Genomic DNA, 55,104 nt, shown 5'->3' with positions numbered 1-55,104 from the left:
GGGCGAGCACGAGGCCCGCGACCTCGCCGAGCTGGCCCGCGAGGTTGCCGGCACCCTCGTCGAGGCGACGGGCCGCGAGGACATAGCCCTCGATCTCCACCTCGCGCCGGTCCCGATCCGGGCCGACGCCGCCGGGCCGATGGCGCTGATCCTCAGCGAGAGCGTCTCCGACGCCCTGCGCCACGCCTTCCCGGACCGGCCGGGCCGGCTCACCATGCGCCTCGCGCGGGACGAGGCGGCGGTGGTGCTGTCCGTCGCCGACGACGGGATCGGGCTCCCCGAGCCGTCGGGGGGGCACGCGGCGATCGGCCGGGGCTTGGTCGACATCCTCGTGCGCCAGCTCGACGGCGCCCGCAGCATCGAACGGGCGCCGTCCGGCGGCACCCGCGTCGTCTTTCGGTTCCCGGTGGAGCGGATCGGCCTGTAGCCTTGAGCATCGTCCCGAAAGGTGGTTTCCGGCTTTCGGAAAAAGACGATGCAGCACAACAACATAGAGCATCGTCCTGGATCCCATATCTAGGACGATGCTCTAGCGCAGGGTCGAAGCTCGGTGAGCCCGACCCTGGGCCCGACGGCTATGGCGGCGAGCGGACATCGTCTCCGCTGCCGGAACCGGGCCTCAGGCCGATGTTTCCGCAGCAGCCGCTCTCGCGGCGGCCCGAACCCCGCAACCGTGCGGGAAGAAAGTTCGTAAACGGAACCGCCCTGTCTTCAGTGAGCCCTGGTAGGCAGTCTCGTCGTTCAATCATAGGATCGCGACATGTCGGCGGTCGTGCGCAACAATGTCAGAATTCGGGGAAGCGGCCCGAAAACCATGGTTTTCGCTCACGGTTACGGCTGCGACCAGAACATGTGGCGCTATGTGGCACCGGCCTTCGAAGCCCAATTCCGCACGGTCCTGTTCGACCAAGTGGGGGCGGGCGGCTCCGATCGCGCGGCCTACGATCCGGCCAAGTACGCGAGCCTTTCCGGCTACGTCGATGACCTGATCCAGATCGGGGAGCAGCTCGGCTTGCGGGACACCGTCTTCGTCGGCCACTCCGTGAGCGCGATGATCGGCGTCCTCGCCTCCATTGCCGCACCGGGCTTGTTCGGGCAGTTGGTCCTCGTCGGTCCCTCCCCCCGCTACGTCGACGACGGCGATTACGTCGGCGGCTTCTCGTCCCCCCAGGTCGATGAACTTCTGGACTTCCTCGGCAGCAATCACATGGGATGGTCGAACACGATGGCGCCGGCCATCATGGGCAATCCCGACCGGCCGGAACTCGGCGAGGAACTGACCGACAGCTTCTGTCGCATGGACCCCGGCATCGCCCGCGACTTCGCGCGGGTGACCTTCACGTCGGACAACCGGGCGGACCTCGCCCTGGTGTCGGTGCCGACGCTGATCCTTCAGTGCAGCGACGACGTGATCGCGCCGACCCCGGTGGGCGAATACGTACACCGCCACGTCAAGGGCAGCACGCTCGTCCACCTGCGGGCGAGCGGTCACTGCCCCAACCTCAGCGCGCCGTCGGAGGTCATCGCCGCCATCCGCGGTTTCGTCTGATCGGCCGCGCATGACCGAGGATTACGAAGACCTCTACCGCAACGCGCCGTTCGCCTACGTCTCACTGGACGCAGACGGCCGTATCGCCATGGCCAACGACACGCTGGCGGATTGGATCGGATGCCCGGCGCACGATCTGCGCGGCCAACGGTTCCGGGACCTTCTGACGGTCGGGACCATGATGCATTACGAGACGAGCTACAGCCCGTTGCTCGCCATGCAAGGCCACTTCGACGAGGCCTCGCTCGACCTTCGGACAGCGGACGGCGGCAAGTTCGCGGTCTTCGGCAACGCCCGGGTCGTCAGGGACGCCGACGGGCAGCATCTCGCGACGCGCCTCGCCCTGCTGAAATCGACCGGCCGCCGGCTCTACGAGCGCGAGATCCTCGACGCCCGGGACAGGAGCGAGACGACCGAGCGGGCGACGCAGGCGACCCTCGCGACGGAACGCGAGACATCGGAGCTGCGCGAGCAATTCATCGCCGTGCTCGGGCACGACCTGCGCAATCCGCTGGCATCGATCTCCTCCGGCGCCAGGTTGCTTCAGAGGGATCTGCGGCCCGAGCGGCGGACGCGGTTGTTCGAGGCGATCCAGGGCAGCGTCGTGCGGATGAGCAGCCTCATCGACAACGTCATGGACTTCGCGCGAGGCCGGCTCGGTGCGGGCATCCCGCTCGACCTCCGTCCCGACGTGATGCTGGGGCCGATCCTGGAACAGGTCGTGACCGAACTCAGGATCGGCGTTCCCGACCGCGCCATCGAGACCGCGTTCGCCCTCCCCGAGCCGATCCGGTGCGATCCGTCGCGCATCGCCCAACTGGTCTCGAACCTGCTCGGCAACGCCCTCACGCACGGCGCGAAGGGCGAGCCCGTGCGCATGCGTGCGGGCGTCGATGGCGCAACCCTGACGATCTCCGTCGCCAACGGCGGCGCTCCCATCCCGGAGCCCGCCCTGGCACGCCTGTTCCAGCCGTTCTTCCGGGGCGAGGTCCGGCCCAGTCAGCAGGGCCTCGGCCTCGGCCTTCACATCGCGTCCGAGATCGCCAAGGCCCATGCCGGCACGCTGGGCGTCACCTCGACGCCCGCGGAAACCCGCTTCACCTTCCGGATGCCGCTGCATCTGCCCGGATCGTGAGGCCCGGAACCGGACCTCCACCTCGCCGAATGGAACGCGCGTCCCGACCTCACGCCCGCGGATGCGCCTCGGGCCGGCGGCCGGGCGGGGTCTCGCCGCGTCCGCGATAGGACAGGGCCTCGGCCAGATGCAGCCGCCGCACCCGCGCCTCGCCGTCGAGGTCGGCCAGCGTCCGGGCGACCCGGAGCGTCCGGTGGAAGCCGCGGGCCGACAGCCGCATCGTCTCGGCCGCGTTGCGGATCAGGGCGGCGCCCTCCGCGTCGGGGGCCGCGGCCTCCTCGATCACGGGCGCCGGGCAGGTCGCGTTGGTGGTGGAGGCGGGCAGACCCCTGTCGGCGAAGCGCGCGTTCTGCCGGGCGCGGGCCGCCGCAACGCGGGCGGCGGCCTCGGTCGAGCCCTCCGGGGGCGGCGGCAGGATCAGGTCGGCGGCGGTGACCGCAGCGACCTCGACCCGGAGATCGATCCGGTCGAGGAGCGGGCCGGAGATGCGGGCGCCGTACTGCGCGGCGCAGCGCTCGTTCGGGCCCTTGCGGCAGGTATAGCCGGGCTCCAGCGCCATGCCGCAGCGGCACGGATTCATCGCGGCGACCAGTTGGAAGCGGGCCGGATAGGTGACCCGGTGGTTGGCCCGCGCGATCATCACCTCGCCGGTCTCCAACGGCTGGCGCAGGGAATCGAGCACCTGGGGCGTGAATTCGGGGAGTTCGTCGAGAAACAGCACGCCGCCATGCGCAAGCGACACCTCGCCCGGCCGCGCGTTGAGGCCGCCGCCGACGAGCGCCGCCATGGAGGCGGAGTGGTGCGGCTGGCGAAACGGCCGGCGGTTCGACAGCGCGCCGTCCTTGAGCACGCCCGCCACCGACTGGATCATCGAGACCTCGAGCAGCTCGCGGGGGCCGAGCGGCGGCAGGATCGAGGGAAGGCGCGCGGCCAGCATCGACTTGCCGGCACCGGGCGGGCCGTTGAAGATAAGGTTGTGGCCGCCGGCCGCGGCGATCTCCAGGGCGCGCTTGGCGCCCTCCTGGCCCTTGATGTCGCGGAGATCCGGCATCGCGCCGGACGGCGCCGCGATGGCCGGCTGCGGGCGGGCCATCACTTGGCTGCCCTTGAAGTGGTTGGCGAGTTGGATCAGCGAGCGCGGGGCCAGCACGTCCATGTCGCCCGCCGCCCAGGCGGCCTCCGGCCCGGTCGCGGCCGGGCAGATCAGCCCGAGCCCCCGGCCGTTGGCCGCCATCGCGGCGGGCAGCACGCCCGCGACCGCGGTGATCGAGCCGTCGAGCGCCAACTCGCCGAGCACGCAATAGCCGCCGAGCGCGTCCTCCGGCAGCGCGCCGATGGCGCCCATCACGGCGAGCGCGATCGGCAGATCGTAATGCGAGCCCTCCTTCGGCAGGTCGGCCGGCGCGAGGTTGACCGTGATGCGCTTGGCCGGCAGAGCCAGCCCCGAAGCGATCAGGGCCGAGCGCACCCGCTCGCGCGATTCCGCCACCGCCTTGTCCGGCAGGCCGACCACGGTGAAGGCGACGACGCCGGGCGCGATCTGCACCTGCACGTCGACGGCGCGCGCCTCGATCCCCTCGAAGGCGACAAGCGGACGGCTGACACAGATGATTTTATGCGTTCACCAGAGCCGCTTAATCGCCAAAGCGCCGGCCCGAACGATTGCCGCGGAAGCAACACGGAAGCAGCAGAACTAGGCGAGCGCCCTGTGGTCTACCCCTTCAGGCAGGTGCTCATGAACGCCTTGCGGTCGGCGCCCTTAAGGCTCTTCGCCGACGCGTCCGCGTTGCAGCTCTTCATCTTGGCCTGCTGCGGCGTCAGCTCCTTCTCGGGCGCCGCGCTCGCCTTGCCGGCGAGGCAGTCGGCCATGAAGCTCTTGCGGGCGTCGCCGGCGAGCTTCTGTGTGCCAGCATCGACGTTGCAGGACTTCATCCGGTCGCGCTGCGCAGCCTGAGCGGCGGACGGGGCCGGCGCCTGCGCGGCGGCCGGGAGGACCAGGGCAACGAGGATCGGGAACATCAGAATGGAGGCGCGCACGGGAAGGCTCCGGTAAGGCGTCCTGTCGTAGCACGCGCGCCGATGCCGGGCGCGGCCCCGGATCGATGTTCTGCACAAGCACGCCTCGCATTTGGGGCACGCTCAGGGCTCGTGCTCGATGCTCTACCAGCAGCAGGAAACGACGCTCAGATAGCCAGCCTTCGGAGCGTCGTTGCCTCAGCCTGCGATGCGCGACAGCTTAGTACCGCGGCCCACGCGTACCGTATGCCCCTGAATACGGATTGTAATTCCCGCGGGTGCCGAAATTGTCCATTTGGGTCGTATTAGGGTTGGTTCGCTGATAGGAGCCGACGTAATTTCCTTGGCTATTGGTGTACCCGCTAACGCTGTGGCTTCGCGAGTTCGAACCATATCCGTAATACTGAGCCTGAGCTGCGCTTGCGGACGCTGCGAGCACCGCGGCAACAATGATGGCGCGCATGAACGTTTCCCCGAAAATCGAATTCTTGACTTGGATACTGCAGCATGTCGGCTTGGATGGGTCGAGTGCAAAGCGAGTTTGCCCGTCGCAAAATCCGAATCTGTGGTTGATGCAACACACTTTTTGATACGAAGCGCAGCTTAAGTTAGAAGCGCAGCCTGACCAAGCTTCATCCGCGCGGTGCCCTCCAACCCGCTGCCCGCGCCTCGTCTTCCGAGCAAAACATCCGCTCACCGTCCGCCTCGCTGATCTGGGTTCGGTCGTAGTCCCGCGAGCCGGGCACATGATAGATGCGATCCCCTTTTCGCGAGATGTTGCCCTTGATCGCGCAGCCGCCGGCCGCAGAAGACGCGGGCGCTGCCGGCTTCAGTATCGGGATCGGGATCGGGCCGTCCGGCCCGCCGGGTGCGGCTACCCCCATCTCCTGAGTGCGCTTGCCCTTGCGCCAGTCCCACGGCGGCGTGAACTGTCCGGCCCAGACACCACGCTTCGCCGTCTTTGCTGCGTCCTCTTGGTTCACGTAGGCAGTAGAGTACTGGCGATAGGCGAGACCAAGCCCCTGCTCGACAAGCCAACCGTTGAGGTCGATCGAGCCGAGGCGGCACACCGCTACCGTGCGGCCGTAGCGGTCTTTCTCAATCCGCTCGCAGGCGACGTTGCCCTGTCCAATCTTGTCCGAGAGAGCGAGGGCTGCCACGCGGCCACAGGGGTAATCCCGGCCGGCTGCATCTCCGCAGATCTGCGCCGATTCCGGCGTGTCGACACCTTGCAAGCGGAACCGCTCGCTACGGATTTCCAGGGTGTCGCCATCGATAACGGACGCACGGCCAACAACCTGTTCAGCAATGGCCGGGGTTGTGGCGCAGAGCAGAACCGCGAAAGCAAGGCGCTTCACCGGGAGCATGTCCTCTTGGACGCACTGATGGACCCGTCGTTGCACAGGAACTTGCCGCCTTGGCAGGCCTTCACTCCACCTTTCGAGCCAGAGCACGGCGTGTTGCGGGCTTCCGCCGCGGAAATTGCGAGCGTCAAAGCTCCGACAGCAACAAGAACGCGAATCACGACACTTCCTCCCGTTTTGAGAAGGATGCCGCTACGCTTTTCGGTTGTCCATTCGCGTCATGCCACTACCCACAAGGGCCGTTGAGCGCACGTCTGCGAACGAACGCACCAACGCGCGCCGGCCCCGCGCGTCGTGGACATCGACCAGCCAGCCCGACCAATCGGTGTCCGGCGCCCCATCCATGAGCGCCCGCGCGACGCGATCGGCTTGAGGTCCCAGCGCCTGCAGCCGCGGCACCCACCGGCCGGTCAGGTCGAAGACGGCATCGCCCCCGCCGCCGACGCAATGGAAGTGGTAACGCTGGACCGTCACTGCGCTTTTCGCTCCGCGTTCACAGCGCTCCCCACGCCATTTCGGCCCCGCTCCGATCGTCGTTGAACCGCGCCCGTCGATCGGGTTTGTTCCTGATACGTTCTATCGGATTGGAAGGCTCGATGCACGCGATCAGCGGGCGTAGGACGATGCTGCGCGACGATCTGCCGGCCGGGCAGGATGCTCGGCGCGGCGAAGCCGAAGCGATCGCGCAAGCCTACCGCGCTGCGCACCGCGGCGACGATCAGGCCGCACTCGTCGCGGCGATCAGCGATGCGCTGGCCGACCTCGACGCGGCCGAGGAGCGGGTAGCGGCAGCCCGGCGCGTCGTCTCCCACGGCTTCGTGCGCGGCCGGGTCGGTACGCCATGAGCGCCGCGAGCCTTTTCCACGTCGAGGAGCTGCCCGCGGACGGCGCCGCGACTGTGCGCGTGCCCGTCATGGGACAGGCGCTGTGCGCTGGATTCCCGTCGCCTGCCGACGACTTCCAAGAGCAGGCGATCGAGCTGCCGCGCTGGCTCGTGCCGAACCCGCCGGCCACCTTCCTGTGGCGCATCGCCGGGTTCAGCATGCGCGACGCCGGCATTCACGACGGCGACCTCGCCTGTGTCGATCGCAGCCTAACGCCCGGCCACGGCAGCATCGTCGTCGCGGCCGTCGACGGCGAGATGTCGATCAAGCGCATGGTGGTCGAGGGCAACTGCACGCGGCTCGCCTTCGACAACACCGACCTGCCCGTCTACGCGCTTCAGGAACTTGCCGAGGCCGAGATCTGGGGTGTCGTCCGCTTTACCATCCGCTGGCATGTCGCCAGGGCCGGGCTGTCCCGGTGAGCGGGCCGGCGGCGCGGCTGCGCGACCGGATCGGTGGCGGGCGCGCCATCGCGCTGATCGACGGCAACTCGTTCTACTGCTCGTGCGAGCGCGTGTTCGACCCCAAGCTCGCCCGCGTGCCGGTAATCGTGCTGTCGAACAACGATGGCTGCGCCATCGCGCGCACGGCGGAGGCCAAGGCGCTCGGGATCAAGATGGGCGCGCCCTACTTCACGATCCGCGAGATGTGCCAGCGCCAAGGCGTGCGCGTGTTCTCGTCGAACTACACGCTCTACGGGGACATGTCGGCGCGCATCAACGCGATCTACCGCGACGCCACGCCCGAGGTGGAGGTCTACTCCATCGATGAGAGCTTCCTCGACCTCACCGGCTTCACCCGCCGCGACCGCGTCGCGCTCGCTCGCGACATCCGCGCGACGGTGAGGGCCTGGACCGGCATCCCGACCTGCGTCGGGCTGGGGCCGACGAAGACGCTCGCCAAGCTCGCCAACCACATCGCCAAGAGCGTGCCCGAACTCGACGGGGTGTGCGACCTGACCGACCCGGCGGCCTACGAGCACTGGCTCTGCCGCATCCATGTCGGCGAGTTATGGGGCGTCGGCCGGGCCTCGCTGGTGAAGCTCGAAGCGCTTGGAATCGACACCGTGGCGGACCTGCGGGACATCGACCCGCGGCCGGTGCGCAAGGCGCTCACCGTCGTGGGCGAGCGGATGATCCACGAGCTGCGCGGCGTGTCCTGCCTCGGGCTCGACCTCGTGCCGGCGCGCCGCAAGGGCTGCGCGGTAACGCGCTCGTTCTCCGGCCGGGTGACGGCGCGGGCCGAACTGGAGCAGGCGGTTGCCGCCCATGCGACACGGCTTGGCGAGAAGCTGCGACGGGAGGGGCTGGCGACCTCTCAGGTGACGGTCTTCTACCACACGAGCGAGCACGACCGCGGCGAGCCGATGCGCTCGGTCTCGACGTTGGTGACACTGCCCGAGGCGACCAACGACACGCTGGCGCTGATCCCGGCCGCCCTGCATGGCGTGGCCCGCACATGGCGCGAGCAGCCCGATCCGCCCTGGCGCTACTCGAAGGCCGGCATCGTCACGACCGACCTCGTGCCGCTGGCGGACTCGCAGCGCGCGCTGATCGGCCAGCTCGACCGCGAGCGTTCGGTAAGCCTGATGGGCGCCCTCGACGCCTGCAACGCGCGCTGGGGGCGTGGCGCCGTGGTGCCGGCGCGGGCCGGCCTGGAACGGCAGCGACGCGGCTGGGCGACGAAGTTCGAGATGCGCACACCGCGCTACACGACGCGGGTGGAGGAGCTACCGGTTGCGCGAGCGTAAGGGCGGCCGGACGGCCGCCCCACCGTTTCATACGACGAAGAAATCAGCCGCCGTCAGCGCTGCCTTGTTGTCGAGCACCGCGAACTGCACCGCCGCCTTCGATCCGTTGCCGTCGGCATCGTAGGACAGAGCGCCCGTTGCCTTATCGTAGAGGATGCGGTCGTCGGCATCGACGGTGGCGCCGGACACGCTCAGGTCCTTGAAGGCGGCAGCGTCGAGCGAGCCGGCCGCGAGGACGGAAAAGACGCTTCTCGACAGTTGCATCGTGTCGTCGGTCGCCGAGAAGTCGGAGAGGCGATCGACGTTGGTCGCTGCGAGCGCCGTAGAGAACACGAAAGTATCGCTGCCGCCTAAGCCGGCGAGCGTGTCGCTGCCTCCCAATCCATTCAGGATATTGGCGCCGGCGTTCCCCGTCAGGACGTTGGCGATCGAGTTGCCGGTGCCGTTGAGGCTGCCCGAGCCGGTGAGCGTGAGGTTCTCCAATTCCGAGCCACCGAGCGAATAGGACACGGACGCGACGACGAGATCGGTGCCGACGGCGCCGTTGGTCTCGACGGCTTTGTCGCCGGCATTGTCGACATAGTAGGTGTCCGAGCCCGAACCGCCGATCATTCTGTCGGCGCCGCCGAGACCGTTCAGGATGTTGGCTCCGGCATTGCCGGTCAGCACGTTGGCGATGGAATTCCCGGTGCCGTTGATGTTGGCCGTTCCCGTCAGGGTGAGGTTCTCCAGTTCGGAGCCACCGAGGGAGAACGAGACGGAGGCAACGACGAGATCGGTGCCGACGGCGCCGTTGGTTTCGACCGCCCGATCGCTGATGTTGTCGACGTAATAGGTGTCGGAGCCCGCGCCCCCGATCATCGTGTCGGCCCCGGCTCCGCCGTCGAGCAAGTTGGCACCGGCGTTGCCGGTGAGCGTATTGGCCGCATCGTTGCCGGTTGCGTTGATGCTTCCCGAGCCGGTCAGCACGATCTTCTCGACATTGGCCGACAGGGTGTAGCTGACGCTGCTCTGGATGGTATCGATGCCGTTGTTGGCCGCCTCGATGACACGATCGCCGACATTGTCGATGATGTAAGTGTCATTGCCCGCGCCGCCGTAGAGGCGATCCGCTCCACCCCAACCATCGAGATAGTCGTCGAAGACGGAGCCGGTGATCCGGTCGTTGCCCTTAAAGACGTCTCGGTTGACCGCCTGAGGGTCGTTCATCGCGATGTAGGCCGCGGCCTGCTCCATCGTGATGCTGATCCCGGTGATCAGCCCGAACGGCTCCCCATTGACGGAGCGCAGACCGTAGGTCGTCGTCCCTGAGATTGGCGCACCCGTCGAAGGATCGTAGCTGAAGCCGTACCCTTCGAATTCGGTGACGTTGCCGTCTCCGTAAGCGACTTTGAACGATGTTGCGGTCTGATCAAAGAAGAGCGCCGGGCCTCTCGCGAAATCGTACAAGTCCAGGGCGCGAGCGTCGCCGCTGCCGTAACACACGAAATCAACCATCGGATCGCTCCCTAAGTTGCATCTTTCCACGGGCGCCGCATTATTTCGCAGGCCGTTGGGGAACAATTTATGAAATCAATAGCCATTCCGGTGCAAGACGTATCTGCCTAACATTCTTTGCATTGTTGCAGATATAGCGCCCTTACGGCGCCGCGGGACCAGGGCTTATAATTCGAATTTGCAATTACAGCAGCACTGAAATAAGATGTCAATTTCGCAATTAATATTCGATTGCTCGTCGGACAAAATTGACAATAGGAGCTTCTGACAAGCTGAGGTGGGGTCTGTGTTGGTTAATGTGGACAATTCGTGGTGCAGAGGTGTAGCCAACCGATGCCTCACCGCGCTTCCGCACCGCCGCCACGCTCTTGCAGCAGCGACCGAAGCGCCGCATCGGCCATGGGCGTCTCGGCGCCGCGCTCGACGAGGCGTCGAATCCGTTCGACGCTGTTGGGGGCGATGGATGTCCGCGAGCGTCGCGTTGTTTCGGCCGAGATAGGCCCGGCGGGTCGCGTCGCCGGCATTTGCCAGGAGCGAGCGCCCGCCGGTGCGCAGAGCCGTCAGCGCCTGCTGCGGCAGCGTCTCGCCGCCGACCTCCGCCCGGTACTGCGCGTTGAATTCGGTGAGACTGCCCTGCGGCTTGAGCGTGCCGGCCGCGCGGAACACGTCGATCTGGTCGCCCACAGCCTGCGGCGCCGCCGGGCGCTGCAAGGCCGCCATGACCGCGCGAAGGTCTTACTCCTGCTGATCCCTGCCGACATTCACCTCATTCTTGAGCGTTGGCCGAGACCTGACAGGGTGTATGCCGCCTCCGGCTTCACGCCATCAATTCACAGGCTGATTGCGTGCCATTAAGTTGGCCTACATGGATGCCGTCCACCTTGGGGCTCTGAAACTCCCCAAGGCACGTGTATGCTCACCGTTGTCGGTTGTCTCGTCGAAGCCCACGACTTCCGGCTTGTCGCGCTGGCGGCCGGAATCTGCGCCCTGTCCGCTGTGACAACAGTCTGCCTCCTCAGCCACGCGCGCCGGGCAGGGAACTGGGTACAAACTGGCTGGCTATCCCTAGCGGCGGTCGCTGGCGGGTCTGGCATCTGGGCAACCCATTTTATCGCCATGCTAGCCTTCGCGCCGGGCGTGCCGAGCGGCTACGAAGTCGCGCTCACTGGCCTGTCGCTCGTCATCGCCATCACGCTGGTTGGCTCCGGCCTCTCGCTCGCGGTGCTCGTGGACGGTAGGGGAGCGGCATGGGCCGGAGGTGCCATCTTGGGATTCGGCATCGCGGCGATGCATTATACCGGCATGGCTGCATACGCCGTTGCCGGCCACAAGGGGTGGGACCTGGCCGCTGTCGCCGCCTCACTCTGCCTCGGCAGCCTTCTTGGGGGCGCGGCGCTGGCGGCGCAGGTCGGCGCTCGTGGCTATGTGCGCCAACTGCTCGCCGCGTTCCTGTTGCTACTCGCCATCTGCGGCCATCACTTCACGGCGATGGGCGCCGTCACCATCTCGCCAGACCCGACGCTCACTGTTTCCGAGGCCGCTGTTCCGAACGCATGGCTAGCCGTCGCAGTCGCGCTCGCTAGCTTCGCGATCCTGCTGCTGTCCGGTGCCGCCATGGCGCTGGCCGTGAGGGACAGGCACCGGGCCACGATAGAAGACGAGCGCCTGCGCAGTCTCGCTAACGCGGCGGTTGAAGGCCTCGTCGTCTGCACTGGGGACATCATCGTCAGCGCGAACCGAAGTTTTGCCAAGCTCGTCGGCATTCCCCAGGAAGCGCTCGCAGGCATGTCTCTGGCGGCGTTCCTGCCGAATGAGGTGATCATGCCCGCCGTAGCCGACCAATCCGAGCAGCTCGTTGAGGCCGAGTTGCAGCAGGCGAGCGGGGGCAAATTTCCTGTCGAGGTTATCATGCAGCCGGTCGAACATGCCGGCCGTCCACACTTCGCCGTCGCTGTGCGTGACCTGCGGGCTCGCCGTCAGGCCGAACGCCAGATTCACTTCCTGGCCCATCACGACCCGCTCACTGGACTCGCCAACCGCGCTAGCTTCGGCGAACGGCTCGAACAGGAGATGCGAATCGCTCATGCGGGGCGCCGCAAGCTCGCGGTGCTCTGCCTCGACCTCGATCGCTTCAAAGAGGTCAACGATCTGTTCGGCCACGCGGCCGGCGACGCCATGCTGCAGAACGTGGCTCGAATCATCTCGGGTGAACTCGCCGACGGCCTAATGGTGGCACGGCTGGGCGGCGACGAATTCGCTATCCTGATGCCCTGCGACCGTCCCTCCGAAGCTGGTCGCCTTGCTGAGCGCATCCTAGAGGCCTTGCGCACCGGATGCACGGACGACGGCCGCCCACAGATCGCGACCAGCATCGGTATCGCTCTCTACCCGGACAACGCTGATGAGCGGGCGTCGCTTCTGAACGACGCCGACACCGCGCTTTACCGGGCGAAAGCCGGGGGGCGTGGCACCTACCGCTTCTTCGAGGCCACGATGGGCGCGGAGGTGCGTGAGCGGCGCGCGCTTGAACACGACCTGCGCCATGCAGTGGCGCGCGGCGAGATGGAACTCTACTACCAGCCGCAAACCCGTGTCGGCGGCGGCGAGGTGACTGGGTTCGAAGTGCTGCTGCGCTGGAAGCACCCGAAGCGTGGCTACGTCTCGCCAGCGGTATTCATTCCCATCGCCGAGGAAAGCGAAATCATCCTGCAAATAGGCGAATGGGTGCTGCGGGAAGCCTGCCGCGAGGCGGCAAAATGGTCCCAGCCACTGTCGGTCGCGGTCAATGTATCAGCGGTGCAGATTCACAGTCCCCATTTCGTCAGGCTTGCGCACGAGATACTGCTTCAGACAGGTCTGTCGCCAAGCCGCCTTGAGATCGAGGTAACGGAGACTGCACTGATCCGCGATCCGAATCGAGCGTTGCTCACGCTGCGGCAGCTTAAGGCACTTGGCCTGAGCATTGCCATGGACGACTTTGGTACGGGATACTCGTCGCTGTCAAACTTACGCTCGTTCCCCTTCGACAAAATCAAGATCGATAGTTCGTTTGTGCGGTCGGTCGACAGCAACGAGCAAACAGCGGCGATTGTGCGTTCCGTGCTCGGCCTGGGTCGCGGCCTAGGTCTGCCGGTACTGGCCGAGGGCGTCGAGACCGAAGCAGAGCTCAGTTTCCTCGTTGCTGAGCAGTGCCACGCTGCCCAAGGCTACCTGATGGGCCGCCCGTCACCCATCGCACACTTCTCCGGGTACACGCATGGTGTCGCGCAGCCCGCACCCGGCGAACGGAAGTCTGCGTGACGTCGCTCTCACCCCGAACGAAAGCGGCAGCAACGGAGGCGTCGGCCACAGTGGGCGTCATCGGTGCGAGCGCGCCAGCTCACGCCGTGTTCTTGACCGCGCCGCGCCCGCCGAACAGCCCGGTGTTGTAGGGCGCCTTGTAGGCCCCGCCCGACAGCGCCGCGGCCCGCTCGTTAGCGGCCTGCGTGGCGAAAGCCGTTCCGAACGCGCCAAACATGTCGCCGATCGCGCTGTACCCCTGCGGCTGCGCCAGCGCCGCGGAGCGCGCGACCGCAGAGTTCGCAGCCTGCGTCGCGTCGCCCGTGGCGTTGAGCGAGGCGACCAGGTTGCCGCGCGCGTCCTCGACGTTCGAGCGCGCCTGATTGGCGTAGTTCTGCCCCTGGTCGGAGATCGTGAGCTTGTTCTGGTCGTAGGTCTTCTGCAGCCGGGCCCGCTGTTCCGCAGCCGCGGATGAGTAGGTGTTGCCGTCCCGCGCCAGGGCGAACGTGAGCTGCTTCTGAGCTTCGCCGTACTGATCGTCGAGCTGCGGGAGCGCGAAGCCGAGATAGTTCGACCGCTGCTTTTCGAAATACGGGTCGTCGAACTGTCCGAAGGTCTTGTTGATGTCGGTCGTGCCCTGGCGAATCCGGGCCTGCCGCGCCTGCTCGTCGGCGGCTGCCTGATCGGCGGCCTTGTTCGATGCGCCCTTCTTAGCCACGGCTCGCGGTCTCCTCGGTTGCGTGATCGACGGACCCGGCGCCGGCCCTCGCCGACGGCGGGACGAGCCTGTGCAGCTCAGCCTCGATGCAGAGGCTGTCGAGTTCATTCCCGACGTGGCGGACGACGAGCCTCGACGCTTCGGAAGACACCTCCTGCCGCGCTCGCGAACCGGGCGGGTGCGTCCACTGAAGGATCAGAGCGAAGGCCGCGATGAAGGCGTGCTGTGCCCGGTCGAGGTAGAGCATCTCGGGAAGGGTTCGCTGCGCCCTTTCTTCCGCGAGGAACAGAGCCCGCATCAGCCGGGTCCGCAGGGTCGGCGTGATCTGTCCGCTGTGATGGCCGCGCTCCAGGGCACGGAATGCCAATGAGACGGCCTGCGCGACGCTCTCGACGTCGTCCGCGTCTGCCGCCGCTGCGAAGTGCTTCAAGACCTCTTGGGCGATGATCGGATCGGCGGGGCACCGGCGCCGCTTCGTTCCCTGCTCGGGCCAAGGGATGACGACCTTCCCGCTCTCCTCGTCGTGTCGGGCCAGCGCCGCGGCACGCTGTGCGTCGATCAGGCGGAGCCCCACCGCCGCATGCGCCTTCCGCAACCGCTTCAGGTCGTCGTTGAACCGGCGGACGCAGGCGTGAGGATCGAATGCGCGATCCGTGGGAGTCGCGAGTCGTCGATCGGGCGGCGTCTTCCAGAGCGTGAGAAGCTGCTGGATCGCAGCGAACGCAGCTTCGATCAGCTCGCGGTCGAAGTCGTTCGGCAGGAGCGTGGGGGCCATGGCGCCGACACTCAGGAACAGGCTGGACAGCTCGCTACAGCGCGCCTTGTCGAGGGTGCTGCTGTCGAGGCCGCGGCGAACGCTCTCGACCGCCAGTTCCAGCGCGAACACGAAGTCATGCGTCGTTTCGCGGCAAAGGGCCTGCTCAGCATACTGCAGGGCCAACAGCGCGTGGTCGTCGAAGGGTGAGGGGTTCGTGCCCATATCGGCCAAACTGGAGGTATTCGAGCGTAAGTTTACACTTCGCCAAGGATGTAGTCAATGTTTCTGCTGTGCTTTTGCTGTCTGTCACAGGACGTTGTCAATAAATGAGGTGAGACGTTGTAGATCTGGACAAGTTGTCCGCTTCGATTTCCGGACGGCCATTTTGTCCACGAAATCAGCAACGGTTTCGCCTGAGCGCGAAGGGTGTACCGGAGGGGTGTGGGGGCGGGCAGCCACATGCTCGTCGGCCGGGACGCAAACACCCCGATTCAAGCCGCGGCGTGCTGACGCACCGTTGAAACGCGCAGTCCTGAAAGCAGGACAGCGTTGACTTGATACTAAATAGATTTGATTCGCGAGGGTAATCAACGGAGGACGTATCGTCCCACAACGAGGACAGCACAAACCCCGTGGAGTAAATTTTTTTGCTCTATGATTATTGACCACTTAAGCAATAAATGGCTGACTGGCCGGACAAGCCGACCTGGAGGCCAAAAGATGAAAACTCACGAAATAACCTTGGATATGAAGCTACATTATTATGCCCGGATGATCGATGTCGCATTAAGCATTCTAGATGATATGCAAGAACTTGAGAAAAGCGACTATGATAAGCGAGAGCGGTTGTTCGCTTCGCTCATCGGGACGCGCGACGGTTTGGACGCAGCGTCGGACAAACTCATGACGGCTCACCTAAATGGCTGAGGGCCCTACCGCCATCCTCACCGAGGCGGAGGCGGCGGAGCGGCTCGGCTGCTCCGTTTCGAAAGTGAAAAAGCTCCGACATGCTGGACGTCTGGCCTTCATTCCCGGTCGGCCGGTACTCATCCTCGAACGTGACCTCGTCGCGTTCCAAAAGCTCGACGCGGAGCTGAAGGCTGCGGCGGCCCGCGAGAAGCGGATCAAGAAAGGCCGGTATCGCGAACCGAAGCCGGAGCCGCTGACCGGTCACGCGCTGATCGTGCGACGGGTGATGATCGCCCGCCTGCAGCGCGGAATGCCCGTGAACGTCACTTTAGGCTTGGCTTCGAAGCCGAAGCGACGGACGTGAGCCGCCTCATCCGCCCTCGGGTTCACGAGCAAGGCGAAAGCTATCTGGCGGTGCGGCAATGTTGTTTGTTGCCTCAGACGATCAAGCGAATGCCCTCTATGGGTCGACAACTGACAGACACAGGCTCGCGCGCAGGGATCGGCGCAGTCGATCGAACCACGATCTAGTTTTACGCAACGTTCATCACGGTGAGAAGTCGGCCGCGTTGATAGGGTGTTGTCCCGAACCATAGTCTTTCCGTTAGGCCATCCGGTCTAGACCACGGGCTTAGGGGGCAGCGGAGTTGATGGTCGCCATGGCTGCTCGAACGGGTCTCACCGGCAGCAGGACGCTCGGATGGCTACGTGCTGTCTGGCGCCTACGCGGGGCGGATCAGGGATCAGTCGCCGTCGTCTTCGGCGTATCAGCCACCGCCCTCGTTGGCATGGTCGGTGGGGCATTTGATTACGCCCGCCTCGTCTCGTCCCGCAGCCATCTCCAGGCCGCTGTCGATGCCGGAGTCATGGCCGGCGGCAACGCCCTCAAGCTGGTGGTGTCAAACACCGACTCTATCGTCGGTCTGACGACGCAGACCATCCAGACCGAGGCCAAGGCGAGCCCGGCCTCGCCGGTCGCGATCCAGGTGAGCGTGGGCAGCGACAAGACCAGCGTCACGGCGCGGGCGGAGCAGACCGTCAAGCTGATGTTCGGCCCCTTCGTGGGGCTGGGCACGATGGCGATCTCGGCGCAGGCCAAGGCCAGCGTGGTCGGCAAAATGCGCCTGTGCATGCTCGCCCTCGACCCGGTCGCCGCCGGCGCCTTCGCCGTGCAGCAGAAGGCGCAGGTGACGGCCTACGATTGCGCGCTCTATTCCAACTCCTCGGACAAGTCCGGCATGGTCGGCCGCAACGCCTCGATGGCGCGGGCCCAGACCATCTGCTCGGTGGGCGGCTTCGAGAATCAGAGCGCCAACTTCACGCCCAACCCGCAGACCGGCTGCCCGGTGATTACCGACCCGCTGCGCGACCGCCCGACGCCGCAGATCAGGCAATGCACGCTGCTTGCATCGATCTTAGCAAAGCTGGATGCCGTGACCGGGCCAAGCAAGGGCACCAATGTCATCGCGAGCAATACGACTATCAACCCCGGCACCTATTGCGGCGGGCTGAAGGTCACCAAGAAGGCCGTTGTGACGATGAACCCCGGCATCTACGTGTTCAAGGACGGACCGTTGATCGTCGACAAGGAGGCATCGCTGACAGGGAACGATGTCGGTCTGTTCTTCACCGGCAACAATTCCGGCCTGCTGTTCGACAAGAAGACCACAATCAGCCTTGCAGCGCCCACCACCGGACCAATGGCCGGGCTGTTGATGTCGGAGGATGCCTCTGTGTCCTCACCGATCGACCCGGTCGGCCTCGTCGATACCCTGCTCGGCGACACCATCGCGCCGACCCCGCCGCCGCTGGTGACGCCGACCCAGCCGATGCGGATCTACCGCATCATCAGCGACAACGCCCGCACCATGCTTGGCACGATCCACCTGCCGCACGGGCGCCTCGTGATCGACTCGCAGCGGCCGGTCGCCGACATGTCGGCCTATACCGTCGTCGTGGCGCGCCAGATCAACCTTTACGAAGGGCCGAACCTGTATCTCAACGCGAACTACTCCGGCAACAGCGTGCCGGTGCCCAAGGGCGTCGGCCCGGTCTCCGGGCGGCTCCTGCTCAGCCAGTAGTCACGCCCAAATCCTTATGATCATTACGTCGCCCGGCACCACCGCGGCCGGGCTCTTCGTTTCCGGCTCGATTTCGCCATTGCACACCCGTTGCGGACCTTTGATCCGTTTCCGTCGAAGATCCGCATGGGGTCGAAAGCAGCCCCCCGCCAAAGGGGCGAACCTTCGGCTACGCGAGATCATCGTGCCGCTATCATGCGCATCTCTCGATGTGCGGGTTACACGCCGTCGAGCCGCACCGGCTGTCCGGACAACTTGTCCGCTTCGTTTTCCGGACCAAATTTTTGTACGGGCGGCCGGCGCCGTCTCCGCCAGCGCGTTCAAGGTGTACCGGCAGGGTGGGGCCGGGCACCGGGCGGCTAGGTGCCGCCTTGCCCCTCCCGCCCCCGTCGAGGCGGCTGAATCCTCCAAGCAAGGATAGTCTCCATTTCGAAGTTCGACCTTGGCGGGTGCGGATGCGCCTGTCATCCTACCCCCATGCTCCGGATCGCCCTTTTCCTCGCTCTCGCCGCGCTCTGTGGCTGCCGGACGACCGACGACGCCATCCGTGACCAGTTCAAGCCGTGGATCGGGCGCCCCCTGCGCGATTTCATTGTTGAGACCGGAGTGCCGCCGGTCAGGGTCGATGACCGGACGTGGATTTTCGTCGACCAGCGGGCGCTCGGCGCACCGTCACGACCGATGAGGCAGATCTGATCCGCGAGATTGTCGTCCCGACAGCTTGCTGACCACTGGCGCAGACCCTCAATGATCCCGAGCATGACCGTATCTGCCTGCTTGGCTCATCCGCCTTTGACGCAATGCAACAGCCGTTCCGGGTCGAAGGCGGCGTCCGCATGGGTATACCCTTGCGTACAGCTCGAAAGGCATTCAGAGAAGTGTCCGTAAGGGTTGACTTTGGCATTCGGACGGTCAAGCTTACGGACACCAACCTACCGGACGCCAAGCCATGTCTCAGACCGTTCTCTACGCCCGCGTCTCAACTGCCGACCAGACGAGCGCACACCAGCGCAAGCAGGCCGAAGCCGCGGGCTTCAAGGTCGATGAGGTCGTGGTCGACGATGGCGTGTCGGGCGTGTCGACTGTGTTGGCCGAGCGTCCGCAGGGAAGGCGGCTGTTCGATATGCTCCGCCGCGGTGACGTGCTGGTCGTCCGTTGGGTGGACCGTCTCGGGCGCAACTATGCGGACGTGACCGAGACGATCCGCGAGTTCATGCGTCGGGGTGTCGTCGTTCGCACCGTCATCAACAACATGGTCTTCGACGGCGCAACCACCGACCCGGTGCAGATGGCCGTGCGCGATGCGCTCATCGGCTTCTTGGCCGCAACCGCTCAAGCTCAGGCCGAGGCGACGAAGGAAGCGCAGCGCGCCGGCATCGACCACGCCAAGGGGCGCGAAGACGCCTATCGTGGTCGCAGGCCGAGCTTCAGCCGCGAGCAGTTGGAGGACGTCCAGACGGCGTTGTCGGAAGGCGTGGGCGTTTCTGCGATCGCAGCGGCCACGGGGCTGACCCGTCAGACGGTCTATCGAATCAAGGAAAACCCGGCGGAGGCAGAGGCGGCGCTGGCGAGGTGGACGGTGGGCGCCAAAGCAGCCTGAAGGCGCCGATCGCTCCCAAGTCGCCCACCGGCTCAGTCCGGCTGACGCGCTGCGGTGCTCCAGAGCGGCAGCCCGCCGAGGCCTTCCAGGAAAATCACGTCGGCCCCGACGCTGGCCATATCGAAATTCGCGGCCTTCACGATATCGACGGCGGCCCGCAGGTCTCTGGCCTCTACAGGCCGCTCAAGAATGGCAGGGCCGAAGCTTCCGTCCGGCGCGTGGCGAGCCGCCTTGAAGGTGAACGTGGGCATTGGCTGCCTGTCAATTCGCGACGGTACTCCGAAGGCGTGGAACGGCTACGCTGGAGGCCGAGTTCCAGGCGCAAGACGTGCTCCGCGATAGTTCGACCCTCTGTGCCAAATGCGCCACGGGTTCTTCAAAGCCCGCCGCATCAGGCCTAGTCGAAAAACCCTCCCCCCTCCGTCGGGGAGGGTGCAGGCTCGTGCTCGATGGTGTTGCGCTCCAGCTCGTCGAGCCACGCCTGCGCCTTCAACGCCTTGGCGTGCAGCTCGGCGGCGGACAGCATGTGCAGCGGCCGGCTGTCGTCTTCCGTTCTGCTGCCGACGCCCGACAGCTTGACCAGCTCACGCGCCGCCATGGCGCGCGCCGGCCCTGTGAACTTCTCTCCCTCCGCGATCTCGATGAGGACGCGCACGCCCACCTCGGCGCCGCGCGTCTGCAGGACGTGTTGCACCTCCGCCTGGACGCGCGCGACGACTTCCGGCCGGCGCATCAGGTCGCCGCCGCGGGATGATGGTTGCGTGTAGCCGGCCATCCGAGCCGCCTCCGTCGGATTGTTGGTGCGCGTCATGGCGTGGACGAACTGCTTTTCCTGGCGCGTGAGAGCGCCTGATTTCAGAGGCATCGGGACAAACCTGCTTCCGCCGCGATGACAGGTTTGTACAGTGTGCAAAAAATCGTGCAATCCGTCACCCGCCCCGACGAGCGAAGCACCGCTGTGCGGCGGCCAGCACCGCCTCACGACCATGCTTCGAGACCAGACAGAGAACGAGAGCCTGTTCGGTCCCGTGCTCGCGCTGCAGCCTCTTGAACGTGGCACCCGCCATGTAGGCACGAGCAGGCTTCCCGAGTTCGCGGGCGAGTTCAGGCCCCGACACGGTCGGCACGGCGGCCGGTTTCGCCTCGACGACGATCGGCTCGGCCCGCGGCGGCCAAGACGCGCCCGAGCGCTGACGAAGCCATAGGTCCGAGCCGTGATCGGCCCGGCAGAAGCGATGAACCCGCATCCTCGTCGTGCCAATACGGTAAAGCTCGTCGGCGAGCGGCAGGATGGCGGATGGTTGGTGCGCCCCGGTCCCGAGGATGGTCGCAAAGGTCGAGGCGGCCGGCTGGAGACGGGTCAGAATGTCGGCACCGGCGGGAACGGGCGAGCGCTCGGCCGGATCGAAGATGCTATGGATTTCGGCGAGCCAAGGCGGCCGCGGTGCGCGTCCGAAGATAGCCAGCGGCCCGGTACGCACGGACAGAGCGGCCTCCGGGTCAGGATGGAATGCGGCATCGATGAGCGCCAAGCTCCCGGTCCTCCGGCTCTCGGGCCGGTACCGGTAGCTGTCGAATCCTGCCAGCCCTTCCGGCAGGATGCCGTCCAGAACCCTCGGAATGGGGCCGCCGCGAAGTTGTGACCGATCCCTAATAGATACTCTTAGGGAAACGTCACAACTTCGCGCCCCGAGCCCCGGAGGCTGCCAGTCGTGTTCGAACAGGTCGGCGAGGCTGACGCCCTCGCGCTCCTGGCGCTTGCGGAAAGCGGCGGCCGGATCGCGGCTGTCGCCGAACAGGTCCGGCAGGCACGCCGCCGCGTCGCCGGAGTGATCAGGAACGACGCCCCGCGCCGCCAACAAGGCGATCGTGTCGGCCCTGGCAAGCAGTTCGTCTTCCGTCACGACCTCGTCGATCAGCAGACCGGTCGGCGTGCTCGTTAGCAAGTAGGAGTCGAGGCGGTCGTGCTGCCCCGTCCGGCGAATCGCGCGCCCACGTGCTTCCATCTGCAGAACCTCCGTCACGACCTGTTGGCGGAATGCTTCGGCCAGCGGGTTGGGGTGAGCGTAGGCGCTGACGGCGCGGCCGGTACCGTCGCGCATGGTCAAGATGCCTTCCGTGGTCGGGTACCAGCCGCTGATCGCCGGAACGAGCTGACCCGAGGCGACGGAGGCGAGCTGCTCGACGTGGCGCGGTGATGCCTCGGGTCGGCCAAACACGGCCATCACCCCGGCGGCGCCCCATCGGTTCGAGCCCCGCATGGCGTTAAAGTGTCCGACCTCCACATTGGCCGGCAAGCGCGACCGAAACTCGTTCTCGATGTCCTGATAGGTGCCGATCGCGACGTCCGGCCCGCCCCGACGGCCGCGTCCGCGGTTGCGGAAGGCCAGAACCTCAAAGAGGCGAAGGTATCGGTCACGCTTGTTGGCGCGCCGGTCGTGCTCAGCTTCGTCCGCCCCGTCGCCGGGAGCGCCGACGAGGCTGCTCTTACCGTTCTTGCGATCCGTGATCGCGATCCGGCGCACGCCCTCCGTCTCGGCTGCCTGAATGTCCGCTACGACCTGGAGCCGCGGCAGCCACTGGCGAGCGACCTCGGGGATGAGCGTCGCATCGAGATAGATGACAGGCCCGCCGGCCCAATCGGGGTGCAACTCCTCTTTCCAGCGCAACTGCACCGCAGCCGGCCCATCGCCCTCCGGCCACAGGTACAGCGTCCAGGGCGCGATTTCGTTGGGCCCGGACAGGAGGTCAGCGACCAGTTGCCAGAACCGGACGACGAGAGGTGCCGCGCCGCGGCGCTCGCTCACGATCCGAGCGGCAGCCGCGGCCTCGTCGGCTGGAAGATCGTGACGGACCACGATGCGCCGCCTACCGGCTTGAGCGAGGGATACCGCCTTGCGTGCGAGCGAGGGTGTCAGGCCCGCGTCGAGCAGCTCCTGTCGCTTCAGAAGGCCAGCCTGCCCCTGCAAGCCGGCGATCAACCGGCGGCTGATCGCGCCATACTCATCGCGCGCCGAGCTGCTGCCGTCGAACCAACGCAACGGGTCGACCAGGTCGGGGACGAGCACCTTCGTGGCCCGAGCGTCGAAGCCGCCGTACAGTGATAGCCACGGGGCTTCGTCGATGATGAGCAGATCGCACGCGGCGCTGGCGCGCTTCCGCTCGGCCGTGTGAAAGGGCGGGGGGGCAGCGTGCGCCAGCTGCGCATGCGTGACGATCCAGACCGGAATTTGCCGGTCGAACTGCCGACGGTAGCAGCACGCATTTTCCGGCCGCTGACCCGGCATGTTGGGATTGTGGCCGCACCACCCGCGATCAGGCCCGCCGCAGACATCCCGGATCGCGCCGCCGGTCGCTTGCACCACTGCGACGAGGTCGTGCTTCCGGCATGCGCGCTGTTCCGGCCGGGTTGGGTTAGGCTGCCCGGTTCCGAGCCAGGGCTTGGCGATCGTCCTGCCAGCTTCGAGGTTGAGGGCCTGCGCCCATTCGGACACAAGAGCTTGCGTCGGCGCAGCTACGACAATCCGCAAGGTCGGATCGGCCAAGGTAGCCTTGGATATATGTCGGCAAATGGCCGTAGACTTGCCGAGGCCGGCAGTAGCCTTGATCCCGGTCTGAGGGTCGCCGAGGCGTTCGAACGGCTCCAGAAATCGATGCATCGGGCCATGGGTGCGGCGTCGTTCGACAGCGGCGAGCGCCAGCGCCATCGCGTCGCGCGTCGCCGATTCAAGAGCCGAGGACGCTTCCGAGCGACTCATCGTCGGCAGCGGGTCAGGTGCTGCGCAGAGCTGGCCCGGCGCGAGCTGCCGCGCTCGTCGCCTCCGTTCCTCGCCCTGGACCCACTCGAACATCGCGGGCAGGCCGGCGATGCGCTGCTCGACGTCCTCGGCGGAATGCTTCGCCGGGTCTCGATGCGCGGCGCGAGCGGCGGCAGCCATCTCGGCCTGAACTTCGGCCGTGCTCGCGTCCGGCCCGTGCGCGGCGACCCACGCACCGGCAGCCGACAGCAACGCCGCGTGAAAGCCGGCCCCGCCCGGCCCATCGCCAAGACTGTCGAGGTGATAGGCGTAGCCGCTGCCCTCTGGCCCATAGGGTGCTGTCACAACTTCGCGCGGAATGGCCGACGCCTTGCCGGTCGCCGGTTTCGCGACCTTGGCAGCCATGGCCGAATACCGAGCTTCGATCGGCGTCGGCACCGAGACGGCATCGCGGCTGCCGACGAGAAGCCCGGAGCGGCGCGGCACCGGATCGACGACACCCGGTCCGAGAATCGGTCTCGCGACGTAAATCGGCTGCACGGTGCGGAACACCACAGGATCGACCGGGGACACCGGCTGCCAGTTCCTCCGCGGCTTGTCGTGCTCCGGTCTCCGTTCGGCGAGCCAAAGCGTAAGTTCGTCGCCGAACACCGGCCGATCCAGCCAGAAGGCTAGCCGTAGGCGCAGGCCTTCCTTGAAGCCTTGGCTTGCCGAGAATGCCCACCAGCATGTGACCGCGTGAAACGCGGCCGGCAGAAGGCTGACGACGAACCGCACCGCGGCCTCGGGATCGCATCGCCAATCGAGGCCGGGCGGGTACGCGATCCCGTCGCAGTCGAGCAGCACCCACCGCCGCGGCACGTTCTTGAAGAGGGTCTTGAGCCGCCGAACTGAGAGCAACTCGGGATACAGGGGCTTTCCGCGGATGACGCAGGAGCCAGGACAGGCGCCGATCCGGTCCAGCGTTGAGGCCAGATCATAGATCGACAAGACGTGGTGCTCCACGGCGCGGAAGCGGTAGGCGCCCCGCTCATAGGGTTGCGTCACAACTTCGCCGGCCTCGTTGAGCCCGATCCGCTTGGCGAGGCACTTGCCGTCGAGGTTCTGGAGTTCGGTCAGGCTGTCCATGCGCGGTGCTCCGGCTTGGGCCAGCGAGTGCGGGAGGCCACTGCAAGCGCATCGCGGCCGAGCTCGCGATCGAAGCGCCGCACGCATTTGATCCCGCACATGATCCCGGCACGGTTATTCTTGCGGAGGTGAGTGGGGATGCGGACGTAATAGGCGAGGTCGGTGCCGCCCTGCTCGCCTCGAATCCAGAGGATGGCGTTCGCCTCCCGGCCGGCGCCGTTCGACGCGAGGTCCGCCTTTAACAGTGGGCGGACCTGGATGAGGCAGCGCGGATGAGGGTCGAAGAACTGTTTGTTCCCGGCTGCGAAGTTCGGGGTCGCTGCCCATTGCACGGACAGGTCGTCGCCCTTCGGGGCGCGGGCGATGATGGGGATAAGGTCGCTCATCGCGCCACCTCAGCGCCGCGCGCGAAGAGAGCGTCCGCGCCGAACACAGGTTGCGGATCGGGCGCGTTGCCCTCACTATTCGGGATCAGCATGTGGTGACTTTCGCTTTGCGCCCTGCCCAGGCGCGAGGCATTTGAAGACGACACGACGCGGCGGCCCTGCAGCACGGGGCCGCCGTTTCGCGTTCAGGCCCGGCCGGTCGGCGCGGACGTGCCGAGCCACGTGCCCGGCAGCGTCGTGACCGCGTGGTAGAAGCGCCCGCTCGTCAGGCCGGCGGCGCGCGTGTCGCCGACGATCGCAACCACGGGCACGCAGCCGGTAAGCGCCTGCAGACGGGAGCGGTCGGCCTCGTCGAGGATGGCGGCGGCGAGTTCGACGAGGGCGCGCTGGCGCTGCTCGACGCTCGGGCGATTCGCGCCGTGCGCCAGGACCGCCTGCCCGATATGCCGGCTGATCGACGAGGCGCGCGGATTCCGGTGCGGCGTGGCGCCCGGCGGTCGCGGGATTGCCAGAATGTCACGGATGTAGACGCTTGCGCTTAAGTAGCCGCGGCGGGGGTTCGCGTCCGCGAAGACCACGAAGACCTCCCCGGCGGTGACGTTGTCGGTCGCGGCAGTGCCTTGGCTCACGGCCGATCGAGGCATGGCCCGTGGGTCGCTCAGGACGTCGACGGCGTAGGCGACGCTGTGGAGCGCCGTCGAGGTGTTCAGCATCTCAGCGGGGCTGAGCTGACACGCGATCGTATCGGCGACCGCCCGCCCGCGGGTGCGGGCGAGTTCGTGCGGTGGAGGCGCGTTCATCGTGACGCCTCAGGCCGCGAGTTCGGACGTGGAGGTGACGCGCCGGCTGAGCTTGCCACCGACCCAGGCCCGGCAGGCGGCGCGCGAGTAGAGCGGGAAGCGCCCGAATTTCTGGTACTCGGGACCGCCGCCGGTTACGGCGAGCTTGGCGAGGGTACTCGCGCAGCACGAGACCCCGAACGTCTCGCGAATGAACTCTGCAGCTTCGGCGCGCCGCATCAGGCGCTCAGCGGGGGCGGTTTCGGACATCGCTCGCAATCCTTCTCAGGCGATCACAGCGCCGCAATGGCGGTGAGTTCGCTCAGATTGCCGAGGAGAGAAGGACGCTGTCGAACCCAGGAATTGCCGGTCGAATTTGTGGGTCGAGGCGGTGGCCTAACCCCTCTCGTCGTACATCCCTTCGATCGTAGCCGGCAGCGAACTGCCATCATCACCGAAATGGGAACGAGCGCTGTCGTAGCGATTGCGCACCGTGGCCCCTGGCAACATACCTCTTTCGGCGACTTCCGCGACTGCTGATTCTTTCGTCAGCCCTGCTTGACGACGTCGCGCGACAGCAAACCAAGTCTCGAATGTCGCACGCGCTAAAGGCCTACCGAGGCGCGGTTTCTGAGCGGCTTCAATGTTCAGCACCGTTCGAACGAGTTCGGCCAGGGGGCTACCCTGGTCGAAGTCGTTGAGCACCGCGTCTGCTTCGTGACCGAGAAGTGTTGCAATCTCGCGCAGACGATCGCGTCCAACCTGCTCAGGCACCGGCGCAGCGGGCTTCAGTTCCGCCATACGCGCATCCGCGTTCGCGAGGATGGTGCCGAGGCCCTTGTCGCTCACGCTGCAATCTCCTGAGCGGCGGCCACCGGCCCGGACATCGATCCGGCGACTTGCTCGGACACCTTGTCCGCCGCCGCGATCAGAACCGCGTCGAGGTGGTGGACGTACCGGCTGGTGACCGTGCTGCCAGCGTGGCCGAGCATGGCGCCGATGGTGCTGTCGCTGAACCCGAGGTCGCCCGCTGTGCTGGCGAAGGAATGGCGCAGGGTGTGAGCGCCGATGCCCGGCAGGCCGGCTCGTCTGGTGTACCGCTCGATCGCGTCGGGCACGCCACCGAAGCCCCCGCCGCCCCGCGTGGAGGGCACCACGAATGCGCCCCGGCTCCGCTCCCGTAGATCGCGCAGCAACCGGAGCGCAGCACTGCCGATCGGCCGGACCGAACGGCCTTCCTTCGAATCGGCCAGCCGCAGGCACGAGCCGCCCAGATCGACCTCGATCCACTTCAGGTTCGCGATCTCGCGCAGCCGGCAGCCGGTCAGGCAGAGGAGCCGAATCGCGTCCGTCGATTGCCAGCTCTCGCCCGCTTGGTCCGCAGTGGCCAGCACGCGGCCGAGGGCCGCGAACTCCACCGGCGAGAGGCGTCGATCGCGCTTTTGATCCGCGGGCCGCTTCACGCCCTGCGCCGGGTTGGAGGCGATGACCCCCTCCCCTACCGCATAGCTCAGGATGCCGCCGAGGAGCCCCGTCGAGCGAGCAGCGGCGCCCGGCCCGCCCTCGACGAGCACCACGCCCCGCGCCTTGGTCTTGTAGGTGCGGGCGGTTCGGCCGGACTGGACGTCACGAACGAACCGCTGCACGTCGGCGCGGGTCAAATCCTGCACGAGCCGGTTGCCGAGCAACGGCACGATGTGGTGCTCGATGCGTCCGCGGTCGGAAACGAGCGTCGAGGCCTTTTTCGGCTTCCGGCCGCGCCCGAGCACGGTCCCGGCCTTCGTCGCTTCCAGGTAGCGCTCGCAGAGCTGCGCGACCGTGAGGGACCGTCGCCGGGTTGCCTTCTCCTCTGCGGGGTCTTCGCCGCGAGCGACCTGCCCGAGCAGGTTCAGGGCCTCCTTGCGGGCTTGCTCGGCCGTGACCGGCCCGTGCAACCCGATCGTAACCCGGCGGGAGCGGCCGGCGCTCCGGTACTGTACGAGGTAGCTGCGCCGCCCCGTGGAGAAGATGCGCACGCCGAAGCCGGGCAGCTCGTCGCACCACAGGAAATAGTCCTGCTCGCGAGGTTCGGCAGCCTCGACGGCGCGCTTCGTGATCTTGGCCACCCGCCACCCTCCGATGCTTCCACGGAAGCGCTGCGGAAGCAGGCCGTGGGAAGCGAAGCGAATGGCACGTGTGGACGCGCAATCGCCGTCGATGGCTAATGTCTAGCAAAATCAGTGGGTTAGTAAAGTGCAGCGTGTAAGGCGAACCAGCCGGAATCTGTGCGAACCGCTTCCCAGCACCCCCTCGAAGGCGACGGTGGCGACGCGGGTGACCATGCAGCGAAAAAGTCTCCGATCCCGGAAGTTGCAGCCTAGGCGGGCGCTCGCCGACTGACAATCGCAAGCGGAGCCGTCATGGCGAGGGCGAGCCGGTAAAACAGGACGGAACCGCCGGGAAATCCGGTCGTTCGCCTTGGATATCCCCTCTGACGGAGTGCCTGAATGTCGTTTCGCCCCCTCGCCGCCGCCCTCGTCGGCGTCGCCCTGCTCTCCGGCCCGGCTTTCGCGGACGAGAAGCTTCCGTCCGATCAGCAGGCCAAGGTGGAGGACATCCTGAAGAAGGAAGGCTTCACCAAGTGGGACGAGATCGAACTCGACGACGGCATGATCGAGGTGGACGACGCCATCGACGCCAACGGCAAGCAGTTCGACCTCAAGCTGGATCCGAAGACGCTGGAAATCGTGAAGCGCAAGGCGGAGTAGTTCTTGTACGAGGCCGGGCGATCACCGCCCGGCCAACCTACCGCACCTTCGAAAAGAACGCCCCGCTCTCCGACACGCTCTCGCCGTCCGGCTCCAGCGCCTGCCAGCGAGTGAGCAGGCCGGCGCCGTCGGCCCGCGAGAGCGTGAACAGGCTCTCGCCCGGCTTGTAGACGGCGACCCCGTACTTGTTGACCGTCCGGCCGTCGTCGTAGCGGTGGAAGCTCACCGTGAGGGTCTGGCCCTCGGCCTTGGTCTGGCAGAGAATTCGCTCGTCGGTCTGGAAGCCGCGGGCCGTGAGCAGGCAGCCGCCGCGGGCGCCCGCCGGGCCCAGGGCGAGTTCGTAGGTGACGTGGGCCGAGGAGCCGCCTTCGGTCAGCCCGGCATCGTGCTCGTAGCGGTAGCGGCCCGGCCAGTCTGGTGCCGCGGCCTGCGCCGGCCACATCGCGAGAAGCGGCAGCGCCGCGAGGCCGGCCCGGATCGTTGTGGTCGTATGCAAGCGTCCCTCCGTTTTGCCCACAGCATGGCCAGCCCGGCCTGATCCAGCAATCGGGCCGCTTGCATCCGGCCACGCGGGTCGGCATATACGGCCTCGGGAGGTTGGCGAGGGACGTTTCACTCGCCAACCGGGTCAGGTCCGGAAGGAAGCAGCCCTAACGAGACCGAGCGGGTCTTTGTCCAGCCTCCCACCTTCGCCGGCCCCGCGCGGGGCCCGGCGGCCGGCCTTCCAAAAAATCCGATCGGCGGCATGGACGAGACGCACGGCACGCTCCCCGACGCGCCGGGCCTGCCCGGCCTGCCCGCCCCCGCGACGCCCTATCGCGTCCTGGCGCGCAAATACCGCCCCCAGACCTTCGACGACCTGATCGGCCAGGGCGCCATGGTGCGCACGCTGGCGAACGCGTTCGCGGCCAACCGCATCCCCCAAGCCTGGATGCTGACCGGCGTGCGCGGCGTCGGCAAGACCACGACCGCGCGAATCCTGGCGCGGGGTCTCAACTACGTCCGCGACGGCCAGCCCGACACCGGCCCCACCGTGAGCATGCCGGAACTCGGCCGCCACTGCCGGGCGATCATGGAATCCCGGCACATGGACGTGCTGGAGATGGACGCCGCCTCGCATACCGGCATCGACGACGTGCGCGGCATCATCGACGGCATCCGCTATTCGCCCACGGAAGCCCGCTACAAGGTCTACATCGTCGACGAGGTCCACATGCTCTCGGAGAAGGCGTTCAACGCCTTCCTCAAGACGCTGGAGGAGCCGCCGCCGCACGCCAAGTTCGTGTTCGCGACGACGGAAATTCGCAAAGTCCCGGTCACGATCCTGTCGCGCTGCCAGCGGTTCGACCTGCGTAGGGTCGAGGCCGACACGCTCTCGGCCCATCTGAAGAAGATCTGCGCCGCGGAAGGCGTGGACGCCGAGGCCGAGGCGCTCGCCGCCGTCACCCGCGCGGCCGAAGGCTCGGTGCGCGACGCGCTCTCGCTGCTCGATCAGGCCATCGCCCACGGCGCCGGCACCGTCACGGCGCAGAGCGTGCGCGACATGCTGGGGCTCGCCGACCGCGCCCGCATCGTCGACCTGTTCGAGGCGGTGATGCGCGGCGACGTGCCCGCCGCCTTCGCCGAGCTGCGGGCGCAGTACGATTCCGGGGCCGACCCGGCGGTGGTGCTCTCCGATCTCGCCGGCTTCACCCATCTGGTCACCCGCCTCAAGATCGTGCCGGACGCCGCCGCCGACCCGACGCTCAGCGAGGCCGAGCGGGTGCGCGGCGTCGAGTTCGCCGCGCGGCTGCCGGTGCGGGCCCTGTCGCGGGCGTGGCAGATTCTCCTCAAAGCCCTGCCCGAGGTGCAGGCCGCGCCTCGTCCCCTGCCGGCGGCCGAGATGGTCATCGTGCGGCTGGCCTACGCCGCCGACCTGCCGACCCCGGACGAGGCCCTGCGCCGCCTGCGCAGCAACGAGTCGTTTTCGGGAGGGCCGGCCCCCCAGGGCTCCGGTGGATCCTACTCCGGCGGCTCGGCCCCACGCGGTTCGGCGGCGCTCGCCCGCGAAAGTGCGCCGCTCTCCGCACCGCGGGCGTCCGCCCTGCCGCGCCCGGTGCTCGCCTCGGCCAACCCCGCCCCGGAAGCCGCCCGCCCGGCTGCCGCCGCGGCGCCTCCCGGCCCCCGGCTCGGGCGGTTCGAGGACGTGGTCGCCCAGGCCGAAGCGAAGCGCGACATCGCCCTCAAGGTGGCGCTGGAGCGCGATGTCCACCTCGTGCGCTTCGAGGAGGGCCGCATCGAGTTCCGCCTCGCGCAGGGCGGACGGCCGACGCTGGCCAACGATCTCGCCCGGGCGCTGGACGAGTGGACCGGCCGCCGCTGGATCGTGGCGCTCTCCAAGGACGAGGGCGGGGCGACCCTGGAGCAGAATACCCGCGCCGCCGAGCAGACCCGTCACGACAACGCCGCAGCCCATCCGCTGGTGCGGGAGGTGATGGCCCGCTTCCCCGGCGCGCAGATCGTGGACGTGCGCGACAAGGCCGCCGCCGACGTGGGCCCCGCGACCGGCGTGGCGGCGGCCACCGGCCCGGTCGAGGCGGTGCCCGACGAGCCCGACGACGAAGCGTGAGCCCTGGCGGCAGCCCTCGGCGACGCCTAAGTCAGCGGTTGCGACAATTCCGAAAACGACCGGAGCGGACCGATCATGCGCGACCTCATGGGCATCATGAAGCAGGCCCAGGCCATGCAGGAGAAGATGGCCTCGCTCCAAGCCGAACTCGACACGGTCGAGGTGCGGGGCGCCTCCGGCGGTGACGCGGTGAGCGTGCGGATGACCGCCAAGGGTCAGGTGCTCGGCGTCACCATCGACCCGAGCCTGATGGTCGCCGACGAGCGCGAAATCCTCGAAGACCTGATCGTCGCCGCCTGCAACGACGCCCGCGCCAAGGCCGAGGCGACCGCGCAGGAGCGCATGGCCGAACTGACCAAGGGCCTGCCGCTGCCGCCCGGCATGAAGCTGCCGTTCTAGCGCATCGGCTTTTTTCCGAAAGCCGGCGACCACCTTTCGGGACGATGCTCTGAGGCAGCCGAAGGCGGCAGGTTTCCCCAGCCGCGTCGCCCCGAGGCCAAACCATGTTAAGGCGCGGCTCTGCCGGCGGCGGCATGGTCCTTTGCGCCGGGCCGACCTTGCCCCCCATTGCGGCCCGGCAGGTTCCGCCGGCCTGACTCCGGGCCGGCGGAACCGCTTTATTCGCGGATGCCCGTCCGAGACACGCGAAGCCCTGCCCTTCTGGAAGGAACGGCAGGGCTTCGTACTTCTGGCCTCAAGCCGCGATCGGGGCGGCCACCGGCTCGGCGGCGCGCACGTCGGCATCGACGTGGCTCTCGAAGCGCTTGAAATTCTCGCGGAACATGGTGACGAGGCGCGTCGCCGTGTCGGCGAAGGCGGCCTTGTTGGTCCAGGTCTCGACCGGCGAGAGCACCTGCATCTCGACGCCGGGCACCTCCACCGGCACCGCGAAGCCGAAATACGGGTCGCGGCGAAACTCCACCTGCGACAGCGAGCCGTCGAGCGCGGCCGAGAGCAGGCGGCGCGTCACGCGGATCGGCATGCGGCGGCCGGTGCCGACCCCGCCGCCGGTCCAGCCGGTGTTGACGAGCCAGCAATCGACGCCGTGCTCGGCGATCAGGTCGCGCAGCAGGTTGCCGTAGACGCTCGGATGGCGCGGCATGAACGGCGCGCCGAAGCAGGTCGAGAACGTCGCCTCCGGCGCGGTGAGCCCGCGCTCGGTGCCGGCCACCTTGGCGGTGTAGCCCGACAGGAAGTGGTACATCGCCTCGGCGCCCGACAGCTTGGCGATCGGCGGCATCACGCCGAAGGCGTCGCAGGTCAGCATCACGATGTTCTTCGGATGCCCGGCGCGCCCCGTGGCACTGGCGTTGGCGATGAAGTCGAGCGGGTAGGCGCAGCGGGTGTTCTCGGTGAGCGAGGCGTCGTCGAAATCCGGGGCGCGGGTCGCGGGATCGATCACCACGTTCTCCATCACCGTGCCGAAGCGCTCGGTGGTGGCGTAGATCTCAGGCTCGGCGTTGCGCGAGAGGCGGATGGTCTTGGCGTAGCAGCCGCCCTCGAAGTTGAAGATGCCGTCCTTGCCCCAGCCGTGCTCGTCGTCGCCGATGAGCTTTCGCGAGGAATCGTTCGACAGGGTCGTCTTGCCGGTGCCCGAGAGGCCGAAGAACAGGGCCGAGTCGCCCGTCTCGTCGAGGGCTGCGTTGGCGGAGCAATGCATCGGCATCACGCCCGCGCCGGGGAGCACGTAATTCAGGTAGGTGAAGATTGACTTCTTCATCTCGCCGGCATAGGCCGAGCCGCCGATGAGCACGATCTTCTGCGCGAAGTCGATGGCGATCACAGTCTTGGAGCGGCAGCCGTGCCGGGCCGGGTCGGCCTGGAAGCTCGGCAGGTCGATGATGGTCAGCTCGGGGACGTAAGCAACCAGTTCGTCGCGCTCGGGCCGGATCAGCAGGTTGCGGATGAACAGCGAGTGCCACGCGAACTCGGTGTAGACGCGGGCGCGCACCCGGTGGGCCGGGTCGGCGCCGCCGAAGAGGTCCTGGGCGAACAGCTCCTTGCCCTTCGCGTGAGTGCGAAAATCCTCCAGCAGGGTGGTGAACTGCTCGCGGGTGATCGAGCCGTTGTTGTCCCACCAGATCTCGTTCTCGGTGGTGGCGTCGCGCACCACGTACTTGTCCTTGGGCGAGCGGCCGGTATGGCTGCCGGTGGTGGCGACCAGCGCGCCGCCGCGGGCGAGCTGCGCCTCGCCGCGCTTCAGCGATTCCTCGTAGAGGCGCGGCGCCTCGAGGTTCCAGTGCACCGCCGCGAGGTCGGTGAGGCCGATCGCCTCCGGGCCGTGGGCCGCGTTGAAGTCGCCGATATGGGTCACGGTCTGTCTCCTTGAGCGGCCCTGATCGCGGCCGATGGCGCCGTTTCCGGCACCGAAGTCTCGTTTGCGTCGGGCGCGTCCGTGCGGTCGTTCAGGGCCGCCGCACGCCGGTTCGCCGGCCCGACGTTGCAGATGGGCCGATCCCAGGCTTAGCCGTCAACTAAACTTTGGGTGGGAGCCAAATTTTTCTTGTGTCATCGCCAGATATGGCCGCGCTTGCCTGTCGCTTCGATGAACGGGCAAAAGCCGCGCACCAGGCCTATGTGAGGGGCGGCGCCCGCCGCCCTCCTTCGGACACTTATCGAAGCCCAGCATGCCCCAAGCCGTCGCCGGCCCGGAGATCGAGCGCCTGATCCAGCTGCTGGGGCGCATGCCGGGCCTCGGCCCCCGCTCCGCCCGGCGGGCCGCGCTCCAGCTCATCAAGAAGCGCGAGACGCTGCTGGCGCCGCTCGCCGACGCCATGCGCGTCGCCGCCGAGCGGATCGTGGTGTGTCACTCCTGCGGCAACGTCGACACCCGCGATCCCTGCACCCTCTGCGCCGACCACAGCCGCGACCCGACCATGCTGGTGGTGGTCGAGGACGTGTCGGACCTCTGGGCGCTGGAGCGCTCCGGCGCGGTCAAGTCGCGCTACCACGTGCTGGGTGGCGTACTCTCGGCGCTGGACGGCGTGCGACCGGAGCACCTGAACATCGCCCGCCTCGTCGAGCGGGCGGCCGAGCCGGAGGTGAAGGAGATCATCCTGGCGCTCAACGCCACCGTCGATGGCCAGACCACGGCGCATTACGTCACCGAATCGCTGAAACCCCTCGGGCTGACGATCACCCGGCTGGCACACGGCGTGCCGGTGGGGGGCGAACTCGACTATCTCGACGAGGGCACGCTGACGGCGGCGATCCGCAGCCGCACCGCGTTCTGAGCAGTAGGCCGTGTACCGCGCCCTTGAGGCGTACCGACACCGTCATTCCGGGGCGCGAAGCGAACCCGGAATCCACGACTGGCCGCGATGCCTCTTGAAACCGCGCATCACGGGTGGATTCCGGGTTCCGCTGCGCGGCCCCGGAATGATGGTGGGAGATTGGGGTACTGGTTCGCGATCATTTGACCGCCCCCGCGCCGCCGCCTATCTGCGGAAGATCACGCTGCTTTCCCGCTCTCGACCCCGACCGAGCCCATGACCGTCCGCCCCCTCGTCATCCTGCCCGAAGCGCAGTTGCGCCTCGTCTCCGAGCCGGTCACCGCCGTGACGGACGAAATCCGCGAACTCGCCGCCGACATGATCGAGACGATGTACGACGCCCCCGGCGTCGGGCTCGCGGCGGTGCAGATCGGGGTGCTCAAGCGCGTCGTCACCATCGACGCCTCGAAGGACGAGAACGACAAGCATCCGACCGTCTACCTCAACCCGGAGATCGTCTGGTCGTCGGAGGAGAAGCGGGTCTACGAGGAAGGCTGCCTGTCGATCCCCGATTTCTACGGCGAGGTCGAGCGGCCGGATCGCGTGCGCGTGCGCTACATGACCCTCGACGGTGAGACCGTGGAGCAGGAGGCCGATGGGCTCCTCGCAACCTGCCTCCAGCACGAGATCGACCATCTCAACGGCGTGCTGTTCATCGACCACCTGTCGAAGCTCAAGCGCGACCGGGTGATGAAGAAGTTCGCCAAGGCCGCCAAGCGCGACGCCGCCTGAGGTTTTCTGCCGATGCGCGTCGTCTTCATGGGCACGCCGGACTTCGCCGTGCCGACGCTGGCGCGCCTGCACGCCGACGGGCACGCGATTGCCGCGGTCTACACCCGCGCGCCGGCCAAGGCCGGACGCGGCATGGCTTTGCGGCCCTCGCCGGTCCATGCCCGCGCCGAGGCGTTGGGCCTGCCGGTGCTGACGCCTGCCACGCTGAAGTGCGAGGAGGCAGCCGAGACGTTTGCCGAGCACGAGGCCGATGTCGCGGTCGTCGTCGCCTACGGCATGCTGCTGCCCCAACGCATCCTCGACCTGCCGCGCCACGGCTGCCTCAACCTGCACGGCTCGCTGCTGCCGCGCTGGCGCGGCGCGGCGCCGATCCAGCGCGCCGTGATGGCGGGCGACGCGGAGAGCGGCGTCGGCGTGATGCGGATGGAAGCCGGGCTCGACACCGGCCCAGTGGCGATGGAAGCGCGGGTGCCGATCCTTGAGGGCATGACCGCCGGCGAGTTGCACGATGCGCTGATGCCGGCGGGCGCCGAGCTGATGGGGCAGGCGCTGGCCCGGCTCGACGCCGAGGGGCTCACCTTCACGCCGCAGGCGAGCGACGGCGTCGTCTACGCCCACAAGATCACCAACGACGAGGCACGCATCGACTGGTCGCGCCCGGCCGCAGAGGTGGCGCGCCACATCAACGGGCTGTCGCCGTTTCCGGGCGCCTATTTCGAGGCCGATCTCGGCAAGGGCGTCGAGCGGGTGAAGGTTTTGCGCGCGCTCGCCGAGGACGGTTTTTCCGGAGTTCCGGGCACGCTGCTCGACGCGGCCTGCACGGTCGCCTGCGGGACCGGCGCGGTGCGCCTGCTCGAACTGCGCCGGGCCGGCAAGGGCGGGACGGCGAGCGGCGAGGAGTTCTTGCGCGGGGCGCGGCTGGCGGCGGGCGCCCACTTCGCATGACCCGCGCCTGATGCCCCGCTACAAACTCGTCATCGAGTACGACGGCGCGCCGTTCTGCGGCTGGCAGCGGCAGGCGGACGATCCGACCGTGCAGGCCGCCCTGGAAACCGCGGTGCAGCGCTTCTCCGGCGAGGCGGTCCGGCTCACCTGCGCCGGGCGCACCGATGCCGGGGTCCACGCGATCAATCAGGTCGCCCATGTCGATCTCGCCAAGGACTGGCGCACCGACACCGTGCGCGACGCACTCAACGCCCATCTGCGCCCGCAGCCGGTCGCGGTGATCTCGGCCGAGATCGTCCCAAACGACTTCGATGCGCGCCACTCGGCGATCCGGCGGCACTACCGCTACCGCATCCTCAACCGCCGCAGCCCGGCGGCGCTGACCCGCGCCCATGTCTGGCACGTGCCCTGGCCGCTCGACGCCGGCCTCATGCACACCGCCGCACAACGCCTGCTCGGCCACCACGACTTTTCCGCCTTCCGCGCCGCCGAGTGCCAAGCGAAAAGCCCGATGCGGACGCTGGAACAGCTCGACATCACCCGCGCGCGGATGGGCCAACACGAAGAAATCGTGATCGCGACCTCGGCCCGCTCGTTCCTGCACCATCAGGTGCGCGCCATGGCCGGCACGCTGATGCTCGCCGGCTGCGGGCGCCTCTCGGCCGACGATGTGGCGGAGATTCTGGTCACGAAAGCCAAGCACCGCTGCGGCCCACTGGCGCCGGCCTGCGGGCTGACCTTCGTGGGTGTCGACTACGCCGAGAAGTAGGCGTCGAGCACGCGCGAATAGATCGCGGTGAGCCGGTCGAGGTCGTCCACCGCCACCCGCTCGTCGACCTCGTGCATGGTCTGCCCGACGAGGCCGAACTCGATCACCGGGCAGGCATCCTTGATGAAGCGCGCGTCCGAGGTGCCGCCCGTGGTCGAGAGCGCAGGGCGCCGGCCGGTCTCGGCCTCAATCGCGTCGGCCACCCGTTCGACGAAGGCGTCGGGCCGTGTCAGGAAGGCCGGCGAGTTCGAAGGTTGAAGGTCGAGGCTGAAGCGCACCGCGCTGCCCGCGGCCTCTTCCAGGCGGCGGCGGATCTCGGCGCCGAGGGTCTGCGCGGTCCAACCGTCGTTGAAGCGCACGTTGAACACGGCTTTGGCCGTCGCCGGGATCACGTTGGTCGCCGGGTTGCCGACGTCGATCGTCGTGAATTCGAGGTTCGAGGCGTCGAAATGCGCGGTGCCGCGGTCGAGGGGCGCAGCGAGCAGGGCGGAGGCGAGCCGCAGCAGGCCGGGGATCGGGTTATCGGCCCGGTGCGGGTAGGCGACGTGTCCCTGCCGCCCGTGCACCGTGATCCGCCCGGTGAGCGAGCCGCGCCGGCCGATCTTGATCATGTCGCCGAGCGCGTCGGGGTTGGTCGGCTCGCCGAGCAGGCAATGGTCGAAGCGCTCGCCGCGGGCCTTCGCCCAGTCGAGCAGCTTGACGGTGCCGTTGACCGCCGGCCCCTCCTCGTCGCCGGTGATCAGGAAGGCGATGGAGCCGCCGAACGCAGGACCGCGTGCTTCGAGGAAGCGAAGGGTAGCGGCCAGCATGCAGGCGATGCCGCCCTTCATGTCGACGGCGCCGCGGCCGTAGAGCATCCCGTCCGCGACCGCGCCGGAGAACGGGCCGTGGCTCCAGGCGGTCGCCTCGCCCGGCGGCACCACGTCGGTGTGGCCGGCGAGCAGCAGGACGGGGGCGCTGGTGCCGATCCGGGCGTAGAGGTTTTCGATGTCCGGCGTGCCGGCTTCGGAGAAGATCGGGCGCTCCACCGCGAAGCCGGCCTTCGCGAGCAGGTCCGCGAGGAAGGACAGGGCACCGCCCTCCTCCGGGGTGACCGAGGGACAGCGGATCAGCGCCTGGGCGAGGGCGAGAGGAGACGATTCGGACAAGGCGACACCGTGAACGCGGGAATGGACGAGGCGTCCTCCCACCCACTCCCCTCATCCTGAGGTGCTGAGCGTCAGCTCAGCACCTCAGGATGAGGGGAGTGGGTGGGATCAGCCGTCGCATTGTGGGGCAGCGGTAACACGCCCCCTCGCCTGCCCAAACCACCGCTTCCGCCGCGCGGCCCGCGCGCTTACATGGCCGGCATGGCTCTCTCGTCGGACGAACTCGAACGCTATGCCCGCCACATCGTGCTGCGGGAGGTCGGCGGGCCGGGACAGGCGCGGCTGAAGGCAGCGCGCGTGCTCGTGATCGGCGCGGGCGGGCTCGGCGCGCCGCTGATCCAGTATCTCGCCGCTGCCGGCATCGGCACCGTCGGCATCGTCGACGACGACGCGGTGTCGCTGTCGAACCTGCAGCGGCAGGTCATCCACGGCACGGCCGACGTCGGGCGCCCCAAGGTCGAGAGCGCGGCCGACGCCGTCGCCCGGCTGAATCCACATGTGCGCGTGGTGGCGCATGCCTTCCGGATCACGCCGGAGAATGCGCCCGCGCTGATGGCGGAATACGACCTCGTCGCCGACGGCTCGGACAATTTTTCGACGCGCTACGCCGTTTCCGACGCCTGCTTCCACGCAAAGAAACCGCTGGTGACGGCGGCGCTCGGCGCCTTCGACGGCTCGCTCACCACCATCCGCGCCCACGAGACGGGTCCCACGGGTGAGCCGAACCCGACCTATCGCTGCCTGTTTCCGAGCCCGCCGCCGCCCGGCACGGTCGCGCCCTGCGCCGAGGCGGGGGTGCTCGGGGCTCTGGCCGGCGTCATGGGCTCGCTGATGGCGATGGAGGTGCTGCGCGCGGTGGCCGAGTTCGGCGAGCCGCTGGTCGGGCGCCTGCTGATGGTGGACGCCCGCTCGATGCGGTTCGAGACCCTGGGCTACGCCTGGGACCCGGACAACCCGCTGAACGGCCTCACGCCAAACCCGGCAGCTTGAGGCCCGAGCCGCCCTCTGCCTCAGCCGCATTCAGGCAGCATTTCTTGAACTTCTTGCCCGAGCCGCAGGGGCAGGGATCGTTGCGGCCGACATCCTTGTACGGGTTCACCACCGGCTGGCCGTAGGATTCCTCGGTCCAGGCCAGCGCCGCGACCGGATCGTCGAGGGTGCCGTAGCCGTCGCCGAACTCGGACAGGTCCGGCGGCTCGGCGCTGGCTTGGCGCAGGGCCTTGCGGAACCACGCCGCGTCGCTGAACTCGTCGGTGAGGCGCCCGTCGCGGCGCGCCGCCTCGGCCTTCGGGGCGAGATCGGTCAGCCCGAGATAGGCGATCGCCTCCTCCCAGCCGACCCAGGCCATGTCGCCCTCGACCGCGGCCTGCGCGGATTCGAAGCGCAGCAGCAGGGTGCGGGCGTCGTCGAGCGGCAGGCGGTCTTGGCGGGTCAGGAAGGCGAGCGCCTTGAAGCCCTCGTAGCGGATGAAGCCGTCGGCGGCGCTGTCGAGGATCAGCGCGTGGAGCGGAGCCACGTCGCCGTCGAACACGCTCGCCAGGATCGGCGCCGTGGTAATCGTGGCGGCGTCCCCCAGGATCGAATCGACCGTGTCGCCGTCGTGGCGCAGCAGGCGCATCAGCGGCCCGTAGACCCGCGTGTCGCGGGCCGCCGCCAGCGCGTGCAGGCCCCAGAACAGCAGGTTGGCGTCGTTGTCGCCCACCGTGTCGGGCGCGTCCGCCGCGGTGGCCAGAACCCGCAGCACGGGCTCGGCCACCGCCTCCGGCTCGGCGATCGCCCGGCGCAGGGCCTGCTTCGGCATGGTCTCGGCGACCGAGAGCTGCTCGACCAGTTCGGCGTCCATGGCGGGCTTCCTTCAATCCGTCGTCAGGCGCGCAACGTCGCGCCGGTCTTCTTGCCCACCTCGGCGACGATCCTGGCGCTCACCGCCTCGATCTCCGCATCGGTCAGCGTGCGCTCGCTCGGCTGGAGCCGGACCGCGACGGCGACCGATTTCGAGCCCTCCGGGATGCCGACGCCCTCGTAGATGTCGAACACGTCGATGCCGGCGATCAGCTTGCGCTCGGCGCCCTGGGCCGCCTTGAGGATGTCGGCGGCGGTGACGTCGCGGGCCACCACGAAGGCGAAGTCGCGGGAGATCGCCTGGAGGCCGGACAGCGTCAGCGCAGGCTTGGCCTTGGTCGGGCGGTGGCGCGGCAGCGGCAGGGCGTCGAGGACGATCTCGAAGGCGACCTGAACGCCCTTGAGGTCCATCGCCTTGATCAGCCGCGGATGCAGCTCGCCGAAATGACCGACGATGGTCTTGGGGCCGAACTGGAGCGTGCCCGAGCGACCCGGATGGAGCCAGGAGGGGCCGCCCGCGACGACTTGAAGGCCGCCGGTCGGCACGCCCAGCGCGGTCAGCAAGGCGAGTGCGTCCGCCTTGGCATCGAACGCATCGACGGGCGCCGCCGCGCCGGCCCAGTGGCGTCCGGCTCCACCGTGGCGGGCGGTGCCGCGGCGGATGCCGGCCGCGCGCACGGACTGGCCCTCGGGCTCGTCGCTGGCGAAGCACTGGCCGACCTCGAACAGGGCGACGTCGGTGAAACCCCGGTCGGCATTGCGCTGGCCGGCTCGCAGGAGGCCCGGCACGAGGCTCGGGCGCATGTCCGAGAGGTCGGCGGCGATCGGATTGGCCAGCGCCAGATCGGCCCCGCCGCCGCCGAACAGCCGCGCATCCTCGGCGGCGATGAAGGAGTAGGTCACCGCCTCCATCAGGCCGCGGCTCGCGAGCGCGCGACGGGCGAGGCGGGTGCGCCGCTGCAACACGGTGAGCATCGGCTCGTGCGCCACCGCCTCGACGCGCGGCAAGGGCTTGGGCTCGATGCGGTCGAGGCCGGCGATGCGGACGATCTCCTCGACGAGATCGGCCTTGCCCTCGACATCGGCGCGCCAGGACGGCGGCAGCACCTTCACGCGGTCGCCCGAGCCGGCGACGTGGAAGCCCAGCGTCTCCAGCGTCACCTTCATTTCGGCGCGCGACAGCTCGATGCCGGCGAGCCGCCGCACCTCGGTCCAGGGGAAGTCGACGACCTGGGAGAGTTCCGGCACCTCGCCGGCGATGGTGGCTTGCGTCGGCGTGCCGCCGCACAGATCCATCACGAGGCGCGTCGCGAGATCGAGCCCCGGCAGGGCGAAGGCCGGATCGACGCCGCGCTCGAACCGGTAGCGGGCATCCGTGATGATGCCGAGGCGCCTGCCGGTGCGGGCGATGTTGCGCGGGTCCCAGAGCGCGGATTCGATGAGCACGTCGGTGGTGCCCTCGTCGCAGCCCGACGCCTGCCCGCCCATGATGCCGCCGATCGACTCGACGCCGTTGCCGTCCGCGATGACGACCGTGTCGTCGTCGAGCCGGTAGGTCTTGCCGTCGAGCGCGACCACGCTCTCGCCCTCCTCGGCGCGGCGCACCACGAGGCCGCCCGCGACCTTGTTCGCGTCGAACACGTGAAGCGGCCGGCCGCGGTCGAAGGTGAGGTAGTTGGTGATGTCGACGAGCGCGTTGATCGGGCGAAGGCCGATGGCGCGCAGCCGCTTCTGCATCCATTCGGGCGAAGGGCCGTTCCTGACGCCGCGCACGAGGCGGAGCGCGAAGAGCGGGCACAGGCCCTTGTCGGCGCCATCGAACTTCAGCGTCACCTCGGTCGGGCAGGCGCCCTCCCCCCGCACCGGCGGCAGTGGCTCGCGCTTGAGCGTGCCGATGCCGGTGGCGGCGAGATCGCGGGCGATGCCGTGGATCGAGGCGCAATCGGCGCGGTTCGGCGTCAGGTTGATCTCGATCACCGGATCGTCGAGCCCGGCCCAGACCGCGTAGGGCGTGCCCACCGGCGCATCCTGCGGCAGATCGAGGATGCCGTCGTGGTCCTCGCTCAAGCCCAGTTCCGCGCCCGAGCACAGCATGCCGCGGCTCTCGACGCCGCGGATCGTGCCGACCGAGAGGGTGATGTCCTTGCCCGGCACGTAGGTGCCGGGAGGGGCGAAGACCGAGAGCATGCCGGCGCGCGCGTTCGGCGCCCCGCACACGACCTGCAACGGCTGCCCGTCGCCGGCATCGACCTGACAGACGCGCAGGCGGTCGGCGTTCGGATGCTGCTCGGCGGAGACGACCCGCGCGATCACGTAGGGCTTGAGCGCGGCGGCCTTGTCCTCGATGCCTTCGACCTCCAGTCCGATGCGCGTCAGCGTCTCACTGATCGCGTCGAGCGAGGCCTCGGTGTCGAGGTGGTCCTTGAGCCAGGAGAGGGTGAATTTCATCGGGTGCGGTGCCTTAGCGGGCCTTCGTGACCAGAAGGATCGCGAGTTTCAAACGGTCGTCGGGCGGGAGGGCTTCGATCAGGTCGACGATCCGGCGTGCCTCCGCGATGTGCTGGAGCGTCAGGTCGCGGGAAAGTTCGAGCGCGGGCGTCCTGTAGTCGGCCCCGTGCCGCGCCTCCTGCAAATCCTTGAAGCGTGAACCGATCTCTAGGATGGCCGGCGCCATCGCGGCCGCCTCCTTGCCGGTCAGCCGATTCTTGGCGCTGCCGTGATCGAGCATCCGATAGACGGGTTCGAGCAAGTCGTTCGCCTTACTCCAGCCGACGAGTTGGCTCGCGCAGACGAAGCAGAGCGCATGAAACACGGCGTAGTACGCACTGCTGACCGCACGACGCATCGACGCCTTGCGCAGGTTCTTGCGACCCTTCTGCATCGCGAGCATGTCGGCAACGACGAGCAGGTCGTAGACGAGCGGATTGCCGAGGCGTGCCATCAGGACGACGGCTCCTCCTCGTTGCCGCCGGCCAGGATTTCGTCGCCGACGAAGAACGGCCGCAGATAGGGGAAGCGCTCCTCATCGAGGTCGAGAAGGCGCCGTCTCAGATCGGCGTGCGCCCTCGACACATCCTTGACGTCGCGCGGATCGACGCCCGGCTTGTAATGGAGCAGCACGTAGAACGACGGTTCCCCATCATGGTCGGTCTTGGTCTCGATCTCGAGATGGTCGAACCGCTCGGGCCCGAGCGCCTGCGCGAAAATCTCGCTGGCGAGAGCTTGGACATCCGCGTTCTTCAGCATCGCTCGTCTCCCGCCGGAGAATGTCTCACCCCGTCAGCCCGCCGACCAGGCTCGGCACGTCGATCGGCCGGAAGCCGTAATGGTCGAGCCAGCGCACGTCCGCCTCGAAGAACGGGCGCAGGTCCGGCATGCCGTATTTGAGCATGGCGAGGCGATCGATGCCCATGCCGAAGGCGAAGCCCTGGACCTGATCCGGATCGAGGCCGCCGTTGCGCAGCACGTTGGGGTGGACCATGCCGCAGCCCAGCACCTCCAGCCAGTCGGTGCCCTCGCCGAAGCGCAATTCCCCGTCCTTGCGCGAGCACTGGATGTCGACTTCCGCCGACGGCTCGGTGAAGGGGAAGAACGAGGGGCGGAAGCGCATCGTCACGCTGTCGACCTCGAAGAAGGCGCGGCAGAACGATTCCAGAACCCATTTCAGGTTGGCGATGTTGGCCGAGCGGTCGATCACGAGGCCCTCGACCTGATGGAACATCGGCGTGTGGGTCTGGTCGGAATCGTGCCGGTAGGTGCGGCCGGGCATGATCACGCGGATCGGCGGCTGCTTGGCCCGCATGGTCCGCACCTGCACCGGTGAGGTGTGGGTGCGCAGGAGCTTGCGCTTCCCGAAATTATCGGGGCGCAAGAAGAACGTGTCGTGCATCTCGCGGGCCGGATGGCCCTCGGGGAAGTTGAGCGCGGTGAAGTTCAGTTCGTCCGTCTCGATGTCGGGCCCTTCCGCCACCGAGAAGCCGAGATCGGAAAAGATCGCGGTGATCTCCTCGATCACCTGACTGATCGGATGGATGCGCCCGCGGGTCTCCGGCGCCTCGCGAAGCGGCAACGTCACGTCGATGCGCTCGGCGGCGAGCCGCGCGTCGAGGGCGGCCTCGGCCAGGGTCTCGCGCTTGGCGAGGATCGCGCCCTGCAGCCGGTCGCGCAGGCCGTTGATGAGGGGGCCGCGCTCACGCCTCTCGTCCGGCGTCATCGCGCCCAGCGTCTTGAGCAGTTCGGAGACGCTGCCCTTCTTGCCGAGCGCAGCGACACGCAGGGCTTCGAGAGCGGCCTCGTCACCGGCCTGCTCGATCTGGCCGAGAAGGTCGCGTTCGAGAGCGTCGAGATCTATCACGCTTCACTGTCCCTGAATGCGGCCGCACTGCAGCCTTCCTGGGCCGCGGGCCGCTTGTTTCGCGTTGCCCGCGATCCCGCAAGGGGCGGCCGTCGTCGTGATCCGAAAAACGAAAAGGCGCGGCGCTCCTTCGAAGCGCCGCGCCTTGAATGGAAGGGTCGCACTCCGCCCATTGAGGGCGGAACGCGGATCAGGCGGCCTTCGGCAGGGCCGACTTGGCCTTCTCGACGACGGCGGCGAAGGCGGCCGGCTCGTGGATGGCGAGTTCGGACAGGGCCTTGCGGTCCACCTCGATGCCGGACTTCGCCAGCGCATTGATGAAGCGCGAATAGGTCAGGCCGTGCTCGCGCACCGCCGCGTTGAGACGCTGGATCCAGAGAGCGCGGAAGGTGCGCTTCTTGTTCTTCCGGTCGCGGTAGGCGTACTGGAGGCCCTTCTCCACCGCCTGCTTGGCGATGCGGATCGTATTCTTGCGCCGGCCGTAATAGCCCTTGGCGGCCTTCAGGACTTTCTTGTGCTTCGCGTGACTGGTCACGCCGCGTTTGACGCGGGCCATGGGAGATCTCCTCGGATTCTAGAAAGACAGATTCGGCTGGGCGTGAAGGCTTACCGCTGGTTCGGCAGGAAGTACTTCTTCACGTTGGCGGCATCGCCCTCGAACAGGGTCGTGGTGCCGCGCAGGTTGCGGATCTGCTTCGTGGTCCGCTTGATCATCCCGTGGCGCTTGCCGGCCTGGGCGTACATCACCTTGCCGGTGCCGGTGATCTTGAAGCGCTTCTTGGCGCCCGATTTGGTCTTCAGCTTGGGCATTTGGCTCTCCTGACGCAACGGCGGGCCGGCCGGAGAGCCGGAGCCTTGCGCTGTGATGCTGCTGGAGCAACGGGAACCGCCACGGCAGCCCTATCGGCCGGGCGGTTCGACGCGGGCGGCTTATGGCAGAAACCGTTTCCGGTTTCAATCGATCGTGAGCGGGCAACCCATGCGCCACGCGGACGCTTATCGCACGTCAAGGTCTCATACGCCCACGAACGCGAAGACTGTGGAAAGCCGGCATTCGGTGGGCTTGCAAAGATTCCCCGTCGCGCCAGAGGCGGAGCGGAACCATAAACCTTGGCCGTCGGTTTCGTTCATGTCCCGCTCAGGCCGCGTCCTCCATTAGTCTCTGCAACATTCCATACCCGGTCACAGGAGACGTCTTCGTGCGCATTGCCCAGGTAGCCCCGCTCGCGGAAGCTGTTCCTCCGAAGTTCTACGGCGGCACCGAGCGTGTCGTGTCGTGGATCACGGAAGAACTCGTCCGTCAGGGTCATGACGTGACGCTGTTCGCCAGCGGCGACTCGCAGACTTCGGCCAAGCTCGCGGCCTGCCATCCGGAGGGTCTGCGCCTTCTCGGCTACCGCGACCACACCGCCGGCCATCTGGCGATGCTGCACCACGTCCATCGCCGGGCGCACGAGTTCGACGTGATCCACTTCCACATCGATCTGCTGCAGTATCCGATGTTCGAGGATCTGTACCACAAGTGCCTGACGACCATGCACGGTCGCCTCGACGTGCCGGACTTCATGCCGGTCTACAACACCTTCACCGGCATGCCGCTGGTCTCGATCTCGGACAACCAGCGCGAGCCGATGCCGGACAACTCCAACTGGCTGGCCACGATCCATCACGGCCTGCCGAAGCAGAACTGCCCGTTCTATCCGGACGCCAAGGGCGGCTACCTCGCCTTCCTCGGCCGCATCTCGCCCGAGAAGCGCCCCGACCGCGCGATCGAGATGGCGATCCGCTCCGGCACGCCGCTGAAGATCGCCGCCAAGGTCGACAAGGCCGACCAGGATTACTGGGACGAGAAGATCGAGCCGATGATCCACCACCCGTTGGTGGAGTATATCGGCGAGATCAACGAGGAGCAGAAGAAGGACTTCCTCGGCAACGCCCTGGCGCTGGCCTTCCCGATCGACTGGCCGGAGCCCTTCGGCCTCGTGATGATCGAGGCGATGTCGGCGGGCACCCCGGTGATCGCCTTCGGCAACGGCTCGGTCCCCGAGGTGATCAAGGACGGCGTGTCGGGCTATATCGTCAACACGCTCGACGAGGCGGTCGAGGCCTGCCGCAAGGTGCGCGACCTGCCGCGGGCCGGCGTCCGCAGCCACTTCGAGGGCCGCTTCACCGCCGAAGTGATGGTCCGCAAGTACGTCTCGGCCTACGAGCAGCTCCTCGCCGGACAGGGCAACGTCATCAAGATGCCGTCGGCGGGCGCCTTCTCGCCCCAGTACGGCGAATTGAACGGCAAGGCCGGCGCGCCGATCCACGTCGCTGCGATGCCCGCTTAAAAGCCGAACACCCAAAAGCTATGGCCGGCCCTCTCGCCGGGGCCGGCCCGGCGCCTAACTGAACGATCCTCACCACGCCGCCGGTCGTGCCACACGACCGGCGGTTTTCGATTCGAAAGGTCCGGACCTTGCGAGGTTTCAGGACCAACGACTCGCACGGATCATCGGCAGGAGGCGCTTCGCATGGCGGCACAGGACGACGCGGCAAAGGCCAGATACGCCGAGAATGAGACCAAGCAGGCGGCGAAGGCAGGCTTTCAGGACGCGGACGAGGCGCTGCCCCAGTACCACATCGAGGCTCAGGCCTCGCTCGTCGAGCGCCCCTTGCGCTCGCTAAAATACGGCGAGGCCTTCGCCGTCCTCGACAGCTACGGCGACATCGGCTGGTATCCCGGCGCCGACGGCCTCTACTTCCAGGATACCCGCTACCTCTCGCGTCTCGCACTCACCGTCGAGGACGAGCGGCCGATGATGCTGTCCTCGGCGATGCAAGACGACAACGGCGCGCTGTCGGTCGATCTCACCACGCCGGACATCCGGTTGGACGCCGGCGACGATACCGCGATCCCCCGCGAGCTGATCGCGCTGGAGCGTACCAAGTTTCTGTTCAAAGGCACCTGCTACGACCGGATCGGCCTCCGCAACTACGACACCCGTCGGCGCAAGCTTCGCATCGGGGTGACGTTCGATGCCGATTTCCGCGACCTGTTCGAGGTGCGCGGCTCCGACCGGACGAAGCGCGGCAAGCGCACCGTGGAGCGGCGCTCGGACACCGAGGTGCAGTTCCGTTACGCCGGCCTCGACGACATCGTCCGCACCACCTCGGTGCATCTCGGCCCCAAGCCGCATCTGCTGGAGCCGGGCAAGGCCGAATTCGTGGTGGAACTCGCGCCAGGCGCCAACACCTCGCTGTTCATCCGCGTCGCCTTCGAGTCGCATCGTGCCTTCACCAAGGTGCCCGGCCCCGAGAAGGCCGGCGAGGCCGCCGCCGCCGGTCTGTCGCGGGCGGCGGGCAGCCTCTCCGACCGGCCGGACCGGAATTTGAGCGAGGGCCGCATCTTCGCCCGCGCCTACCGCGACAACCGCCGCGACCTGCGCGGGCTGACCGCCGGCATCACCACGATCATCTCCTCGAACGACCAGTTCAACGAGGGCCTCTGCCGCGCGACCGCCGACCTCTACATGCTGGCGACGCGCACGCAGGAGGGCGTCTACCCCTTCGCCGGCATCCCCTGGTACTCGACCGTGTTCGGGCGCGACGGGATCATCACGGCGATGATGGCGCTGTGGATCGACCCGAATTTCGGCAAGGGCGTGCTGCGCTTCCTCGCCGCGACCCAGGCCAAGGCTGTCGATCCGGCCGCCGACGCCCAGCCCGGCAAGGTGCTGCACGAGACGCGCCGCGGCGAGATGGCGATGCTCGGCGAGGTGCCGTTCCGGCACTATTACGGCACCATCGACGGCACGCCGCTCTTCGTGATGCTGGCCGCCCAGTACCACGAGGTCACGGGCGACCTCGACACGATCCGCTCGATCTGGCCGCAGCTCAAGCTCGCGCTGGACTGGATCGACCAGTACGGCGACCGCGACGGGGACGGCTTCGTGGAATACGCCCGCGAGACCGAGCAGGGGCTGGCCAACCAGGGCTGGAAGGACAGCCACGATTCGATCTTCCACGCCGACGGCGCCATGGCCAAAGGGCCGATCGCGCTGTGCGAGGTGCAGGGCTACGTCTATGCGGCGAAGCTGGGCGCGGCGAAGCTTGCGAATCTCCTCGGTGAAGGCGATCTGGCGACGCGACTCACGGCCGACGCCGAAAAACTACAAAAAAAGTTCGACGAGGCGTTCTGGTGCGAGGAGATCGGCACCTATGCGCTGGCGCTCGACGGGGCCAAACGCCCCTGCGCGGTTCGCTCGTCCAACACCGGCCACGCCCTGTTCACCGGCATCGCCCTGCCGGAGCGGGCGGCACAGGTGGCGGGCCAGCTCCTGTCGAAGGACGGCTTCAACGGCTGGGGCATCCGCACGGTGGCGAAGGGCGAAGCGCGCTACAATCCGATGTCGTACCACAACGGCTCGATCTGGCCGCACGACAACGCGATCTGCGCCATGGGGCTCGCCCGCTACGGCCTCAAGGACGAGGCGGCGCGCGTGTTCGAGGGCATGTTCGACACCAGCCTCTATTACGACCAGAAGCGGCTGCCGGAACTCTTTTGCGGCTTCATGCGGCGGCGCCAGCGCGGGCCGGTGAGCTACCCGGTCGCCTGCTCGCCGCAGGCCTGGGCGGCGGCGGCGCCGTTCGCCTTCCTGGCGGCGACCCTCGGGCTCGAACTCGACCACGCCCGCAACCGCATTCGCTTCCGCAACCCGGTGCTGCCGAAGTTTCTGGAGGCGGTGGAGCTGTTCAATCTCAAGCTCGGCTCGTCCCGCGCCGACATCCGCCTGCACCGCCACGGCCACGACGTGACGGTGGCGGTGACCCGGAGGGTCGGCGACGTGCAGATCTCGATGCTGAAGTAATCTTTCGGGCCTCGAGCCGCCTCGCCTCTCCGGTGGGGCGGCCTTCCCGTCCACTGTGATTACGGGGCGTGAAGCGAACCCGGAATCCCCCCGTGATGCGCGGCCCTATACGGCTTCGCGGCCAGTCGCGAGTTCCGGGTTCCGCTCCGCGGCTCCGGGATGACGGCGGCTCATCGAGACAAAAAAATGCGCCGTCCCCTCTCGGGGACAGCGCATGGGTCCGGCCGAACCGGACGAATCTCTTTTAGCGCGGCGCCAGGATCATGATCATCTGGCGGCCTTCGAGCATCGGCTCGCTCTCGACCTTGGCGATCTCGGCCGTCTCGACCTTGACCCGCTCGAGCAGACGCAGGCCGATGTCCTGGTGGGCCATCTCGCGACCGCGGAAGCGCAGGGTGACCTTCACCTTGTCGCCTTCCTCGAAGAAGCGGTGCACCGCCTTCATCTTCACGTCGTAATCGTGCTTGTCGATGCCGGGGCGGAGCTTGATCTCCTTCACCTCGACGGTCTTCTGCCGCTTGCGCGCCTCGTTCTGCTTCTTCTGCTCGTTGAAGCGGAAGCGCCCGTAGTCGAGGAACTTGCAGACGGGGGGGACCGAATTCGGGGCGATCTCAACGAGATCGAGGCCGATCTCCTCGGCCATCGCCAGGGCATCGAAGAAGGGCACGACGCCCTTGTTCTGGCCGTCCTGATCGATGAGCTGGACGTCGCGGACGCCGCGGATGTCCCGGTTGGCGCGCGGCCCGTCCTTCTGCGGGGCCGGCATGGCTCTCATTGGTCTGCGAATGGCTTGGTTCTCCTGTATCAACGACGAAACGGCAGCCTGAAGACCCCGCTTCGAGCGAGCCCCGGCCACCGATCGATCCGGCTCGGCCGGACGGCGCTAACTTGGCAAATCTTCTTGGCAAGTCAACTCGCGGGAGCGCGTTCGGTTCACGCAGCCCCTAAAGTCCCGCGCCCGAGCAGCCCGGCATAGACGCCGAGCGTCCCTGCAATCATCCGATCGAGGGAGAAATGCGCCTCGACATGGCCTTGCGCCCGGCGGCTCATCGCGTCGCGGGCGCTGGCCCGGAGCGTCAGCGCCTCGGCGAGGGCGTCGGCGAGCGCCACCGCGTCGCCCGCGGGCACGCGCCAGCCCGTGCGCTGGGCGGGATCGACGTCGGGCGGGGCCAGCACGGTCTCCGGCACCGCGCCGAGATCGGAGACGACCACCGGGATGCCGAGCGCCTGCGCCTCCACCGCCGAGCGCCCGAACGCCTCGGGCTCGACCGAGGGCACCGCCACCACGGAAGCCGCGCGGAAGGCCGCGGGCATGTCGGTGCAGTGGCCGGTCCGGCGCACGATGCCGGTGAGGCCGCGCGCCTCTATCAGGGCGTCCAACTCTCGCTCGTAGTTCGTGCGCCCCTGCGCGTCGCCCGCCAGCACCACGGCGAGATCGGTGAGCCCGAGGTCGCGCATCCGGGCCGCCGCCTCGATCAGCACGCGCTGGCCCTTCCAGGCGGTGAGGCGGGCGGCGAGCAGCACCACGCGCTCGTGCGGGGCGACCCCCCAGGCCCGGCGCAGGGCCTCGACGCGTGCCGGCGCCACCGCCGAGGGCGTGAAGGTGGAAAGATCGGTGCCGCGATGGATCACCACGATCCGGTCGCCCGCCTGCTCGGGATGCGCCCGGCGGATCAGGTCGGCGGTGTAGTGCGAGTTGGCGATGACGACGTCGCCCCGCGCCATCACCGAATTGTAGAGCAGCTTGACGCCGGTGCGGCCCGAATAGCTGCCGTGATAGGTCGTCACGAACGGGATTCTGAGGCGACGGGCGGCCCCCAGCGCCACCCAGGCCGGGGCGCGAGAGCGGGCGTGGAGGATCTGCACGCCCTCGCGGCGGCAGAGCCGTGCGAGCCGCTCGACGTTCACCGCCATGGCGAGCGGGTTCTTCGTGTTGGCCGGAAACGGCACCCAGGTGCCGCCCTTGGCCTGCAACTCGCCAACGAGCCGGCCGCCCTCGGTGGCGACCAGCGCCCGGGCGCCGGCCTCGGCGAGCGCGGCGGCGACATCGACGGTGGTGCGCTCGGCGCCCCCGGCTTCCAGCGCCGGGATGATCTGCAGCACCGTGACGCCCGCGAGCGGCGGCGGCTCACCCGCCTGGACCGGGCCCCCGGACAAGCCGACCCCGTTCATCGCCGGCCCCGCGGCCGCGGGAGGGTCGCTCGAAACGCGTTCATCCCTTGAGAATCGACTCAGGCGCTTTACGGTTCGGTAAACGGTGCCTCACCGGATTTTCCCGAATTGCGAGGGTTTTCGCGCACGTGACGACGACACCCCCCTCCCCCGACGATCTGCCCGTGACGCACCTGACCGTCGGCGGCGAAAACCCGCGCCGCCTGGCCCTGCGCATCCGCGAGGGCGACGGCCCGGCGGTGGTCTGGCTCGGGGGCTTCCGCTCCGACATGCGTGCCACCAAGGCCGCCGCCCTCGATGCCTGGGCCGCGGGCGCGGGCCGGCGCATGGTGCGGTTCGACTATTCCGGCCACGGCGAGTCCGAGGGGCGGTTCGAGGACGGCACCATCTCCGACTGGCTCGCCGACGCGGAAGCCGTGATCGCGGCGCATGCGGGCGAGCGGCCGATCCTCGTCGGCTCGTCCATGGGCGGCTGGGTCGCCTGCCTCGCCGCCCGCAACCGGGCGCGGCAGGGTGGTCGCGTCGGCGGCCTCGTGCTGATCGCTCCGGCCCTCGACTTCACGGAAGAGCTGATGTGGGCCTCGTTCCCCCCCGAAATCCGAAAAACGCTGGAACGCGAAGGCGTCTGGTACCGCCCAACGGACTATGCGCCGGAGCCCGACCCAATCCGCATGGCGCTGATCGAGGACGGGCGGCGGCACCTCCTGCTCGGCGAGGCGCTGGAGCCGGGCGGCCCGGTCCACATCCTGCAAGGGATGCGCGACCCGGATGTTCCCTACGCCCATGCGCTGCGCATCCTAGAACGCCTGCCGGCGGACGATACGCGCCTGACGCTCATCAAGGACGCCGACCACAGGCTGTCGCGCCCGCAGGACATCGCGTTGTTGGTTCGCACCGTCGAGGCGATGGCGCGGGAGCCGTGAGCGCGGACTTACGTTCAGGATGATCGGGTAATCACCACCGTCATTCCGGGGCCGCGCAGCGGGACCCGGAATCCACGACTGGCCTCGACGCTCCGTTTTCGCATCGCATCACGGGTGGATTCCGGGTTCGCCTTCGGCGCCCCGGAATGACGGGCGTTCAGGGTGAAAGTGCGCCTTCCGATCGTCTCACGCCGGAAGGACCACCACCTTCGTCTTCACCGGCGTGCGCGAATACAAATGAATCATGTCCTGGCTGAGCAGGCCGACGCAGCCGCTGGTGATGCCGGAGCCGATCGTTTCCGGGTCGCTGCTCGCGTAGATCGTATACAGCGTGTAGGCGCCGTTCTGGTACAGGTGGAGCGTGCGGGCGCCGAGCGGGTTGTCGAGGCCGCCGGGCATGCCGCGGGCGTATTTCGCGGCCTCGGGCTGGCGCTTGATCATCTCCTTGGGCGGGGTCCAGGTCGCCCATTCGGACTTGCGGCCGACATAGGCGTCGCCGCTCCACAGGAACCCGTCGCGCCCGACATTGGCGCCGTAGCGGGTCGCCATGCCGTCCTCCTCGATCCGGTAGACGTAGTATTTTCCGGGATCGACCACGATGGTGCCGGGCGCCTCCTTCGAGGCGTATTGCACCGTCCGGCGGTAGTACTTCGGATCGACTTTTCTGATGTCGACCGCGGGGATCGCGAACTTCTCGTCCGGCAGGGGCCCGTAGGTCTTGGCGGCTTCCGCCATCAGCGCGCCGTCGGCGGTGACGCAGCCACCGAGGCTGAGCGCACCGAGACCGGCGGCGGAGCCGGCCAGAAATCCGCGGCGGTTGAGAAAGGGCGCCCGCGGCGCGAAGCCGCCGAGCGCGGCGTTCTTGCGATCGATCGTCATGATCCCGGACTCCTTCGTCCTGTCATCCGACGCGACCGGAAACGGCTAAGCTTTCGAAGTCAAGACACAGCCCGCCCGAAAACCGTGAGCGGCGCGGTTCTCGGCTATCGCCGCCGACGTCTGTGGCGCTGGCGCGGCGCTTCGGAGCTGGATTCGGCGACGCTCCCGCCGTCGTCCACGGTGCCGACGGTGAAGGCGGCGCTCATCCGGCCGTTGCGGCGGCTGTAGCGGCTGCGGCGGCCGCGGCGCCCCTCCTGCACCTCCGGCTCCTCGACCGCCGGGATGCCGGGGATCGTCGCCGTCGAGGCGACGGGGACGGGGGCGCTCATGGCGGCGGAGCCGTCTCCGCCGCCGACATTGCGGGCGGGCGGTCCGAACATCGCCAGGCACTGGTTGTAGGCGAGGTCGTTCTTCAGCCGCTCGCACTCCGCCATGGAGCGCGGCGCGCCCTGCGCCGCGGCCGGGACGGCGAGCGCCAGCAGGCAGCCGGACGTGAGGAGGATCGAGCGGAACGGAGGGCGCATGATGCGGCGGGCGACCCTGGGTGAGGCGGCGGGGAAGCTTGAGCGTGGCAGGCGTCAGGCCTTCTCGCCGGGGAGTGCGGCGAAAAAAGGTGCGCGCCGCGTCCCTTCCGCGTCGCCCAATATGATTAATGAAATCTTTTCGCCGCTGTCCGCACCCTGTCGCGCCGCTAACTGTCGGGGCGCTCCATCCAGCGGATCAGCGGCATCAGCGGAAAGATCCAGGCGATGCCGAGGATGCAGTAGGCGACCGTCTGGATCGCCGGATGCGCCTGCGAGATCCGGCTGTCGGCCAGCGCCATGGCGAGCGGCGCGTAGACGATCACGAAGGCCAGGATGCCGAAGGTGCCGAGGAAGGTGCGCGTACGGCGGCGCATGGGTGCGGGATACCGTGTCGTTCGAGGTCGCACGGTCGTACCGGCCGGAGGCTCGGGCCGCAACGCCGGGACGCTGCGTCAAACCGGGCCCCGGTGTCCGATCCGCAGCCGGGATGCTACTCCGGTTGCCGCTGCCCGAGGCTCTCGGCCAAGCGCACCAAATACCCGTCGGGGTCCTGAACGAGGCATTCCCGCTGACCGCCCTCCATGGGTCCGATCCGGTACCAAGCCTCGCTTGGCGCCTCGAACAGCGGCCAACGCGCCGCATCGAGTGCAGTCAGGATCGGGGCGAGCCGATCGACCATGATCTGGAAGTTCACGCCGCGGCCGTAGGGGCGCTCGAGGGAGCCTGTGTCCCATCGACCGTTGTGCTGGCACAGCATGATCTGAGCGCCGCCCCGCGTGAGATAGCCGAACCGCGCCGCTGTGCGATCATAGGCCACCGCGAAGCCGAGGAGGCCGCACCAGAACCGCAGGCTCTCGTCGAGATCGCGGACGGACAGCTCCGGCGTCAGAGCCGAGAACCCGTCCGCCGGAGGCTGGCCGGAGCCGGAGGCACGAGCACGCGCGGCAGGATCGGAAAGCGGTTCCATCGCGGCAATCAGATCATGCTCGGGAAAAGGCGGTCAAGGTTCGCGCAGGGTCGGAACCGGCCGGTCGGTCGGTGATGGCGCGAAAGACAAGCTGCGACACCCCCCGATCATCCGCCGCGTTGCGCCCCGCCCACCGCTTCCCGTAAGGCACGGGCCATATCCGGCCTTTCCGGCGAGAACCCGCAAAAGATCATGCGACTGTCCCCAGCCTCGACCGACCTCGCTCCCGCGCGCGCCGGCCAGCGCGCCGTCCGGGCATGGCTCTACCTGCTGGCGGCCCTGGTGGTCGCGATGGTCGCCATCGGCGGGGCGACGCGGATGACCGGCTCGGGGCTGTCGATCACGGAGTGGCGGCCCGTGACCGGCGTGGTGCCGCCGCTGAGCGCGGCCGATTGGGCGGCGGAGTTCGGCAAGTACCGCGACACGCCGCAATTCCGCATCCTCAACCAGGGCATCGCGCTTTCCGACTTCAAGACGCTGTACTGGTGGGAATGGGGCCACCGCCTGCTCGGGCGCGTGGTCGGCCTCGTGTTCTTCCTGCCGTTCCTGTTCTTCTGGGCGCGCGGCTTCCTCTCGCGGCGCCTGCTGCTCGGGCTGCTCGGTCTCGGGCTGCTCGGCGGGCTTCAGGGTGCCATCGGCTGGATCATGGTCGCCTCGGGCCTCCAGCCCGGCATGACTGCGGTGGCCCCGCTCAAGCTCGCGCTCCACCTCACCACCGCGAGCCTGATCCTGGCCGGCCTCGTCTGGCTCGCCGCGGGCACCCGGCCCGGCGCACTGGA

Annotated in this window: 57 protein-coding genes and 1 other RNA gene (2 of these 58 running past the window's edge); 25 read left to right on the top strand and 33 right to left on the bottom strand. The window is 67.9% G+C overall.

Going from position 1 to position 55,104, the window contains the following annotated elements:
- From ASG52_RS14870 to ASG52_RS14860, 3 genes are all read left to right on the top strand, one after another.
- Positions 1–427, top strand: partial view of a PAS domain-containing protein gene (locus ASG52_RS14870; RefSeq protein WP_056244531.1) — the end only. 644 nt of this gene lie to the left of the window's left edge; the window shows 427 of its 1,071 coding nt (coding positions 645–1,071); its start codon lies off the left edge, out of view; it ends in the stop codon at positions 425–427.
- A 333-nt stretch (positions 428–760) separates the two neighbouring features.
- On the top strand, positions 761–1,549 hold the full coding sequence (locus tag ASG52_RS14865; RefSeq protein WP_056244529.1) for an alpha/beta fold hydrolase: 789 nt from the start codon (positions 761–763) through the stop codon (positions 1,547–1,549).
- Between the two features lie 10 nt (positions 1,550–1,559).
- Entirely contained in the window at positions 1,560–2,684 is a 1,125-nt protein-coding gene (locus tag ASG52_RS14860; RefSeq protein WP_056244520.1) for a PAS domain-containing sensor histidine kinase, read from the top strand.
- Between the two features lie 49 nt (positions 2,685–2,733).
- On the opposite strand, the gene ASG52_RS14855 is transcribed toward ASG52_RS14860, so the two are convergent.
- The 5 genes from ASG52_RS14855 to ASG52_RS14840 all read right to left on the bottom strand — a co-directional run bounded on the left by ASG52_RS14855 (position 2,734) and on the right by ASG52_RS14840 (position 6,538).
- Positions 2,734–4,293 carry a YifB family Mg chelatase-like AAA ATPase gene (locus ASG52_RS14855; protein ID WP_056244513.1) on the bottom strand — a complete coding sequence of 520 codons (1,560 nt, stop codon included), beginning with the start codon at positions 4,291–4,293 and terminating at the stop codon, positions 2,734–2,736.
- Positions 4,294–4,397: 104 nt separating this feature from the next.
- A complete protein-coding gene (locus tag ASG52_RS14850) occupies positions 4,398–4,721 on the bottom strand; it encodes a PsiF family protein (protein WP_286159054.1) in 324 nt (107 codons plus the stop codon).
- A 611-nt stretch (positions 4,722–5,332) separates the two neighbouring features.
- Entirely contained in the window at positions 5,333–6,067 is a 735-nt protein-coding gene (locus tag ASG52_RS14845) for a thermonuclease family protein (protein WP_200945612.1), read from the bottom strand.
- The gene (locus ASG52_RS28780; protein ID WP_502691067.1) at positions 6,055–6,132 is read right to left on the bottom strand and encodes a YdcA family protein; all 78 of its coding nucleotides are present in this window, start codon (positions 6,130–6,132) and stop codon (positions 6,055–6,057) included. The genes ASG52_RS14845 and ASG52_RS28780 overlap by 13 nt, the downstream gene beginning before the upstream one ends.
- Before the next feature lie 124 nt (positions 6,133–6,256).
- Positions 6,257–6,538: a DUF6894 family protein gene (locus tag ASG52_RS14840; protein WP_056244510.1), complete on the bottom strand. Its 282-nt coding sequence runs from the start codon at positions 6,536–6,538 to the stop codon at positions 6,257–6,259.
- Positions 6,539–6,660: 122 nt separating this feature from the next.
- Here ASG52_RS14840 and ASG52_RS14835 point away from each other — a divergent pair, with 122 nt between their 5' ends.
- The 3 genes from ASG52_RS14835 to ASG52_RS14825 are packed head-to-tail and all read left to right on the top strand — an operon-like array spanning position 6,661 to position 8,698.
- Positions 6,661–6,909: a hypothetical protein gene (locus ASG52_RS14835; protein ID WP_286159053.1), complete on the top strand. Its 249-nt coding sequence runs from the start codon at positions 6,661–6,663 to the stop codon at positions 6,907–6,909.
- Complete coding sequence (locus ASG52_RS14830) at positions 6,906–7,370, top strand: LexA family protein (protein ID WP_056244504.1); 465 nt, start codon at positions 6,906–6,908, stop codon at positions 7,368–7,370. The genes ASG52_RS14835 and ASG52_RS14830 overlap by 4 nt, the downstream gene beginning before the upstream one ends.
- Positions 7,367–8,698, top strand: a complete 1,332-nt coding sequence (locus tag ASG52_RS14825; RefSeq protein WP_056244502.1) for a Y-family DNA polymerase — start codon at positions 7,367–7,369, stop codon at positions 8,696–8,698. Before ASG52_RS14830 ends, ASG52_RS14825 begins: the two co-directional genes overlap by 4 nt.
- 27 nt (positions 8,699–8,725) lie before the next feature.
- Here ASG52_RS14825 and ASG52_RS14820 read toward each other — a convergent pair whose 3' ends face one another.
- Both ASG52_RS14820 and ASG52_RS27255 read right to left on the bottom strand, forming a co-directional pair.
- Positions 8,726–10,195, bottom strand: coding sequence for a calcium-binding protein (locus ASG52_RS14820; protein ID WP_056244501.1), 1,470 nt, complete (start codon positions 10,193–10,195; stop codon positions 8,726–8,728).
- Positions 10,196–10,360: 165 nt separating this feature from the next.
- Positions 10,361–10,915 carry a hypothetical protein gene (locus ASG52_RS27255; protein WP_156383973.1) on the bottom strand — a complete coding sequence of 185 codons (555 nt, stop codon included), beginning with the start codon at positions 10,913–10,915 and terminating at the stop codon, positions 10,361–10,363.
- A gap of 192 nt (positions 10,916–11,107) precedes the next feature.
- Between ASG52_RS27255 and ASG52_RS14810 the strand changes: the two genes are divergently transcribed.
- The gene (locus ASG52_RS14810; protein WP_056244496.1) at positions 11,108–13,495 is read left to right on the top strand and encodes an EAL domain-containing protein; all 2,388 of its coding nucleotides are present in this window, start codon (positions 11,108–11,110) and stop codon (positions 13,493–13,495) included.
- 79 nt (positions 13,496–13,574) lie between these two features.
- Here the strand turns inward: ASG52_RS14810 and ASG52_RS14805 are convergent, their stop codons facing one another.
- Both ASG52_RS14805 and ASG52_RS14800 read right to left on the bottom strand, forming a co-directional pair.
- Positions 13,575–14,192: a hypothetical protein gene (locus ASG52_RS14805; RefSeq protein ID WP_056244493.1), complete on the bottom strand. Its 618-nt coding sequence runs from the start codon at positions 14,190–14,192 to the stop codon at positions 13,575–13,577.
- Positions 14,185–15,180, bottom strand: a complete 996-nt coding sequence (locus ASG52_RS14800; RefSeq protein WP_156383972.1) for a hypothetical protein — start codon at positions 15,178–15,180, stop codon at positions 14,185–14,187. Before ASG52_RS14800 ends, ASG52_RS14805 begins: the two co-directional genes overlap by 8 nt.
- A gap of 489 nt (positions 15,181–15,669) precedes the next feature.
- Here ASG52_RS14800 and ASG52_RS14795 point away from each other — a divergent pair, with 489 nt between their 5' ends.
- The 5 genes from ASG52_RS14795 to ASG52_RS14775 all read left to right on the top strand — a co-directional run bounded on the left by ASG52_RS14795 (position 15,670) and on the right by ASG52_RS14775 (position 19,539).
- Positions 15,670–15,876: a hypothetical protein gene (locus tag ASG52_RS14795; protein ID WP_156383971.1), complete on the top strand. Its 207-nt coding sequence runs from the start codon at positions 15,670–15,672 to the stop codon at positions 15,874–15,876.
- On the top strand, positions 15,869–16,222 hold the full coding sequence (locus ASG52_RS14790) for a helix-turn-helix domain-containing protein (RefSeq protein ID WP_056244486.1): 354 nt from the start codon (positions 15,869–15,871) through the stop codon (positions 16,220–16,222). Before ASG52_RS14795 ends, ASG52_RS14790 begins: the two co-directional genes overlap by 8 nt.
- A gap of 295 nt (positions 16,223–16,517) precedes the next feature.
- A complete protein-coding gene (locus ASG52_RS14785; protein ID WP_156383970.1) occupies positions 16,518–17,939 on the top strand; it encodes a TadE/TadG family type IV pilus assembly protein in 1,422 nt (473 codons plus the stop codon).
- 477 nt (positions 17,940–18,416) lie between these two features.
- Positions 18,417–18,635 (top strand): hypothetical protein, encoded by a 219-nt coding sequence (locus ASG52_RS14780; RefSeq protein ID WP_056244482.1) that lies wholly within the window; start codon positions 18,417–18,419, stop codon positions 18,633–18,635.
- 253 nt (positions 18,636–18,888) lie between these two features.
- The gene (locus ASG52_RS14775; RefSeq protein WP_056244481.1) at positions 18,889–19,539 is read left to right on the top strand and encodes a recombinase family protein; all 651 of its coding nucleotides are present in this window, start codon (positions 18,889–18,891) and stop codon (positions 19,537–19,539) included.
- A 32-nt stretch (positions 19,540–19,571) separates the two neighbouring features.
- On the opposite strand, the gene ASG52_RS14770 is transcribed toward ASG52_RS14775, so the two are convergent.
- From ASG52_RS14770 to ASG52_RS14740, 8 genes are all read right to left on the bottom strand, one after another.
- Complete coding sequence (locus ASG52_RS14770) at positions 19,572–19,790, bottom strand: hypothetical protein (RefSeq protein WP_056244478.1); 219 nt, start codon at positions 19,788–19,790, stop codon at positions 19,572–19,574.
- A 146-nt stretch (positions 19,791–19,936) separates the two neighbouring features.
- Positions 19,937–20,404 (bottom strand): terminase small subunit, encoded by a 468-nt coding sequence (locus ASG52_RS14765; protein WP_056244475.1) that lies wholly within the window; start codon positions 20,402–20,404, stop codon positions 19,937–19,939.
- A 64-nt stretch (positions 20,405–20,468) separates the two neighbouring features.
- Positions 20,469–24,425 (bottom strand): hypothetical protein, encoded by a 3,957-nt coding sequence (locus ASG52_RS14760; RefSeq protein ID WP_056244474.1) that lies wholly within the window; start codon positions 24,423–24,425, stop codon positions 20,469–20,471.
- A complete protein-coding gene (locus ASG52_RS14755; protein ID WP_056244471.1) occupies positions 24,413–24,811 on the bottom strand; it encodes a hypothetical protein in 399 nt (132 codons plus the stop codon). The genes ASG52_RS14760 and ASG52_RS14755 overlap by 13 nt, the downstream gene beginning before the upstream one ends.
- Positions 24,812–24,996: 185 nt before the next feature.
- Positions 24,997–25,611, bottom strand: a complete 615-nt coding sequence (locus ASG52_RS14750) for a hypothetical protein (RefSeq protein ID WP_156383969.1) — start codon at positions 25,609–25,611, stop codon at positions 24,997–24,999.
- A 9-nt stretch (positions 25,612–25,620) separates the two neighbouring features.
- Complete coding sequence (locus tag ASG52_RS14745; protein ID WP_056244467.1) at positions 25,621–25,860, bottom strand: hypothetical protein; 240 nt, start codon at positions 25,858–25,860, stop codon at positions 25,621–25,623.
- A 126-nt stretch (positions 25,861–25,986) separates the two neighbouring features.
- Positions 25,987–26,439: a hypothetical protein gene (locus tag ASG52_RS27250; RefSeq protein ID WP_156383968.1), complete on the bottom strand. Its 453-nt coding sequence runs from the start codon at positions 26,437–26,439 to the stop codon at positions 25,987–25,989.
- Positions 26,436–27,695, bottom strand: a complete 1,260-nt coding sequence (locus ASG52_RS14740) for a tyrosine-type recombinase/integrase (protein ID WP_056244464.1) — start codon at positions 27,693–27,695, stop codon at positions 26,436–26,438. The genes ASG52_RS27250 and ASG52_RS14740 overlap by 4 nt, the downstream gene beginning before the upstream one ends.
- 381 nt (positions 27,696–28,076) lie before the next feature.
- Here ASG52_RS14740 and ASG52_RS14735 point away from each other — a divergent pair, with 381 nt between their 5' ends.
- Positions 28,077–28,337 (top strand): PepSY domain-containing protein, encoded by a 261-nt coding sequence (locus ASG52_RS14735; RefSeq protein WP_056244462.1) that lies wholly within the window; start codon positions 28,077–28,079, stop codon positions 28,335–28,337.
- Positions 28,338–28,374: 37 nt separating this feature from the next.
- Here the strand turns inward: ASG52_RS14735 and ASG52_RS14730 are convergent, their stop codons facing one another.
- The gene (locus ASG52_RS14730; protein WP_056244460.1) at positions 28,375–28,833 is read right to left on the bottom strand and encodes a DUF5991 domain-containing protein; all 459 of its coding nucleotides are present in this window, start codon (positions 28,831–28,833) and stop codon (positions 28,375–28,377) included.
- A gap of 95 nt (positions 28,834–28,928) precedes the next feature.
- Here ASG52_RS14730 and ffs point away from each other — a divergent pair.
- From ffs to ASG52_RS14720, 3 genes are all read left to right on the top strand, one after another.
- An RNA gene (gene ffs, locus ASG52_RS26435) (signal recognition particle sRNA small type) lies at positions 28,929–29,025 on the top strand.
- 57 nt (positions 29,026–29,082) lie between these two features.
- Positions 29,083–30,945, top strand: coding sequence for a DNA polymerase III subunit gamma/tau (locus ASG52_RS14725; protein ID WP_056244459.1), 1,863 nt, complete (start codon positions 29,083–29,085; stop codon positions 30,943–30,945).
- Between the two features lie 75 nt (positions 30,946–31,020).
- Positions 31,021–31,344, top strand: a complete 324-nt coding sequence (locus ASG52_RS14720) for a YbaB/EbfC family nucleoid-associated protein (protein WP_056244456.1) — start codon at positions 31,021–31,023, stop codon at positions 31,342–31,344.
- 295 nt (positions 31,345–31,639) lie between these two features.
- On the opposite strand, the gene ASG52_RS14715 is transcribed toward ASG52_RS14720, so the two are convergent.
- Positions 31,640–33,259 carry a phosphoenolpyruvate carboxykinase gene (locus tag ASG52_RS14715; RefSeq protein WP_056244453.1) on the bottom strand — a complete coding sequence of 540 codons (1,620 nt, stop codon included), beginning with the start codon at positions 33,257–33,259 and terminating at the stop codon, positions 31,640–31,642.
- Between the two features lie 313 nt (positions 33,260–33,572).
- Here ASG52_RS14715 and recR point away from each other — a divergent pair, with 313 nt between their 5' ends.
- The 4 genes from recR to truA all read left to right on the top strand — a co-directional run bounded on the left by recR (position 33,573) and on the right by truA (position 36,663).
- Positions 33,573–34,178 carry a recombination mediator RecR gene (gene recR / locus ASG52_RS14710; RefSeq protein ID WP_056244451.1) on the top strand — a complete coding sequence of 202 codons (606 nt, stop codon included), beginning with the start codon at positions 33,573–33,575 and terminating at the stop codon, positions 34,176–34,178.
- 255 nt (positions 34,179–34,433) lie between these two features.
- Positions 34,434–34,949: a peptide deformylase gene (locus ASG52_RS14705; RefSeq protein WP_056244449.1), complete on the top strand. Its 516-nt coding sequence runs from the start codon at positions 34,434–34,436 to the stop codon at positions 34,947–34,949.
- Between the two features lie 6 nt (positions 34,950–34,955).
- Entirely contained in the window at positions 34,956–35,894 is a 939-nt protein-coding gene (fmt, locus tag ASG52_RS14700; RefSeq protein WP_200945616.1) for a methionyl-tRNA formyltransferase, read from the top strand.
- Positions 35,895–35,904: 10 nt separating this feature from the next.
- Entirely contained in the window at positions 35,905–36,663 is a 759-nt protein-coding gene (gene truA, locus ASG52_RS14695; protein ID WP_056244445.1) for a tRNA pseudouridine(38-40) synthase TruA, read from the top strand.
- Here truA and dapE read toward each other — a convergent pair.
- The gene (dapE, locus tag ASG52_RS14690; RefSeq protein ID WP_056244443.1) at positions 36,648–37,811 is read right to left on the bottom strand and encodes a succinyl-diaminopimelate desuccinylase; all 1,164 of its coding nucleotides are present in this window, start codon (positions 37,809–37,811) and stop codon (positions 36,648–36,650) included. The genes truA and dapE overlap by 16 nt on opposite strands.
- A 201-nt stretch (positions 37,812–38,012) precedes the next feature.
- On the opposite strand from dapE, the gene ASG52_RS14685 reads away from it, so the two are divergent.
- A complete protein-coding gene (locus tag ASG52_RS14685) occupies positions 38,013–38,801 on the top strand; it encodes a HesA/MoeB/ThiF family protein (protein ID WP_156383967.1) in 789 nt (262 codons plus the stop codon).
- Here the strand turns inward: ASG52_RS14685 and ASG52_RS14680 are convergent.
- The 7 genes from ASG52_RS14680 to rpmI all read right to left on the bottom strand — a co-directional run bounded on the left by ASG52_RS14680 (position 38,779) and on the right by rpmI (position 44,817).
- Positions 38,779–39,654 carry a DUF1186 domain-containing protein gene (locus ASG52_RS14680; RefSeq protein WP_056244439.1) on the bottom strand — a complete coding sequence of 292 codons (876 nt, stop codon included), beginning with the start codon at positions 39,652–39,654 and terminating at the stop codon, positions 38,779–38,781. The genes ASG52_RS14685 and ASG52_RS14680 overlap by 23 nt on opposite strands.
- A gap of 23 nt (positions 39,655–39,677) precedes the next feature.
- Positions 39,678–42,101, bottom strand: coding sequence for a phenylalanine--tRNA ligase subunit beta (pheT, locus tag ASG52_RS14675; RefSeq protein WP_056244436.1), 2,424 nt, complete (start codon positions 42,099–42,101; stop codon positions 39,678–39,680).
- A gap of 13 nt (positions 42,102–42,114) precedes the next feature.
- Positions 42,115–42,594, bottom strand: coding sequence for a hypothetical protein (locus ASG52_RS14670; RefSeq protein WP_056244435.1), 480 nt, complete (start codon positions 42,592–42,594; stop codon positions 42,115–42,117).
- Entirely contained in the window at positions 42,594–42,899 is a 306-nt protein-coding gene (locus ASG52_RS14665; RefSeq protein ID WP_056244432.1) for a hypothetical protein, read from the bottom strand. Before ASG52_RS14665 ends, ASG52_RS14670 begins: the two co-directional genes overlap by 1 nt.
- Before the next feature lie 25 nt (positions 42,900–42,924).
- A complete protein-coding gene (gene pheS, locus ASG52_RS14660) occupies positions 42,925–44,007 on the bottom strand; it encodes a phenylalanine--tRNA ligase subunit alpha (protein ID WP_056244429.1) in 1,083 nt (360 codons plus the stop codon).
- A 190-nt stretch (positions 44,008–44,197) separates the two neighbouring features.
- A complete protein-coding gene (rplT, locus tag ASG52_RS14655; RefSeq protein WP_012453520.1) occupies positions 44,198–44,563 on the bottom strand; it encodes a 50S ribosomal protein L20 in 366 nt (121 codons plus the stop codon).
- 50 nt (positions 44,564–44,613) lie between these two features.
- A complete protein-coding gene (gene rpmI / locus ASG52_RS14650) occupies positions 44,614–44,817 on the bottom strand; it encodes a 50S ribosomal protein L35 (protein ID WP_056244427.1) in 204 nt (67 codons plus the stop codon).
- Positions 44,818–45,206: 389 nt separating this feature from the next.
- On the opposite strand from rpmI, the gene ASG52_RS14645 reads away from it, so the two are divergent.
- Positions 45,207–46,340, top strand: a complete 1,134-nt coding sequence (locus ASG52_RS14645) for a glycosyltransferase family 4 protein (protein WP_056244425.1) — start codon at positions 45,207–45,209, stop codon at positions 46,338–46,340.
- Between the two features lie 183 nt (positions 46,341–46,523).
- The gene (locus ASG52_RS14640) at positions 46,524–48,860 is read left to right on the top strand and encodes an amylo-alpha-1,6-glucosidase (protein WP_056244423.1); all 2,337 of its coding nucleotides are present in this window, start codon (positions 46,524–46,526) and stop codon (positions 48,858–48,860) included.
- 244 nt (positions 48,861–49,104) lie between these two features.
- On the opposite strand, the gene infC is transcribed toward ASG52_RS14640, so the two are convergent.
- Positions 49,105–49,626: a translation initiation factor IF-3 gene (infC, locus tag ASG52_RS14635; protein ID WP_244535445.1), complete on the bottom strand. Its 522-nt coding sequence runs from the start codon at positions 49,624–49,626 to the stop codon at positions 49,105–49,107.
- 167 nt (positions 49,627–49,793) lie between these two features.
- Positions 49,794–51,032, bottom strand: coding sequence for a glycosyltransferase family 4 protein (locus ASG52_RS14630; protein ID WP_056244417.1), 1,239 nt, complete (start codon positions 51,030–51,032; stop codon positions 49,794–49,796).
- 128 nt (positions 51,033–51,160) lie between these two features.
- Here ASG52_RS14630 and ASG52_RS14625 point away from each other — a divergent pair, with 128 nt between their 5' ends.
- The gene (locus tag ASG52_RS14625) at positions 51,161–51,955 is read left to right on the top strand and encodes an alpha/beta hydrolase (RefSeq protein WP_056244414.1); all 795 of its coding nucleotides are present in this window, start codon (positions 51,161–51,163) and stop codon (positions 51,953–51,955) included.
- Between the two features lie 186 nt (positions 51,956–52,141).
- On the opposite strand, the gene ASG52_RS14620 is transcribed toward ASG52_RS14625, so the two are convergent.
- The 4 genes from ASG52_RS14620 to ASG52_RS14605 all read right to left on the bottom strand — a co-directional run bounded on the left by ASG52_RS14620 (position 52,142) and on the right by ASG52_RS14605 (position 54,325).
- Complete coding sequence (locus ASG52_RS14620) at positions 52,142–52,834, bottom strand: L,D-transpeptidase (RefSeq protein ID WP_056244411.1); 693 nt, start codon at positions 52,832–52,834, stop codon at positions 52,142–52,144.
- 104 nt (positions 52,835–52,938) lie between these two features.
- Complete coding sequence (locus tag ASG52_RS14615; RefSeq protein WP_056244408.1) at positions 52,939–53,358, bottom strand: hypothetical protein; 420 nt, start codon at positions 53,356–53,358, stop codon at positions 52,939–52,941.
- Positions 53,359–53,525: 167 nt separating this feature from the next.
- A complete protein-coding gene (locus ASG52_RS14610) occupies positions 53,526–53,732 on the bottom strand; it encodes a DUF2842 domain-containing protein (RefSeq protein WP_056244406.1) in 207 nt (68 codons plus the stop codon).
- Between the two features lie 116 nt (positions 53,733–53,848).
- Positions 53,849–54,325, bottom strand: coding sequence for a bleomycin resistance protein (locus ASG52_RS14605; protein ID WP_082552570.1), 477 nt, complete (start codon positions 54,323–54,325; stop codon positions 53,849–53,851).
- A gap of 192 nt (positions 54,326–54,517) precedes the next feature.
- Between ASG52_RS14605 and ASG52_RS14600 the strand changes: the two genes are divergently transcribed.
- A protein-coding gene (locus tag ASG52_RS14600; RefSeq protein ID WP_056244403.1) for a COX15/CtaA family protein crosses the window boundary here: on the top strand, positions 54,518–55,104 show its 5' portion. 538 nt of this gene lie beyond the right edge of the window; 587 of the gene's 1,125 nt are visible here — the first part of the coding sequence; it begins with the start codon at positions 54,518–54,520; its stop codon lies beyond the right edge, outside the window.

The organism is Methylobacterium sp. Leaf456 (assembly GCF_001425465.1).
Taxonomy (GTDB): Bacteria; Pseudomonadota; Alphaproteobacteria; order Rhizobiales; family Beijerinckiaceae; genus Methylobacterium.
This window is presented reverse-complemented; position numbering and strand designations above follow the sequence as displayed.

Coding starts and splice junctions, on each gene's coding strand:
- ASG52_RS14820 (WP_056244501.1), bottom strand. CDS start 10,195: ATGGTTGATTTCGTGTGTTACGGCAGCGGCGACGCTCGCGCCCTGGAC.
- ASG52_RS14755 (WP_056244471.1), bottom strand. CDS start 24,811: ATGAGCGACCTTATCCCCATCATCGCCCGCGCCCCGAAGGGCGACGAC.
- ASG52_RS27255 (WP_156383973.1), bottom strand. CDS start 10,915: ATGGCGGCCTTGCAGCGCCCGGCGGCGCCGCAGGCTGTGGGCGACCAG.
- ASG52_RS14780 (WP_056244482.1), top strand. CDS start 18,417: ATGCTCCGGATCGCCCTTTTCCTCGCTCTCGCCGCGCTCTGTGGCTGC.
- ASG52_RS14615 (WP_056244408.1), bottom strand. CDS start 53,358: ATGCGCCCTCCGTTCCGCTCGATCCTCCTCACGTCCGGCTGCCTGCTG.
- pheT (WP_056244436.1), bottom strand. CDS start 42,101: ATGAAATTCACCCTCTCCTGGCTCAAGGACCACCTCGACACCGAGGCC.
- ASG52_RS14785 (WP_156383970.1), top strand. CDS start 16,518: ATGGCTGCTCGAACGGGTCTCACCGGCAGCAGGACGCTCGGATGGCTA.
- ASG52_RS14605 (WP_082552570.1), bottom strand. CDS start 54,325: ATGGAACCGCTTTCCGATCCTGCCGCGCGTGCTCGTGCCTCCGGCTCC.
- recR (WP_056244451.1), top strand. CDS start 33,573: ATGCCCCAAGCCGTCGCCGGCCCGGAGATCGAGCGCCTGATCCAGCTG.
- ASG52_RS14665 (WP_056244432.1), bottom strand. CDS start 42,899: ATGCTGAAGAACGCGGATGTCCAAGCTCTCGCCAGCGAGATTTTCGCG.
- ASG52_RS14720 (WP_056244456.1), top strand. CDS start 31,021: ATGCGCGACCTCATGGGCATCATGAAGCAGGCCCAGGCCATGCAGGAG.
- ASG52_RS14865 (WP_056244529.1), top strand. CDS start 761: ATGTCGGCGGTCGTGCGCAACAATGTCAGAATTCGGGGAAGCGGCCCG.
- ASG52_RS14765 (WP_056244475.1), bottom strand. CDS start 20,404: ATGCCTCTGAAATCAGGCGCTCTCACGCGCCAGGAAAAGCAGTTCGTC.
- ASG52_RS14770 (WP_056244478.1), bottom strand. CDS start 19,790: ATGCCCACGTTCACCTTCAAGGCGGCTCGCCACGCGCCGGACGGAAGC.
- ASG52_RS14745 (WP_056244467.1), bottom strand. CDS start 25,860: ATGTCCGAAACCGCCCCCGCTGAGCGCCTGATGCGGCGCGCCGAAGCT.
- ASG52_RS14735 (WP_056244462.1), top strand. CDS start 28,077: ATGTCGTTTCGCCCCCTCGCCGCCGCCCTCGTCGGCGTCGCCCTGCTC.
- ASG52_RS14680 (WP_056244439.1), bottom strand. CDS start 39,654: ATGGACGCCGAACTGGTCGAGCAGCTCTCGGTCGCCGAGACCATGCCG.
- ASG52_RS14810 (WP_056244496.1), top strand. CDS start 11,108: ATGCTCACCGTTGTCGGTTGTCTCGTCGAAGCCCACGACTTCCGGCTT.
- ASG52_RS14830 (WP_056244504.1), top strand. CDS start 6,906: ATGAGCGCCGCGAGCCTTTTCCACGTCGAGGAGCTGCCCGCGGACGGC.
- ASG52_RS14685 (WP_156383967.1), top strand. CDS start 38,013: ATGGCTCTCTCGTCGGACGAACTCGAACGCTATGCCCGCCACATCGTG.
- truA (WP_056244445.1), top strand. CDS start 35,905: ATGCCCCGCTACAAACTCGTCATCGAGTACGACGGCGCGCCGTTCTGC.
- ASG52_RS14775 (WP_056244481.1), top strand. CDS start 18,889: ATGTCTCAGACCGTTCTCTACGCCCGCGTCTCAACTGCCGACCAGACG.
- ASG52_RS14795 (WP_156383971.1), top strand. CDS start 15,670: ATGAAAACTCACGAAATAACCTTGGATATGAAGCTACATTATTATGCC.
- ASG52_RS14750 (WP_156383969.1), bottom strand. CDS start 25,611: ATGAACGCGCCTCCACCGCACGAACTCGCCCGCACCCGCGGGCGGGCG.
- rpmI (WP_056244427.1), bottom strand. CDS start 44,817: ATGCCCAAGCTGAAGACCAAATCGGGCGCCAAGAAGCGCTTCAAGATC.
- ASG52_RS14725 (WP_056244459.1), top strand. CDS start 29,083: ATGGACGAGACGCACGGCACGCTCCCCGACGCGCCGGGCCTGCCCGGC.
- ASG52_RS14860 (WP_056244520.1), top strand. CDS start 1,560: ATGACCGAGGATTACGAAGACCTCTACCGCAACGCGCCGTTCGCCTAC.
- ASG52_RS14610 (WP_056244406.1), bottom strand. CDS start 53,732: ATGCGCCGCCGTACGCGCACCTTCCTCGGCACCTTCGGCATCCTGGCC.
- ASG52_RS14760 (WP_056244474.1), bottom strand. CDS start 24,425: ATGGACAGCCTGACCGAACTCCAGAACCTCGACGGCAAGTGCCTCGCC.
- rplT (WP_012453520.1), bottom strand. CDS start 44,563: ATGGCCCGCGTCAAACGCGGCGTGACCAGTCACGCGAAGCACAAGAAA.
- infC (WP_244535445.1), bottom strand. CDS start 49,626: ATGCCGGCCCCGCAGAAGGACGGGCCGCGCGCCAACCGGGACATCCGC.
- ASG52_RS14790 (WP_056244486.1), top strand. CDS start 15,869: ATGGCTGAGGGCCCTACCGCCATCCTCACCGAGGCGGAGGCGGCGGAG.
- ASG52_RS14845 (WP_200945612.1), bottom strand. CDS start 6,067: ATGCTCCCGGTGAAGCGCCTTGCTTTCGCGGTTCTGCTCTGCGCCACA.
- ASG52_RS14705 (WP_056244449.1), top strand. CDS start 34,434: ATGACCGTCCGCCCCCTCGTCATCCTGCCCGAAGCGCAGTTGCGCCTC.
- ASG52_RS14640 (WP_056244423.1), top strand. CDS start 46,524: ATGGCGGCACAGGACGACGCGGCAAAGGCCAGATACGCCGAGAATGAG.
- ASG52_RS14670 (WP_056244435.1), bottom strand. CDS start 42,594: ATGGCACGCCTCGGCAATCCGCTCGTCTACGACCTGCTCGTCGTTGCC.
- ASG52_RS14620 (WP_056244411.1), bottom strand. CDS start 52,834: ATGACGATCGATCGCAAGAACGCCGCGCTCGGCGGCTTCGCGCCGCGG.
- ASG52_RS14835 (WP_286159053.1), top strand. CDS start 6,661: ATGCACGCGATCAGCGGGCGTAGGACGATGCTGCGCGACGATCTGCCG.
- ASG52_RS14630 (WP_056244417.1), bottom strand. CDS start 51,032: ATGAACGGGGTCGGCTTGTCCGGGGGCCCGGTCCAGGCGGGTGAGCCG.